The organism is Promicromonospora sp. NPDC052451, assembly GCF_044547525.1.
Classification (GTDB): domain Bacteria; phylum Actinomycetota; class Actinomycetes; order Actinomycetales; family Cellulomonadaceae; genus Promicromonospora.
Genome location: NZ_JBIUAP010000016.1, coordinates 1 through 57,268, shown reverse-complemented (window position 1 = coordinate 57,268; position 57,268 = coordinate 1). Strand labels below are relative to the sequence as shown.

Here is a 57,268-nt window from a genome sequence, read left to right as displayed (position 1 = left end):
AGGCGAAGCCCGCGCCGTCCGACCAGTGGCCGAGCGCCCGCCGGAGCTGCGTCCGGGCCCAGCCCGCGCCCTCCGCGCGGCGGTGGCTCGTCTGCCGGGCCGCGAGCCAGAGCGGGTGCACGACGTCCAGGACGTTGCAGGCGGTGTAGCCCGCGGGCGTGGCCAGGTGCGGGTCCGCCGCGTGCTCCAGGACCGTGCCGACCGCCGCGTCGGGGTACGGCAGCGGGAGCCCGAGCTGGGCGTACGTGCCGCGGGTCAGGCGGTAGAAGCCGTTGACCGCCTGGAGCCAGCGCGGTGCCGGCTGCGGGGCGCCCCACAGCCCCGTGGCCGGGTCGGCGCGCGCCGTCAGCCAGCCCAGCAACGGGTACAGCGGGCCGACGCCGCCGTCGTCGAACCGGTCGGCGAAGTCCGTGATGTTCAGGGCGCAGGCCGTGGCCACCGCGTCGACGGCGGCGCCGCTGCCCCAGGCCCCGGCGCCCCAGTCCCGGGCCTCCAGCGCCCGGACCAGGTCGCGCCCGGACAGGCGGTGCACGGCGTGCACGGGATGGGGCAGCCGCCCGCCGAGCAGCCGGACCGCGTACCCGACGCTGAGGACGTGATAGCCGGCGCTGCCGTCGAACGGGTCCAGCGGCTCGCCGTCCGTCCCGGGGCCGGCCAGGCCCGCGTCGGCGAGGTCTCCGTCGGGCACGAGGCCCGTGACCGGGTCCTGCCGGTGGGTGAGCCGCCGGACCAGGTCCGCGGCCTCGAACCCGGCCGGCGGGGCGCCCAGCAGCAGGTCGGCGATCTCGACGGCGTCCGCCCACGGCCGCACGGCCGGTCGGCGCGGGCCCGCGAGGGCCGCCGGGCGGTCGACGAACCGCCCGTCCTCGAAGCACCGCGCGAGCACGGCGCCCGCCTGGTCGCGCACGCGGTCGCCGAAGGCCCGCAGCTCGGCGGCGAGGTCGGACGCCCCGGCGGCAGCCGCGTCCGCGCGGCGGTCCCGCAGGACCCGCGCCGGGTTGCCCGCGACCACGGCCCAGTCGGGCACGTCGCGGGTGACCACCGCGCCCGCCCCGACCACCGCGTGGTCGCCCACGGTGACGCCGTCAAGGATCGTGACGTTCGAGCCGACCCACACGTCGTCGCCGAGCACGATGCCCTTGCTCCAGGTGTCCTGCTGGTGGATCGGCAGGTCGGTACCCATGCTGTGGTTGAACCCGAGGATCGAGGTGTGGGCGCCGATCCGCACGCCGTCGCCCGCCCGGACGTCGCCGCGGACCACGGCGTACGGGTTGACCGAGCAGTCCGCGCCGAGGGTCACCTCCCCCGTGAGGTAGGCGTGGGCGGCGACGTAGGTGCGGTCGCCGAGGGCGAGCCGGTCGCAGAAGACGGCCGCACCGGGTGCCACGAAGACACCCTCGCCGATCCGGGCGCCGGCCGCGACGAGCTCTCGCCGCCGGGCCTCCTGGGCCGCGCCCTCCGGGGACGCGGGGTCGTACTCCCAGGGCAGGTAGTCGATCCGTCGGGCGCCGTCGGCCGGTGTGGGGTGCACGCGCGCCACCCTATCCGGGGCCTTCCTGCCGCCGTGCGCTCAGCCCGCCAGGAGCGCCCCGCGCGCGGCGCCGGCCAGCGCCTCGGCGAGCTCGTCGACGCGCTGCGGGTCCGCGGGGATCTGCGGTGTGGCCACCCGGAGCCACGCGGGACGCGGCGGGGTCGCGAACGTGCGGGACGACGGCGTCAGCACGATGCCGCGCGCCCCGAGCTCGACCAGGGCCTCGTCCTCGTTCTCGGCCCGCACCCACACGACCAGGCCGCCGGGAGGTGTCATGGTGCGCACGTCGCGGGCCGCGAGCGCCGCGGCGAGGTCGCGGGCGCGGTCGGCGTACCAGCGCCCGGAGTCGGCCACGAGCGTGCCGACGCTGGGCGTGGCGAGCAGGTAGGCGAGCGCGTTCTGCAGGATGCGGCTCTGGGCGAGGATGCCGTGGCTGCGCAGGCGGCGCACGCCCAGCACGACGTCGCGGGCGCCGCCCACCACGGTGGTGCGCAGGTCGAGGCCGAAGGCGCGGCAGAAGGACGTGATGCGGACGACGCGGCCGGGCAGCAGCGTGCCGAGGCTCGGTGGCCGCACGGGGGCGAGGGGGCCGAGCACGTCCTCCTCCAGCACCCAGGCGTCGGGGGCGCGCTCGGTCAGCACGGCGGCCAGCTCGGCCAGCCGCTCCGGCGTGACGGCGCCCTCCAGGGAGAACTCACCGCCGGGCTGGTAGACGACGGTGCGTGCGCCGGCCGCGAGCGCCCGCTCCAGCGCGCCGGGCAGCGGCCCGGAGGCGTCGGAGGCGACGCCCACCACCTCGAAGCCCACCGAGCGCAGGTTCCCGATGGTGCCGGAGACCGCGGGCTCCTGGACGGCGATGAGGCCGCCGGGCGCCGTGGCGGCCTCGGCCGTGAGCAGGGTGGCCTCGCCGGCGCCGCTGACGGTCACCCATTCGGCGGCGTCGAACGGCCAGTCCTGCCGGACGGCGTCGAGCAGCGCCGGGGTGATCGCCTCGCGGCGCAGCGAGTTGGTCTGGGGTTCGCGCAGGCTGTGCGCGAACGCCTCCAGCAGGTCGGGCAGACGGTCGGTGGTGGGGTGCGCGGAGGCGAGGTCGACCGTGGACCAGCCCGCGAACACGGGGGTCTCGCCCGCGCGCGGCCAGGTCGGGGCGGCCACCGGCCCCGCGACGATCGTGCCGCCCCGGCGGCGCGTGGTGACCAGGCCCCGGTCGACCAGGAGCGACCAGATCCCGGCGATGGTGGAGCGGCCGAGGCCGGAGGCGGAGGCCACCTCCGCGATCGTGGGCAGCCGGGTGCCGGGCGCGAGCACGCCCTCCTCGATCCATGCGGTGAGCTGCTCGGCCAGCTCGGGCCCGGAGACGCCGCGCACCGAGGAGATCAGGCCGGACGGCGTGTCCGGGGAGACGCCCCGGGCGTCGGATGCTGTGCTCGTCATCGCCCCTCGTCGGTCGCGTGCTGCCGGTTATCTTCCAGATGTATATCAGGATCGCCGCGCGGCGCGCCAACCCGTCTCGGCACCCCGGACACGGCGCGGTACCAGCATCTCATCAGGCGGACGGCGGCGGCCGCGGCTTGGAGCGAACGGGCCGTCATGGTTAACGTCTACCCGTGACCACGAATCTTCCATCACATAAGCCGGCGTCCCGCCTGCCGGTGATGGACACCGCCGACCGGATCCGTTCCGGCCGCGAGAGCGCGCGCTCCGTCGCCGAGCGCACCCTCGCGCGGGCGGACGCCGTCGACCCGGCCGTGCGGTCCCTCGTGTGGCGCGACGACGCCGCGACGCTCGCCGCCGCGGACGCCGTCGACGCGGCGCTGGCCCGGGGCGCGGACCTGCCGCCGTTCGCGGGTGTGCCGATCACGGTCAAGGACACGTTCGCGGTGGCGGGCCAGCCCTTGACCCGGGGCTCCCTGGCGATCGACGAGACGCCGGCGACCACCACCGACCTGCTGCCCGCCGCCGCGTTCGCGGCCGGCTTCGTCCAGGTCGGGCGCGCGGCCACGCCGGAGCTCGCGATGACGACGTCCTGCGAGAGCCCGCGCTCGGGCGTCACGCACAACCCGTGGGACCTGGGCCGGTCGCCCGGCGGGTCCAGCGGAGGACCGGCCGCCGCGGTGGCCGCGGGCATCGTCCCGGTCGCCCTGGCGAGCGACGGGGGCGGCTCGCTGCGCGTGCCCGCCGCGTTCTGCGGCCTGGTGGGCCTCAAGCCCGGCCGCGGCCTGCTCCCCCAGCGCGTCCAGGGCTGGGAGGGCGGCGCCACGGAGGGCGTGGTCACGCGGACGGTGCGCGAGACCGCGGCCGTGGTCACGCACCTGGCGGCGCCCGACCCGCTGGCCTGGTCGCGCGGGCCCGCCGCCCCCGACTACCTCGCCGCGCTCGACGACCCGCCCGGCCCGCTCCGCGTCGGCCTGCTGACCCGGTCGTGGGACCCGCGGATCCAGGTCGACGCCGCCTGCGTCGCCGCCGCGGAGGACGTCGCGGCCGTGCTGCGCGCCGCCGGGCACACGGTGGTGGCGCTCGACGCCGCCGCCGAGGGCGCGGAGATCATGGACCTGTACCCCGGCGTCGTCATCCCGGCGTGGCTGCGGCAGGTCCCACTGGACCACCCCGGCCGGCTCCAGCCCTACATCCACCGGGTGATGGCCCAGGCCGACGCGCTGGGCGCCGCCGGCTACGTGCGCGGCGCGGTCCGCCTGCGCGCCCTGGCCCGCGACGTCACGGCCACCCTGTTCCGCGGCGCCGACGTGGTCGTCACCCCCACGACGGCGACCCGCGTGCCCGAGGTCGGCGTCGTGCTGGACGAGCTGACCCGCGCGGCCCCGACGCGCGACGCCGTCGTCTACGAGCGCACCCTCGCGTTCACGACCGTGCCGAGCGTGCTCGGCACGCCCGCCCTGACCCTGCCCGCCCACCTGGACGACGACGGCCTGCCCCTGGGTACCCAGCTCGTCGCCCCGCAGGGCGGCGAGGCGCTCCTCCTGCGGCTCGGCCAGGTCCTGGAACGGCACTACGCCTGGGACCTGCGCCGCCCGCCGCACCACGCCGGGGACGCATGACGACCGCCCGGAACCCCGACCCGCACCGCGACCCCGTCCGCGGCCCAGCACCCCACAGGAACGAGACCACCATGACCTCCCGCTCCCCGCGCCGGACCACCCGGCCCCTGCCCCGCACGCTCGCCGCGGGCGCGGCGCTCGCGCTCACCGGTTCCCTCGCCGCCTGCTCGGCCGGGGGCGACGACGCGTCCGGCGGGGCGTCGGACGGCACGCTCAAGGTCGCCGTCTACGCCGGCTCCTGGGGTGAGTCGTTCACGAAGGCCTTCGTCGAGCCGTTCGCGGAGGAGACGGGCGCCACCGTCGAGCTCGTGCCCGGCAGCCCGGCCGACTGGCTCACGGCGCTGCGCACCACCAAGGGCGGCACGCCCGCCTACGACGTCGTCGCGTTCACGCCGAACGTCATCCCGAGCGCGGTCTCCGCGGGCGTGGTCGCCGAGCTCGACACGGCGCGGATCGAGCAGTTCGACCAGCTCAACACCGTGCTCGCCGAGCAGAGCAACATCGCCGGCACCCAGTACGGCCTGCCGCTGACCGTCGGCTCCACCGGCATCGCCTACCGCACCGACAAGATCGAGGAGCCGCCCACCGACTGGTCCGACCTGCTCGACCCGGCCTACTGCGGCCACGTCGCCGTGTCGCCGCTCACCTTCAACACGGGCATCGAGTTCGTCGCGGGCCTGATCAACGAGGCCGGCGGGACCATCACGGACCCGGCGGACGTCGACGCCGCGTTCGAGCAGCTCGAGACCCTCAAGGACTGCGCCTCGACGTTCCCCGCGGACGGCACCAGCGTGGAGACCGCGCTGTCCAACGGCGACGCCTGGATCGCCGCGCACTGGGACGGCCGCGCGTTCGTCCAGAAGAACCAGGGCGAGCCGATCGGCTTCGCCTACCCGGCCTCCGGCTCGGTGGGCGCCCTGACCTCCCTGTTCGTCACCGAGGGCACCGAGCAGGAGGAGCTGGCGTACACGTTCCTCGACTACGTGGCCTCCAGCGACCACCAGCCCGTCTTCTCCGAGGGCACCTGGTACGCCGCGTCCAACGACCAGAACGAGTACCCCGCCCAGTTCGACGGGCAGATCACCAGCGGCCCGGGCGCGTACGACAGCTTCGTGTGGGTCGACTACGAGACCATCACCCCGCAGCTGCCCGACCTGCAGGCCCGGTGGCAGGAGATCTTCGGCTGATGACGGCACCCACCACCCCGGAGGCCGGCACCGCCGGCCGTGTCGAGGTCCGCGGTCTCAGCGTCGGGTACGGCGGCGCGCCGGTGCTGGAGCTCGACGAGCTCACGATCGAGGCGGGCGAGTTCCTGTCCGTGCTGGGCCCCTCGGGCTGCGGCAAGTCGACGCTCCTGTCGGTGCTGGCCGGGTTCGTCACCCCGACCACCGGGTCGGTGCTGATCGACGGCCAGGACGTCACCCACGTGGCGCCCCACCGGCGCGAGACCGGCCTCGTGTTCCAGAGCTACGCCCTGTTCCCGCACATGACCGTGCGGCGCAACCTCGAGTACGGCCTGCGCACCCGGCGCGTGCCGCGCGAGGAGCGGGCCCAGCGCGTGGCCGACGCCCTGCGCCTGGTCGACCTGGCGGGCTTCGCGGACCGGTACCCGCAGCAGCTCTCCGGCGGGCAGCAGCAGCGCGTGGCCATCGCCCGTGCCCTGGTCACCCGGCCGCGGGTGCTCCTGCTCGACGAGCCCCTGTCCAACCTCGACGCCAAGCTGCGCCGCCAGATGCGCCACGAGCTGCGCGAGCTGCAGCGCGAGATCGGCACCACCACCGTCTTCGTCACGCACGACCAGGCCGAGGCGCTCGCGCTGTCCGACCGGGTCGCGCTGCTCGCGCACGGCGACCTGGAGCAGCTCGGCACCCCCGAGGAGCTGTACCGCACGCCGCGCACCCGGTTCGCGGCCGACTTCGTGGGCGCCGCGAACCTCCTGCCGGTCCACGACGCCGACGGCGCCCGCACCGTGCTGGGCCGCCCGGTCCCGCTGTCCGCGGACGCCGGCACCACCGTGGCCCTGCGGCCCGAGCACGTGCGCGTCGTCGAGCCCGGCGGTGACGCCGCCGTCGCGACCGTGCTGTCCGTCGGGTTCGCCGGGGAACGGTACGAGTACCGCCTGCGCACGCCCGACGGCACCGAGCTGCTCGCCAGTCCTGCGGGGGCCGGGCGGCGTTTCGCCGAGGCCGAGACCGTCGGGCTCACGTGGTCCGACGACGCCCTCCTGCCACTCGGGGCGGCCTGACGTGGCGGCCACCCGCGCCCGCGACCTGCGCGGCCATGTCGCGGCGATCGTGCCCACGGCGTTCGTCGTGGTCGCGTTCCTGCTGCCGCTGGTCGGGCTGCTCCTGCTGAGCCTGCGCCCCACCGACGCCATGAACAACGTGCTGCCCGGGTTCACCGGGGCCCAGTACGCCGAGGTGTTCGCCACGCCCTACCTGTGGGGCTCGGTCGTGGAGAGCCTCTGGCTCGCCGTCCGCGTGAGCGTCACGTGCCTCGTGCTCGCGTTCCCGCTCGCGTGGTACCTCGCCCGCTCGACGTCGGCCGTGGGCCGGTCCCTGGTCTTCGTCATCACGCTGTCGCCGCTGCTGACCAGCGAGGTCGTACGGTCCTTCGGCTGGCGCGTGGTCATGTCGGGCGAGGGACCCGTCAACGTGGTGCTCCAGGGGCTCGGGCTGGTCGACGAGTCGCTGCCGCTGCTGCGCTCCCCGTGGACGGTGTTCCTCGCCGTCGTGCACGTGCTGCTGCCGTTCGCGGTGCTGGCCCTGTCCGCCTCGCTCGGCGCCATCGACAACCGGCTGCTCCAGGCGTCCGCCGACCTGGGGGCGTCCGCCGTGCGCACCTTCCGCTCGGTGGTGCTGCCGCTGGCCACCCCCGGGATCGTGGCGGCCACCGTGATCGTGTTCTCGCTGAGCATGGGCGTGTACGTGACGCCGCTGCTCGTGGGCGGCGCCAACCAGTCGCTGGCCGGGCTGCGCATCCAGACCGAGGCCATGGTCGCGTTCGACCAGCCGCGCGCCGCCGCCCTCAGCTTCGTGCTGCTGGCCGTCACGCTCGCCGTCTGCGGGCTGGTCGGTCTGACCGGGCGGCTCGCCGAGAGGGGGCGTCGTGGCTGACCGTCCCGTGCGGGCCGCCGCCCGGCCCGGTACCGGCCGGGCCCGCGCCCGGCGGGTGCTGACCCTGGTGCCCGTCGTGCTCGTGTGCGCGTTCCTGCTGCTGCCGCTCCTGGTGGTCGCGCTGAGCTCCTTCAACGCGGAGAACAACTTCCGCTTCCCGCCGTCGGGCCTGAGCCTGCGCTGGTACGCCGAGGTGTTCGGCTCCGCGCAGTGGCTCGACTCGCTGGGGTACTCGCTGCGCCTGGCCCTGCTCGTGGTGCCCGTCGTGGTGCTGCTGGGCACGCTCGGCGGGTACGCCGTCGGCGCCGGGAACTTTCCCGGGCGGCGCGCGCTCGGCCTGCTGTTCCTGTCCCCCATGGCCGTGCCCGGCGTGATGGTGGGCCTGGCGCTGCTCTACCAGCTCCAGCGCACCGGGCTGGTGGGCTCGGCACAGGGGCTGTGGCTCGCGCACCTCGTGGTCACCTTCCCGTTCTGCGTGCGGGTGGTCGCGGTGAGCGCCGCGGCCCTCGATCCCGCGCTGCCACGCGCGGCGCGGTCGCTCGGCGCGTCGCCGCTGCGCACCTTCCTGACCGTGACCGTGCCGCTCATGCGCCCGGGGATCGTGGCCGGCGCGTTCCTCGGCGCCGTCATCTCGCTCGGCGAGGTCGCCGTGTCCGTGCTGGTGGCGGGCGCCGGCGAGGCCACCGTGCCCGTGCGGATCTACTCCGCGGTGCAGGTCCAGCTCGAACCCACCGTCGCGGCCGTCTCGACGCTCCTGCTGCTGGTCAGCGTCGTGACCATCGCCGTGCTCGACCGCACCGTCCACGTCTCGAGGTTCCTGTGACCCAGTCCCCCACCGCGGCCCGCCGCCGCTGGCGCATCGGCATCGACGTCGGCGGCACGTTCACCGACCTGGTGGCCGTCCCGGGCGACGGCACCTCGTGGTCGCTCGCCGACGCCGTGACCCACAAGGTGCCGAGCACGCCGCACGACCCGTCGCAGGGTGTGGAGACAGGGCTGGCGCAGCTCCTGGAGCGGGGCATCGCCGTGGAGGACGTCGCCGCCGTCGCGCACGGCACGACCATCGGTCTCAACGCCATCCTCCAGGGTCGTGTCGCCCGGGCGGCGCTCGTGGTGAGCGCGGGCCACCGGGACGTGCTGCAGATCGCGCGTGCCCGCATGCCCCGGTCGTTCGACCTGCACGCGACGCCGGAGCGTCCGATCGTGCCGCGCGAGCACGTGCTGGAGGTCGCCCACCGGTTCGCGCCCGACGGCACCTCCGTCGGCCCCGGACGGGCGACGCCCGGGGTGGACGAGGCCGAGCTGGCCCGGCTCGTGGAGCGCCTGACGGCGGTGGCGCCCGAGGTGGTGGCCGTCAGCCTGGTGGGCGGGTACGCCGCACGCGAGGCCGAGCAGCACCTGGCCGACCGGCTGGCCGCCGCCCTGGGCGTGCCCGTGACGTCGGCCGCCGCGGTGTGGCCCGAGGCCGGCGAGTACGAGCGCACCACGCTCGCCCTGCTGGACGCGCAGATCACGCCGCTGATGACCGGCTACTTCACCGCGCTGCGGGAACGGCTGCGCCGTCTGCGGGTGGACGCCCGCGTCTACATCACGACGTCGAACGGCGGCTCGGTGTCCATCGAGTCGGCGATGCGCCGCCCGGTGCAGACGGTGCTGTCCGGCCCGGCCGGCGGGGTCTCCGCGGCCGCCACGGCCTGGCCCGGCACGGACATGGTGACCGTCGACATGGGCGGTACCAGCAGCGACATCGGCGTGCTGCGCGGGGGCCGCCCGGTGCTCACCACGACGGCGACCGTGGGGCCGCACCCGCTGATGACGCCCGTGGTCGAGGTGTCGGCCATCGGCGCGGGCGGTGGCTCCGTGATCGGCGCCGACCGGTCGGGCGCCCAGCCGGTGCTCCGCGTCGGACCCGCCAGCACCGGTGCCGTGCCCGGCCCGGCCGCCTACGGCGCGGGCGGGACCCGGCCGGCGCTGACCGACGCCTACGTGCACGCAGGCGTCATCGACCCGCGGACCTTCCTCGGTGGCACGTTCCCGCTGCGCGCGGACCTGGCCACGGCAGCCCTCGCACAGGTCGCGGACGACCTCGCGCACAAGGACGGGTCGCCGTCCTCCTCCGCCCCTGCCGCGACCGGGACCGCCGCGCTCGCCGCCTGCGCCGACGGCGTGGCCGACGCCGCCCTGCGCGTCGCGTCGGTCGGCATGGCCGCCCGCCTGCGGACCGTGCTGGCCGCGCACGGCGAGGTGCCCGAGCGGTACACGTTCGTGGCGTTCGGCGGTGCGGGCGGCACGCACGCCGCGCTGCTGGCCGACGAGGTGGGCGTCCGCCGCGTGCTGGTGCCCGCGGCGGCCGGGACGTTCTGCGCGCTCGGCGCGGCGATCGCCCCGATCCGCCGCGACGTGGCGCGCACGGTGCGCACCGTGGTGGCCGAGCAGAACCTGGACGCGCTCACGACGTCGGCCGCGGAGCTGGAGCGCGAGGTGCTCGACTGGCTGCGCACGCAGGACGTCGCCGCGACCGGGACCGTGACGCTGAGCGCCGACCTGCGCTACGCGGGCCAGCCGACCACGCTGGAGGTGCTGCTGGCCGAGCGCCCGGCGGAGCCGGGCACGGACGGGCCCGGGCCGCTGCGTCTGGAGACCGAGCCGGTGCTGCGGCGGTTCGCCGAGCAGCACGAGCGGGTGCACGGGTTCGTGGACCCCACGGCGACGGTGCGCGCCGAGACGCTGCGCGCGAGTGTGAGCGTGCGCCTGGGCGAGGTGCGGTCCGGGCACGGCGGCGCGGCGTTCGTGAAGACCGGCGCACGCGACGTCCGCTACGACGGGACGCCGCGGCCGGCGAGCGTGCACGCGCTCGCGGAGGACGGCGAGGCGGCGGTGACCGGTCCGGCCGTGATCGAGAAGGCCGACACGACGGTGCTCGTGCCGGCCGGGTGGACCGCGACGACCGACGACGGCGGCAACCTGCACCTGGTGCGGGATGCGGTCGAGATCACGAACGAGGAGGGCTGAGCCGTGCTGACGACCGTCGAGAAGGACGTCGCCCACACGCGGCTGCAGGCCGCGGTCGAGGAGATGTGCCTGACCCTGCGGCGCGCGAGCCGCAGCCTGTACGTGCGCGACGCCGCCGACTTCGCGTGCGCCGTGGCCGACCGGTCGGGCCGGTTCGTCGCCTATCCGCAGGACGTGGGCGTCTCCGGCTTCGTGGGCCTGGACCTGACGCCCGCGATCGAGGCGGCGACGGCGCAGGGCCCGCTGGCCCCGGGCGACGTGCTGCTGACGAACGACCCGTACCTCTCGGGCGGCCTCTCGACGCACCTCCCGGACGTGCACGCGATCGCCCCGTTCTTCGACGGCGACGAGCTGGTCGGCTACGGGTGGGCGTTCGTGCACGTGTCCGACGTCGGCGGGCGCGTGCCCTCGTCGGTGAGCGTGCTCAACGACTCCGTCTTCGCCGAGGGACTGCGGATCCCGCCCCTGCGGTACGTGCGGGCCGGGACCGTGGTGCCCGAGGTCGAGGCGATCCTCGCGGCCAACTCCCGCACGCCCGAGGCCAACCGGGGCGACCTGCACGCCATGCTGGCCGCGCTGGACACCGGGCGCCGGCGGGTCGGCGAGCTCACCGCCGACCTGGGGCCGGCCGGGTTCGCCGACGTCGGCTCCTTCGCCCGCGAGCAGAGCGCGGCCCGCGCCCGCAGCGCCCTGCGCACCCTGGCCGACGGCACGTACCGCTTCGAGGACTACCTCGACAACGACGGCGTCAGCTCCGTGCCGCTGCGCGTGGTGGTCACCGCCACGGTCGACGACGGCACCGTGCACCTGGACCTGACCGGCACCGACCCGCAGGTCGAGGCCGCCCTCAACATGGTGACGTTCGGCCGCGCGCACTCGTGGGTGGTGACCCGCCTGTTCGCGATCGTGGGCACGCTCGACCCGGCCGTGCCGCTCAACGGCGGGCTGATGGACGTCATCGGCTTCACCGCACCCGAGGGCACGCTGCTCAACGCGACCGGCACCGCTGCCACCGGCGTGCGGCACGCCACCACCTCGCGGGTCAACGACGTCGTGTCCGGGGCACTGGTCCAGGCCGCACCCGAGGTGCTGCCGGCGGCGTCGAGCGGGCTCGTGGTGCCCGTGGTGTTCGCGGCGGCCGACGGGTCGCGGGTCGACGTGGTCGAGCCCATGGTCGGCGGCACCGGCGCGCGGCACGGGGCCGACGGCGCCGACGGGCGCGACTCCGGCATCTCCAACCTGTCCAACAACCCGGTCGAGACCGTCGAGGCGAACGTGGGCGTGCGCGTGCTGCGCTACGCCCTGCGGCCCGACTCGGGCGGCGCGGGCCGCTGGCGCGGCGGCTCCGGCCTGGAGCTCGAGTTCGAGGCGCTGACCGACGGCGCGCTCCTGGCCCGCGGCCTGGAACGACTCCGGTTCCGGCCCTGGGGCTTCGCAGGCGGACGGCCCGGCGCCCTCACCGAGCTCGTGGTCAACGAGGGGCGGCCCGACGAGCGCCGGCTGTCCGTCGTCGACGTGCACCCGCTGCGCGCGGGCGACCGCGTGGTGCTGCGCACCTCCGGCGCGGGCGGCTACGGCGACCCGCTGGAGCGCGCCACCGACGCCGTGCTCGCCGACGTCGCCGCCGGGCTCGTCACCGCCGGGGCCGCGCGGGAGACGTACGGGGTGGTGGTGCACGACGGCGTACTGGACGAGACCGCGACGGCGGCGGAACGCGCCCGGCGGACGACGGGACCGGACCAGGAGGCCGCGGCGGCACCAGGAACCGGGGACGCTGCCGGGCAGCCGCGCCCGGGCGGGACCGTGCACACGTTCGGCCCCGAGCGTGACCGCTGGGAACGGGTCTTCCCGTCCGCGCTCACCGACCGCCTCGACGTCCACCTGCGCACGCTGCCCACGACCAGGCGTGCCGCACGACGCCGGGAGATCCTCGGTGCGGTGCTGGCGGGGCTGCCCGAGCGGTTCCCCGGTACCGCCGCGTCCGGCGAGGCGCTCGCCGCGGCGGGGCGGGCGTTCGCGGAGGCCGTGACGAGGGCGGAGACGGGGACCGTTCCCGAACCGTCTGCCGGGGCCGGCGCGGGGAACGCTCCGGCGCCCGCACCCGCGTGAGCGACGCACCGCACGCGTCGTTCGACGCGGTGATCGTGGGCGGCGGCCCGCGCGCCGTCGCGGTCGTCGCCCGGCTGGCCGCGCGACGTCGGCCGGACGCACCCTGGGGGTCCGCCCCGGACCCGGCGCTGCCCGTGCTGCGCGTCGCCGTGGTCGACCGGGTGGAGGTCGGGGCGGGCGCCACGTGGCGCACCGACCAGTCGCCGCTGCTGCTGAACAACACGTGGGCGGCGCGGACCACGGTGCACGCCGACTCCTCGACGCCCATGACCGGGCCCGTCGTGGCCGGGCCGGACCTGGTCGCCTGGGCGCACGCCGCGACGTCCGACGGCGGGCCGGCCGGCATGGCACCGCGACCGCCGGGCACTGCCTGGGCCGCGGACGAGGCACGGGGCCTCGGGCCTGGTTCCTATCCCACGCGGCGGCTCCAGGGCGCCTACTACCTGGAGCAGATCGACGAGGCAGCACGCCGCGGGGGCATCGAGGTCGTGCCGGTGCACGGGACGGTCACGGACGTGCGCGCGATCCGGACCGAGCTCCGGGAGGTGACCGTCTCGGCCGACACGGTCCCTGGCCCCGCCGGTCCGGCCATCCCAGCGACCCAGACGGCACCCACACGCCTCTCGGCACCCGTCGTCGTGCTCGCGCAGGGCATGATCCAGGCGCGGCGCGCGCCGCGCACCGCGCGGTTCGCCGAGGCCGCGCGCACGCACGGCCTCGTCTACGTCGAGCCGGGCATGCCCGCCGAGCGCGACTGGGCCGTCGTGCCGGCCGGCCAGGACGTGCTGGTGGCCGGGCTCGGCGCCAACTTCTTCGACGTGCTCGCCCTGCTCACCGTGGGCCGCGGCGGGCACTTCGTCGACGCCCGCACCGGCGCACCTGCTGATGCCTCCGGCCGGTCCTGTGACGACGGCGGCGCCGACGGCCCGCACGCCGGCGACCCGCTGCGCTATGTCCCCTGCGGCGCCGAACCGCACCTGCTCGCGGGGTCGCGGCGCGGCCTGCCCTACCGGGGCAAGGGCGCGCTCACCGACGGCCTGCCGGCCCCCTATGCGGCCCGGATCGCCACCCGGGAGCGCTTCGCCGCGCTGGCCGACCGCGCGGCCGGGCGGCCGGTGCTCGACCTGGCCCGCGACGTCTGGCCGCTCGTCGCCGCCGAGCTGACGCTCGCCCACCTGACGGCGCTCGCCGAGCACCGGCCGTCCGCCCTCCGCGCCGGGGTGACACCGGACGCGCTCGCACGACGCCTGGAACGAGCCACCGACCCTGCGTGCGTGGCGGCCGCGCTCGTGGTCGACCCGGCGGACGCGTTCGACGCCGCGCGCGCCGACCGCCCGCCGATCCTCGAACCCGCGACGTGGCCCGCGTGGGTCGAGCGCTGGGTCCGCGACGAGCAGGAGTCCGTGTCCGGCCCGCTCACCTCCCCGCGTGCCCGGGTCAACCAGGCCATGGAGACCCTGCGCGGCGAGGTGGCCCGGCTCACGCGGGCCGGCGCCGTGGACGGCGCCTCCCTGGAGTCGACCGGCGAGAGCGTGCTGACCCCGCTCGGCCTGGCGCTCGCCTCCGGACCGCCCCCGCGGCGCACGGCCCAGCTCCTGGCCCTGGTCCGGGCGGGCGTCGTGGAGCTGCTCGGCGAGGACACCCGGGTCGACGTCGAGGAGGGCGCGTTCGTGGCTCGCAGCCGGGTGCGCGCCGCCGTCCGTGCCCGGGCCTTCGTCGAGACCCGGATGTCGCGGGGCCAGGTGAGCCCCACCGACGACCCGCTGCTGCGATCGCTGCTCGACTCCGGCCGGGCCCGCCGCCACCCGCTGCCCACGGCCGCGGGCGGCGTCGTCCCGTCCGAGAGCCTCGACGTGACGCGGGACGGCTTCGCACTCGTCGACGCCGCGGGCCGCGCGGACGAGCGCGTCGTCGTGCTGGGGATCCCCGCCGAGGCCGTGCAGCGCGGCTCCGCGATCGGTGCGAGCCCCGGCGTGCCGTCCCCGCTGCTCGCGGGAGCCGACGTCGCCGCCCGCCGGATCCTCGCGGCCGCTCAGCCCACGGCGCCAGGAACGGGGAGGACCGCGAGCGGCACGTGGTGCTGACCGGCGTGGATGTCCCGGTCGCGCAGCGACCCCTGCGACACGGGCCGGGGGAACGAGATCTTCACGACGTCGAGGTCCGGCAGGCGGAAGATCCGGACCGTCGAGGGGTCCACGTCGTACAGGTCGGCGACCCGCCGCTCGTCGAGGAAGGCAGGGTCGGCCACGAGCCGGTAGGTCGCGCTGTCCTTCACGAACAGGTCGATGGTGACCCAGAACGGGCCGGCGTTCTTGGAGCGGACCTCGTGGCAGACGTCGGCCAGGGTGGGCGTGCGGTCAGGCATGGGCGGACACTCCGGTCTCGGTGCGGAACAGGGCGGTGGGGGTCGGGCTGTCGACCACGTGGTGCAGCACGAACTCGTAGGCGGCGCCGCGCTCCGTCTCGGCGGGCGAGGTGGCGAACGCGAAGCTCGGCAGGTAGTCCATCTCCGGCGTGGGCATGTGCAACAGGTAGGGGTTCATCACCTTCGCGACGGCGGTGGCCGTCTCCTGGTCGGCTGCGCTGACCACGAGCATCACGCCCAGCTCGCGGGGCGTGCCCGTGCCGGGGTCCAGCGCGCCGAGCACGGCGTCGTACCCGTAGAGGCGCAGGTCGAACTCGAACTGGTCCGCGGACATCCCGAGCGCCTCCTCGGCGCGCCGGTACAGGTACGTACGCAGCAGGTCCGCCCAGCGCCCAGGGTCGGCGAGCACGAGCGGTTCGCGGACCCCGACGAACGACACGGTCTGGTACCCGGTGACGCGCGCGCCCTCCAGCTTGACCGTGTGCTGCGCGGCATGCCGGAAGACGGAGCCCTCCACGCGCACGCGGCGATCGTCGAGGGCCCGGTAGGTCGCGTGCCGCACGTCGAGCACGCCGTCCGGCTCGGTCAGCAGGAACGGGTCGGCGTTCTCGTACAGCATGTGCGCGGCCACCGACGTCGGCGTGCAGGCCGTGCCCGGGTCCACGGCCTCGATCGTGAACCCCTCGCGGTCGATGGTCGCGAAGATGCCGCCGGTGCGCGGGTTCGTCGTGGCCTGCGCGCCGCACTCGACGATCTTGCTCGCGTGCCACGTCGGTCCGGCAGGCATGCCGCGCAGGAGCGGCACGGCGGCGGCGACGGCGGTGTCGGTCGCGCGGCCGGCGAGCACCACCTGCGCGCCCGCCTCGAGGGCGGCGACGATCGGCTCGTGGCCCATCAGCCCGACGATGTGCGTGCACGAGTCGAGCGTGACGGGGTCCAGCTCACCGAGAGGCGGCAGCGGGTGGATGCGTCCGGCGGCCAGGTGCTCGCGCAGGTCCGCCGCGCGCTGCTCGCTGTAGATGCGCGCGACGGGCAGCTCCAGCCCCTCTTCGGCCATGATCCGGGCGGTGATCCCGGCGACCCAGTCGACGCCCGCGTCCGTGCCGCTGGTCCCGCACGACCCGACGATCAGCGGGATGCCGGCCCGGGCGGCTGCGCGCAGGAGCAGCCGCAGGTCGCGCGCGACCGAGGCGGCGGGCGACTTGGCGGTCGCGGAGCCGAGGTAGTACGGGCCGGAGTCGGTGGAGCCGCTGTCGACGGCGATGACGTCGGGGCCCAGCTCCAGGCCCCGCTCGACGATCGACTCGGCGAAGCCGCCGCCCAGCATCCCGATCGGGACGAAGACCTTGACGCTCTCGGTGGGTGTGGCGATGGGTGGCACGTCGGCTCTCTTCTCCTCAGGTGGTGAGGTTCAGTGGGTGGTGGGGTTCATCGGGTGGTGGGGTTCAGCTGTCAGTGGTGGGACGCCCGGCCCGGCGGCCCCTGCGCCAGGGCACGCCGCACGAAGTCGACGACGGCCGGGGCGACGGCGCCCGCGTCGTGCCCGGCACCGGGCACCACCGCGGTCTCGACCGGGACGCCGCGCTCGGTCAGCTCGTGCGCGAGCCGCCGCGCCCGGTCCACGCGGGTGGCGCCCGCGCGCGCCTCGCGGGGGTCGGCGGCGACGGCGGCGAGCAGGGCGCCTGCGAGATCCTCGCTCCCCACCACGACCTGGTAGGGCACCTGCCGCAGCGCCGCCACGGACGGCGCCGTGCCGAACAGGTCCGCCACACCGCCGAGCCCGAGCGGCCAGGGCGCGTCGTCGGGCAGGGTCACGCGGCCGGGTGCACCCACGGAGACCGCCCGCAGCCGGTGCGGGTGCAGGTAGGCGAACCGGTGCGCGAACTGGCCGCCGCCGGAGAAGCCGGTCAGCACGAAGCGCGTGGTGTCGATCTCCCAGCGCCCGGCGGCCTGCTCGACCATCGCGAGCAGCGCCTCGTCGAACCGGATGCCGGCGGCCAGCAGCTCCTTGTAGGCGTGCACGTCGTCCGGTCCGTCGAGACCCGCCGGGAACAGGGGCGCGAGGACCACCACCCCCAGCTCGTCGGCCAGGGCCGCGAACCGGTCCCGGGTGGCCTCGACCCGGCGCCCCGTGCCGTGCACCGCGACGAGCAGCCCCAGCGGGCCGGTCCGGTCGCGGTACGACGGCGGCACGTACGTCGTCCACGAGAGCCGCGGTTCCGCGGAGCTCACCTGGAACGGGGTCGCGCCCAGCAGGAGATCCCAGGCGGGGTGGTCGCGAGGGAAGTCGTCGAGCCGCCTCATGCCCGGCCGCCCTCGGCGAGCTGCCCGGAGCTGATCTCCCGGCGCACCAGGAGGAACAGTCCGAGCGCTGCGACGCCGACCATGCTGGAGTGCAGGAACAGGTACCGCCAGTCCGTCAGGTCCACCAGGCCGCCGATGAGGGCGGGCCCTGCCGACGCACCGACGGCGGCGGCCACCGCGTAGAGCCCGCTGTAGGCACCGGTGACGGCGCCGCTGGGGGCGAGGTTCCACATCAGCACCACGCCGTTGACGGAGAAGGCGGCGTACCCGAACGAGGCGATGACGATCCCGGTGATCGTCACGGGCAGGCTCGTGACGCTGAACGCGACGAGGCAGCCGACCACCATGACGACCAGTCCCAGCCGGATCATCCGCCGGCGGCCGGCCCGGTCGGAGACGAACGACAGCGGGACGGCGGCGGCGACGAAGGCCACGCCGGCGGGCAGCGTGAGCGACCCGGCCTCGCCCCGGCTGAGGCCGAGCACCTCCATCGCGTACGGCGTGAGCTGCGAGCGCATCGCCGCCCACGTCCCCGCGGTGGCGACGATGCCGAGCAGCAGGAAGATCCGGCTGTGGTCGGGGTCGTGGACGAGCTCGCCGACGACGCGGCGGAAGCTCCATCCGCCCCCGCCGCCGGACCGCCCGTCCGCGAGCGCGCGCCGGTAGCCCGGTGAGCGCGTCTCGCGGATGGTGAGCGCCACGATCACCATGGCGCACACCATCAGCACGGCGGGGATCGCGAACGCCAGCCCGAGGCTCCGGTCGACCACGAGCAGGCTGATGAGGGCCGAGACGATGATGGTGAGGCTGGTCGCCACCTTGGCGATGCCGTTGGCGAGGCTGCGGCGCTGGGGCACCTGGAAGTCGGGCGTCAGCGCGTCGGTGAGCGGCTTGAAGGCGTTGGCGACCACCGCGAACAGGAACATGCACACGACCAGCGCCCCCAGCGAGCCGGTGTGCGGGATGAGCACGAAGAAGACGGCGGCGACGGGCGCGCCGACCACGAGGTACGGCACGCGCCGGCCCCAGCGGGTGCGCGTGCGGTCGGACAGGTGGCCCACGAGCGGCTGGAGCACGATCCCGAGCGCGTTGTCGACGCCCATGAGCAGGCCGATCAGGGCCGCGCTCGTCGTGTACTGCGCGATCGACGCGGGCACCTGCGCGTCGTAGAAGTTCCAGACGGACTCCTGGGCGAAGACGGCCAGGGCCACCAGCATCGCGGCGCGGGTGTTCAGCTTCCCGGCTGTGGCGGACGTCTCCGCGGGGACTGCTGCGTTCATCAGACTCCCTTGTCTGTTGCTATTTGCTATAGCAAAATGTAGCCACGTGCGACCCGGCGAGCAAGCATCCGTCACCACCCCGGCTCCCGGTCCCGCCGACCCGACCGCGACGACGCTGGAGGATCCGCCCGCATGACCCCCGACACCCCCACCCTGACCACCGCCGACCTCGACTTCCTCAGCGGCGTCGACAGCCCGACCGTCGCGAACGCGATCGAGCGCCTCGACCTGCGCGACCGCAGCACGGGCTACGTCGGCGGGCGCATCCGGTGCGGCTTCCCCGAGCTCGGCCCCATGGTGGGCCGCGCACTCACCGTGACGGTCTCCGACGCCCTGGGCCGGCCCGCGCGGCAGGAGGGCTACTGGGACCTCTGGGAGCGGCTGGAGGGCATGACCGGCCCGGTCGTGATCGTCATGAAGGACGCGAGCACCACGCCCAGCCGGGTCGCCTACGCCGGCGAGATCATGGCCACGCTGGCCCAGCGCCTCGGCGCCGTCGGCTTCGTGACCGACGGCGCGCTGCGCGACGTCGACGAGGTCCGCGCCAAGGGCATCCACTACTTCTCGCGCTACACCGTCGCCTCGCACGCGAACTTCGAGCTCACGCGCGTGGGTGACCCCGTGCGCCTGGACGGGGAGACGGTGGCCACGGGCGACGTCCTGCACGGGGACGTGAACGGCCTGGTGGTCGTGCCGTGGGCGGCCCTGCCCGGCCTGCCCGCCGCGGTCGCGCGCGTACGGGAGGGCGAGGCCCGCGACCTCGCCTACCTCGAGAGCCCGGACTTCACGCTCGCCGGCTACCGCCGCCTGCGCACCTACGGCGCCGCCACCGGGCCCGCCCACGAGCCCGGCGTGTGAGCCGCCCGGCGGAGGGGTTCGGCGCCCGGTTCGCGGCACCGCTCGTGCTGGGGCCGGCGCTGAACTCGATCAACACGACGATGATCTCCGTCGCGCTGGTACCGATCGCCGACGCCACCGGGGCGTCCGCCGCCCAGGTCGTGCTCCTCGTCGCGGGCCTGTACCTGGCCGGGGCGATCGCCCAGCCGGTGGCGGGCGGCCTCGTGGACCGCTACGGCCCGCGGCGCGTGTACGTCACGGGGATGGCCGTGGCCGCGCTCGCGGGCCTCGTCCCACTGGTGGTGCCGACGTTCGAGGCGGCGCTCGCCGCGCGGGTCGCCGTCGGCGTGGGCACGTCGTCGGCCTACCCCGCGGCCCTGGCCGCCATCAGCGCGCAGGAGCAGCGCACGGGGCACGCACCGCCGCGCGGGCTGTTCTCGGCGCTGTCGGTGTCGAGCCTGACCAGCGCGGCGGTCGGCCCCGTGCTCGGCGGCCTGCTCGTCGCGAGCTTCGGCTGGACGGCCGTCTTCGTCGCGAACGCGCCGTACGGGCTGACGGCGATCGTCCTCGCCCTGCTGTGGCTGCCGCGCGACCGGGACCGGCCGGCGCCGCCGCGGCCCGACGGCGCAGCGCGCACCGGGCCGGATCTGGTGGGGCTCCTCCTGTTCGTCGGCGCGGTCGGCTCGGCGCTCGTCGCCGCGCTCGGCCTGTGGCCGGGGCCCGGCCGGTACGGGCTGCTGGGGCTCGCGGCGGCGGCGACCGTCGGCCTCGTGCTCTGGGAACGCCGCCGTCCCGTGCCGTTCGTGGACGTCCGGACGCTGACCGGCCGGCCCGCGCTCGTGCGCACCTACGCGCGGCTGTTCCTCGTGTACTCGTGCACCTACCTGGTGCTCTACGGAGTGACCCAGTGGCTGCAGGCCACGGCGGGCTACGCCGCCGACGCCGCGGGCTGGATGCAGCTGCCCGCCGTGGTGCTCGCCGGGGCAGCCGCCGCGCTCGCCGCGCGCACCCGCGGACTGCGCCTCCCGCTGCTGCTGGCCGCCGCGCTCCCCGCCGTGGGCGGCCTGCTGCTGACCCGGCTCACCGACAGCACCCCCACGTGGCTGGTCCTGATCACCATCGCGCTGTTCGGCCCCTCGCAGGGCCTGGCCGCCGTGGCCAACCAGGTGGCGCTCTACGCCCAGGCCCCACCGGACCGGACGGGCGTGCTGGCCGGGATGTCCCGCACCGCCGTCCAGCTCGGCGCTGTCGGGGCCACCGCCGTGATCGGACCTCTCTTCGCGCAGGGCGCCACGAGCGCGGGCCTGCACGCGACCGGCTGGATCATCACGGCGCTCGCCGCCGCGGCGCTCGTGCTGACGGCCGCCGACCCCGCGCTGCGCGGCGTCTCCCCGGACGACCCGCGCGGCTCGCCGCAGAGGTAGGGTGGCAGCCACGGCAGGGGGACGAGAGAGGCACGGATGGTCGACCTTCAGGACGCTCTGCCCCGTGTCTCCCGGGCCGGCTCGCTGGCCGAGCAGGTGTACCACGCGATCCGCGCCGGGATAGCAGACGGCCGCATCGCACCGGGCAGCCGGGTCACCGAGCGGCAGCTCGCGCAGGCCCTCGACGTCAGCCCTACGCCGGTCCGCGAGGCGATCGGCAAGCTCGAGCACGAGGGGCTCCTCGAACGCGTGGGCGCGCGCCGCCTGCAGGTGGTCGACCACCCGGCCGAGACCCTCCACGAGCTGATGGAGGTCGAGGTCATGCTGCGCGGCGCGGAGGCGCGCTTCGCCGCCCGGAAGATCACGCCCGAGGGTGTCGCCCGCCTGCGCGGGTGCATCGAGGAGCACCGTGCGGGCGGGGAAGCCCTGACGCTGCAGGAACGCTTCGAGATCGCCCAGCGCTTCGACGCCGAGATCACCCGCGCCGCCGGCAACGCCGCCCTGCGCGGCCTGATCGACAGCTACGCCATCTACGGCGACTACCGCCTGGCCCGCGCCGCCGAGCGCGCCGGCGACCCGGACTGGGTCGCGGCGCGCCTCGCCGACCACGTCGCCATCGCCGACGCGCTGGAGGCCCACGACGAGGACGCCGCCGAACGGCTCATGCGGGCCCACGCCCGCTCCGCCATCCGGAACCTCTAGCAGGGTCCGCCGTCCGACGCGGGACGCGGGCCGCCGTCGGGCCGGACAGGTGCGTAGGGTGGCGACGGTACGCACGCGGTCAGGAGGAGAACGGTGAGCACGCACGGGCAGGCGGAGACAGGCCAGGGCTGCGGGTGCGGGTGCGGCACCCCGGGGCGGGACGCGTTCGTGCAGATCGGCGGCCGCCCGGCCGACGCCGCCCCCGCCGCACCGGCACCCGGCCGGCACCTCGTCGAGCAGGTGCAGGTGCCCGCCGGCACCTTCACCATGGGTGACTCGTCGGGCGACGAGAACCCCGGCGACGGCGAGACACCCCGGCACGAGGTCACCCTCGACGCGTTCGAGATCGACGCCACCACGGTCACCACCGCCGACTTCGCGCGGTTCGTGCAGGACACCGGGTACCGCACCGAGGCCGAGACCTTCGGCTTCTCCGCGGTGTTCCACCTCGCGGTGGCGGCCGACCCCGCCGACATCATGGGCCAGGCCGACGCCACTCCCTGGTGGTTCGGCGTCCAGGGCGCCGACTGGGCCCACCCCGGCGGCCCCCGGTCCGACGTCGACGGCCTGGCCGACCACCCCGTCACCCACGTGAGCTGGAACGACGCCCAGGCCTACTGCGACTGGGCGGGCCGCCGCCTGCCCACCGAGGCCGAGTGGGAGTACGCGGCCCGTGGAGGGCTCGACGGCGCGAAGTACCCCTGGGGCGACGCCGAGGTGGACGAGGGCGGCTGGCGCGCCAACATCTGGCAGGGCGCCTTCCCCCGCGACAACACCCTGGAGGACGGCTGGCTCACCACCGCCCCCGTCCGCACCTTCGAACCCAACGGCTACGGGCTGTGGCAGCCGGTCGGCAACGTGTGGGAGTGGTGCCAGGACTGGTTCCACCCCGGTTACTACCGCAGCTCCCCCGGCGACAACCCGTCCGGCCCCGGCGCGGGCACCGGCCGCATCCTGCGCGGCGGGAGCTATCTGTGCCACATCTCCTACTGCAACCGTTACCGCAGCTCCGCCCGCTCCTCCAACACGCCCGACTCCTCGATGGGCAACGCCGGGTTCCGCACCGTCGCCGCCCGGTCCTAGGAGGTCCGGGGCACGACCGGGAGGCGGGGCGGCTGCCACCGCCACGTCGGGTTGCCGTCCGGTTCGACGCCCTTGCGCCACAGCGCGGCCGGCATGAGCCGGATCATCGCCGTCGTGACGGCCTGCCCGGCCCGGGACGCCGTCATGGCCCCGTCCCGGCGGGCGCCGCGCGCCGTGGCCTGGTCGCGCGGCCGCCGCTCGGCGTCGTACCGGGCCAGTGCCGCCTCGACCGTCCCCGCGGTGGCCAGCGCATGGGCGAGCACCACGGCGTCCTCCAGGCTGTGACCGGCCCCCTGGCCTCGGTCGGGGCTCATCGCGTGGGCCGCGTCGCCGAGCAGCACGGCGCGGCCGCGCACGTAGGTGGTCAGCGGCGGCAGCTCGTGGATGTCGGTCCGCAGCACGGCTCCGGCCGAGGTGGCCCGGACCAGGTCGGGCACCGGCTCGTGCCAGCCGCCGACGTGGGCCAGGGCCGCCCCGCGCTCGTCGTCGTACCGGACGCCCGGCGCGGGCTCCGTGGTGAGCAGCGCCCAGTACGCGCGGTGCCGGGCCACGGGGTGGATCAGGAACATCCGGCCCTGGCCCAGGGTCACGCTCCCGGTCAGGTCCCCGGGCAGGCCCGCGACGTCGACGACGCCGAGCCACGCCGTCCGCCCCAGGTAGCGCGGCGGCCGCGCGTCGGGCCACAGACGGCCGCGGACGGCGCTGCGGATGCCGTCCGCGCCGACCACCAGGTCGCCGCGGTGCTCGGTGCCGCCGGCGACGACCGTCACCCCGGCGTCGTCCTGGCGCACGTCGGTGACCTCCGCGCCGGTGCGCACGCGGTCGGCCGGGACGGCGTCCAGCAGCACCCGGTGCAGGTCGGCCCGGTGAAAGCCGAGCAGGGCCAGCGGGTCGCCGGGTCGGGCACGCTGCAGGTAGCGGCCGTCGGGCCGGCGCAGGTTGCCCGTCGAGCCCGTGGGGACGCCGACGGCACGCGCCTCGTCCGCCACGCCGAGCTCCGCCAGGGCGCGCATCGCGTTCGGTGCCTGCGACATGCCGGCGCCGACCTCCCCGAGCTCGGCGGCGCGCTCCAGCACCGTGACGTCCCAGCCCACGCGGCGCAGGCCGACGGCGGCCGCGAGCCCGCCGATGCCCGCGCCGACGACGATCGCGTGCCCTGTCGTCGTGGTCATCGTGCCGTCCTCTCGTCGGTGGTACCCGTGAGCGGCCCGGCGTCGTCGAACGCCGCCGCCATCCATGCGAAGGTGCGCTGTGCCTGGCGCACGCGGCCGTCGTTGCCCGGCCCCGCGAGCGCGACGCCGTCGCGGCTCAGGTCCAGGAACGCGGCGATCCCCTCGACCTGACGGCGCACGACGACGGACCACGCGTCGTCGGCCATCCGGTACCAGGTGGTGCGGTCGCCGGGCCGGGTACGGGAGGTCAGGAAGCCCATCATCGTCAGGAGCCGCAGGTTGGACGTGAGCGAGGCCCGGCTCGCCCCGATCGCCTCGCTGATCTGCCCGGCCGACTGCTCCGGCGGGTCGCACACCATGAGCCAGCCCAGCACGCGGCCCGCGATCGGCGGCACGCCGTCGCGGGCCAGATACATCGAGACGCGCTCGACCCACTCGAGCACGGGGTCCTGCGGTTCCACGGCACCTCCAGTGTCAGTTGTTTCACTATGAACTGAAATTGCTGCGTGGTCAAGGAGCCGGGCATTGACGGAACCTTGACGGCGGGACGGTCCGTTCCAGGCGGCTCCCGGCCATCCCCATGCGGCACAATCGTGGGTCATGCGCTTCACCTCCCGCCCGGCCCGCCAGACACCTCGGGCGGTGGGGGCACGTTCGTCCGGCGAACCCGGCCTGCGCCGTCGCCCCGCCCAGATCGTCGTGGCGGGTTTCATGGGTGCCATCGCGGCCGGCACCCTGCTGCTCCTGCTGCCCGTGTCCTGGACCGACCGGGCGCCGACGGTCGTCGAGGCGCTGTTCACGGCGACGTCGGCCACCTGCGTGACCGGCCTGGTCGTGGTGGACACCGGCACGTTCTGGAGCCCGTTCGGGCAGGCGGTCATCGCGGTGCTCATCCAGGTCGGCGGGTTCGGCGTGATGACGGTGGCGACGCTGCTCGGCCTGCTCGTCTCCCGGCGGCTGGGCGTGCAGACCCGGCTCCTCGCCGCCGCGTCCACCCGGAGCGTGCACCTGGGCGACGTGCGCAGCGTGCTGATCGGCGCCCTGCGCGTGACGCTGATCGCGGAGGCGACGCTCGCCGTCCTGCTCGCCGTCCGGCTGGCCGTCACCTACGACGAGCCCCTCGGGCGCGCGGTGTGGCTCGGGGTGTTCCACTCCGTGTCAGCGTTCAACAACGCGGGCTTCGGGCTCTACCCCGACAGCCTCATCCAGTTCGTCGCCGACCCGTTCATCTGCCTGCCGCTGTGCGCCGCCGTCATCGTCGGCGGCCTCGGCTTCCCGATCCTGGTCGAGGCGTGGCAGCACCGCCGGGAGCCCTGGTGGGGCCTGGGGCGCCCGCACCGGTGGAGCCTGCACGCCAAGGTGACCGGCCTGACCACCGCGATCCTCCTGGTGGCCGGCACCGTCTTCTTCCTGCTGGCCGAGCGCACCTACACCCTCGCGGGGATGGACGGCGGCACCCAGCTCCTGGCCTCGTTCACGCAGTCCACGATGGCGCGCACCGCCGGGTTCAACTCGCTCGACACCTCCGCGATGAACAACGGCACCTGGCTCGGCACGGACATCCTCATGTTCATCGGCGGCGGGTCGGCGGGCACCGCGGGCGGCATCAAGGTGGGCACGTTCGCGGTGCTCGCCTTCATCATCTGGTCCGAGCTGCGCGGCGACCCGGACTCCACCGTGTTCGACCGCCGCGTGGCCACGGCCACCCAGCGCCAGGCCCTGGCCGTGGCCCTGCTCAGCGTGGCCGCCGTCGTGCTGGCCACCCTGACGATCACGCTGTCCACGCGGACGTTCACGCTGGACCAGATCCTGTTCGAGACCACCTCCGCGTTCTCCACCACCGGCCTGTCCACGGGCATCACCGCGGACCTCGAACCCTGGCACCAGGTGGTGCTCGTGCTGCTGATGTTCCTGGGCCGGCTGGGTCCGGTGACCCTGGGCACCACGATCGCGCTGCGGGCCGGCCAGCGGCTGTACCGCCGGCCCGAGAGCGCGATGGTCATCGGATGAGCCCTCACTCCTCGAACCGGTAGCCCGCACCCGGCACGGTGACCAGGTGCCGGGGGTGCGACGGGTCGCGCTCCAGCTTGCGCCTCAGCTGCGCCGTGTAGACCCGCAGGTAGTTCGTCTCCACCGAGAACGACGGGCCCCGCACCTCGTCCAGGAGCTGCTGCCGCCCCACGATGCGGCCGCGGTGGCGGACCAGGACCTCCAGCAGTGCCCACTCGGTCGGGCTGAGCCGCACCTCCTCCCCCGCCCGGAAGACCTGCCGCCGCGCCAGGTCGATCCTCAGCTCACCCGCCACGACCACCGGTTCCTCCGCCCGCGCCGGGGCCGCCCGGCGCACCGCCGCCCGTAACCGCGCCAGCAGCTCGTTCATCGCGAACGGCTTGGTCACGTAGTCGTCGGCACCCGCGTCCAGGGCGTCGACCTTGTCGTCACCGAGCTGGCGGGCCGACAGCACCACGATCGGCACCCGGCTCCAGCCCCGGAGACCGTCGATGACGTCGAGGCCCGGCATGTCGGGCAGCCCCAGGTCCAGCACCACCACGTCCGGCCGGATCGTCGCCGCGGCGGCCAGACCCGCGGTGCCGGTGGCCGCCGTCGTCGGGTCCCAGCCGTGCGCCCGCAGGTTCACGGACAGGGCACGGGCGAGAGCGGCGTCGTCGTCCACCACGAGCACGCGGTTACCGAGGTTCTCCGGCGCGAGGGTCACGACGCCGCCCCGTCCCGCGGCATGGTGAGCACCATGGTCAGGCCGCCACCGGGCGTGTCCTCGGCGGTCAGCGTGGCGCCGACGGCGCGGCTCAGCCCGTCCGCCACGGCGAGCCCGAGGCCGAGCCCGGTCCCGGTCACGTCGCCGAGCCGCTGGAACGGCTCGAACATCGACGCCTTGCGGCCGTCGGGCACGCCGGGGCCCGTGTCGATCACCCGCAGCTCCACCTCCTCGGGCGTTGCGGAGCCGCTCACCAGCACCTTCGCACCGGTTGGCGAGTGCCGCACCGCGTTGGAGACGAGGTTGGCCACCACGCGTTCCAGCAGCCCGGGGTCGGTGTGCACGAGCGGCAGGTCCTCCCCCACGTCGAGCGAGAGGTCGGCCAGCCACGGCTCCACGGCGATCGGCACCACCTCCTCCAGCGACGCGGCGCGCAGGGCGGGCCGGACCGCGCCCGTCTGCAGCCGGGACAGGTCCAGGAGGTTGCCGATGAGCCGTTCCAGCCGTGCGGTCGACTCCCCGATGGTGCGGGTCAGCAGGTCGCGGTCCTCCTGGTCCAGCTCCACGTCGGGCATGGTCAGGCCGTCGACGGCGGTCCGGATGGTCGCCAGCGGCGTGCGCAGGTCGTGCGAGACAGCGGCCAGCAGCGCGGTGCGGGTGCCCTCGGTCTGCTCCAGCAGGGCCGCCTTCTCGGCCCGCTCGCGCAGCCGCCGGTGCTCCAGCACGATGCCCGCCTGCGCGCCGAACGCCTCCACGGCCTGCCGGTCGCTCGCGGGCAGCGCCCGGCCGCACAGCACGAGGCGCCGCCGGTCGTCGATCGCCACCTCCGACTGCTCGGCGTCCGACCACTGCCGTTCGGCGTCCGCCGCCGGCCCCGCGGGCGCGGGGCCCGCCGGCCCCACCCCCGGACGCACCGCCGAGGCGAGCACCCGCCAGGGCGCGCGCTCCTCGGCCCGTTCCTCCAGCCGCACCTGCGCCAGGCCGAACGTCTCAGCGACCCGCTCCACGACCGCGCTCGCCGTGTCGTCGCCGCTCAGCACGGAACGCGACAGGGCCGCGAGCGCCGACGCCTCGGCGCGGGCCCGGTACGCCTGCGCGGCGCGGCGGGCGGCCAGGTCGACCACGGACGCCACGGCGATCGCCACCACCACGAACAGGGCGAGCGCGAGCACGTTCTCTCCCTCGGCGATGGTCCAGCGCCCTACTGGCGGCGTGAAGAACCAGTTGAGGCAGAGGTTGGAGACGATGGCCGCGACCACGGCGGGCCAGAGCCCACCGATCAGCGCGATGCCCACCACGCCCGCCAGGAGCAGCATGGCGTCGGTCGCCAGCGCCGCGTCGTCCCGGCCGATGCCCAGGAGGCCGGCGGTGAGCAGCCCGGGGATGAGCACGGCGCAGACCCAGCCGGCGAGCCGTCGCCGAGGCGACAGGAGCGTCCCCTTGCGCCGCGCGTGCCCGCCGCCGCGGGCCTCCTCGTGGGTGACGAGGTGCACGTCGATCGCGCCGGAGAGGCGGGCGATCTCGGCGCTGGAGGAGCCGAGCAGCGCCTGCCGCCAGAGCGGGTGCCGGGACACGCCCACCACGATCATGGTGGCGTTGACCCCGCGGGCGAAGTCGACGACGGCGGACGGGACGTCCTCCCCCACGACCGTGTGGAAGCTGCCGTCCAGGGACTCGACCAGGGTCCGGTAGCCGGCGATGGTCGCCGACGGTGTGGACGGGAGCCCGTCGGTGGGCAGCACGTGCACGGCCAGGAGCTCGGACCCGGCGGCGCGCTGGGCGATGCGCGCGCCGCGGCGCAGCAGGGTCTCCGTCTCGGCGCCGCCGGTGACGGCCACGACGATGCGTTCGCGCGCGGGCCACGTTCCGGTGATCGCGTGGTCGGCGCGGTACTTGGTGAGGGAGTCCTCGACGCGGTCGGCGAGCCACAGGAGCGCGAGCTCGCGCAGCGCCGTCAGGTTGCCGACGCGGAAGTAGGACGACATGGAGGCGTCGATCTGCTCGGCCCGGTACACGTTGCCGTGCGCCAGGCGCCGCCGGAGCTGTTCCGGGGAGAGGTCGACGAGCTGGATCTGGTCGGCGTCGCGCACCACCTGGTCGGGTACGGTCTCGCGCTGCCGGACGCCGGTGATGGCCTCGACGTCGTCGTTGAGCGACTCCAGGTGCTGCACGTTGACGGTGGTGACCACGTCGATGCCGGCGTCCAGCAGGTCGTGGACGTCCTGCCAGCGCTTCGGGTGGGGCGAGCCGGGCGCGTTGGTGTGGGCGAGCTCGTCCACGAGCACGACCTCCGGGTCCCGGTCCAGGACGGCCGGGACGTCGAGCTCGGTCAGGGTGACGCCCCGGTGCTCGACCAGGCGCCGCGGGATCATCTCCAGGTCGCCGATCTTGGCGACGGTGGCGGCGCGGCCGTGCGTCTCGACGAGGCCCACGACCACGTCGGTGCCGCGGTCGGCCCGGCGCTGCGCCTCGTCGAGCATGGCGTACGTCTTGCCCACCCCGGGCGCGGAGCCGAAGTAGACGGTGAGCCGCCCCCGGCGCCGGGTGGTCCCGGCGCCGGGAGCGGGGCGCTCGTCGCTCATGTCCTCAGTCTGCCGTGCCGGACGGCGCCGCCGCCTGGCCGGACAGGCCGTCGAGCGCGAGGTTCAGCTCCAGCACGTTCACCCGCGGCTCGCCCAGCACGCCCAGGTCCCGCGCGGCGGTGTGCTCGGCGACCACGGCCTCGACGTCGGCCTCGGACAGGCCGCGCGCGTGCGCGACCCGGGCGACCTGGATCGCGGCGTACTCGGGGCTGATGTGCGGGTCGGCGCCGGACGCCGAGGCGGTGACGGCGTCGGCGGGCACGTCGGCCGGCGACACGCCCTCCCGCTGCGCGACCTGGGCCTTGCGCTCCTCGATGGTGGCGACCAGGTCGGGGTTGTTCGGCCCCAGGTTGGAGCCGCCGGAGGCCAGCGTGTCGTACTCGCCCGCCGACGGACGCGGCTGGAAGTACTGGTCGCCCTCGAACCCCTGGGCGACGAGCGCGGAGCCCACGGCGTCCGCGCGGGAGGTGGTGCGGCCGCCGTCGGACGTGACGAGCGAGCCGTTCGCCTGCCAGGGGAAGGCGAGCTGGCCGACGCCGGTGACCGCCAGCGGGTACAGCAGCCCGGTGACCAGCGTGAGGCCGATCAGCACGCGCAGGCCGGCCAGCGAGTGCCGGGTCAGCGCCGCGAGGCTGCTCGCCACGGACGTGGTGCTTGATGACATGGTGGTTCCTTTCCTCGCGCCGCTCAGAGACCGGGCAGCAGCGAGACGACGAGGTCGATGAGCTTGATCCCGAGGAAGGGCGCCACCAGGCCGCCCAGTCCGTAGACCAGCAGGTTGCGGCTCAGGAGCGCGGAGGCCGACGCCGGCCGGTACCGCACGCCGCGCAGGGCGAGCGGTACGAGCACGAGGATGATCAGCGCGTTGAAGATGACCGCCGAGAGGATGGCCGACTCGGGGCTGGACAGCCGCATGATGTTCAGCACGTCGAGCTGCGGGAACACGACTGCGAACATGGCGGGCAGGATCGCGAAGTACTTGGCGACGTCGTTCGCCACCGAGAACGTGGTCAGGGCGCCGCGTGTGATGAGGAGCTGCTTGCCGATCTCCACGATCTCGATGAGCTTGGTGGGGTCGGAGTCGAGGTCCACCATGTTCCCGGCCTCCTTGGCGGCCGAGGTGCCGGTGTTCATCGCCACGCCGACGTCGGACTGCGCCAGGGCCGGGGCGTCGTTGGTGCCGTCGCCCGCCATGGCGACCAGCCGGCCGCCCTGCTGCTCGCGCTTGATCAGCGCGAGCTTGTCCTCGGGGGTGGCCTCGGCCAGCACGTCGTCCACGCCCGCCTCGGCCGCGATGGCCCGCGCGGTGACCTGGTTGTCACCCGTCACCATCACGGAGCGGATGCCCATGGCGCGCAGCTCGTCGAACCGCTCGCGCATGCCCTCCTTGACCACGTCCTTGAGGCGGACGACGCCGAGGATCCGGGCGGGCTGCTCGCCGACCTGCTCCGCGACCACGAGCGGGGTGCCGCCCAGGCGGGAGACGGCGTCGACGTGCTTGTCCAGCTCGGCGGCCTCCTTGTCCGAGACGCGTGCCCCGGTGCTGTGCACCCAGCGCTGGATCGCGCTGCCGGCACCCTTGCGGATGCGGTGGATCTCGGTGTGGCCGGCGCCGCCCGCCTCGGTGGTGCGGGTGAGCGGCACGTCCACGCCCGACATGCGGGTCTGGGCCGTGAAGGGCACGAGCTCGGCGTCCAGCGGAAGCTCCTCGACGGTGCCGTACTTGCCGTCCACGAGCTCGACGATGCTGCGCCCCTCGGGCGTCTCGTCCGCGAGGGACGCGAGCCGGGCCGCCTCCGCCAGCTCGCGCGGGGCCACCCGCCCGAGCGGGAGCACCTCGGTGGCGCGCCGGTTGCCGTAGGTGATGGTGCCGGTCTTGTCGAGCAGCAGCACGTCGACGTCACCCGCCGCCTCCACCGCACGGCCCGACATGGCCAGCACGTTGCGCTGCACCAGCCGGTCCATGCCCGCGATGCCGATGGCGCTCAGCAGGGCGCCGATCGTGGTGGGGATGAGGCAGACCAGCAGCGCGACCAGCACGAGCAGGCTCTGCCGGGCCCCGGAGTAGATCGCGAACGGCTGCAGCGTGGCCACGGCCAGGAGGAACACGATGGTCAGCGACGTGAGCAGGATGTTCAGCGCGATCTCGTTCGGGGTGCGCTGGCGCTCGCTGCCCTCGACCAGGGCGATCATCCGGTCCACGAACGTGGACCCGGCCGGTGCGGTGATGCGCACGACGATCCGGTCGGACAGCACCACGGTGCCGCCCGTGACCGCCGAACGGTCACCGCCGGACTCCCGGATCACGGGGGCCGACTCGCCGGTGATCGCCGACTCGTCCACCGAGGCGACGCCCTCGATCACGTCGCCGTCGCCCGGGATGGTCTGTCCGGCGGTGACCACGACGACGTCGCCCACCACCAGGGTGGAGGACGGCACCTCCACGGTGGGCAGCCCCGCCAGGCCGCCGGTGTACTCCAGGGTGTCCCGGGGCGCGTCGACCTTGTGCGCGGTGGTCTGCTGCTGCGTGGCACGCAGGCTGGAGGCCTGCGCCTTGCCACGGGACTCGGCGATCGCCTCGGCCAGCGTGGCGAACAGGACGGTGGCCCACAGCCACACCGCGATCCACCAGGCGAACACGGCCGGCTGGACGACGGCGAGCACCGTGGACAGGGCCGCGCCCACCTCGACCACGAACATGACCGGCGAGTGCCACAGGTCGCGCGGGTTCATCTTGCGCACCGCCGAGGGCAGCGCCTCGCGCACCTGCGCCCAGGTCAGGGCGCGGGGACGGCGCGGGGCGCGCCCGGGGACGCCGTCGGGCCGGGGGGACTCGGGGGTGGTGACGGACGGGTTCTGGGTGACGGTGCTCATGAGAGGGACTCCACGACGGGGCCGAGGGAGAGGACGGGGATGAAGGTGAGGCCGACGACGATCAGCGCGACGCCCGCCAGCAGGCCGGCGAACAGCGGCCGGTGGGTGGGCAGCGTGCCCGCCGAGGCGGGGACCGCGGTCTGACCGGCCAGGCGGCCGGCCAGGGCCAGCACCAGGGCGATCGGGACGAACCGGCCCAGGAGCATCGCGAAGCCCTGCAGCCACTCGTACCAGGGGGTGCCGGCGGACAGGCCCGCGAAGGCCGAGCCGTTGTTGTTGGCGGCCGAGGCGAAGGCGTACAGCACCTCGGACAGCCCGTGCGGGCCCGTCTCCTGGACGCTCGCCAGGCCGGGTTCGGTCACGACCGACAGGGCCGTGCCGACCAGCACGAGCGCCGGCGTCGTCAGCACGTAGAGCGCCACCAGCGTCATCTCCTGGCGGCCGATCTTCTTGCCCAGGTACTCCGGCGTGCGGCCCACCATGAGGCCGGCGATGAACACGGCCACGACGGCGAGCACGAGCATGCCGTACAGGCCCGCGCCGACACCGCCGGGCGCGATCTCGCCGAGCAGCATGTTGAAGATCGTGATGCCGCCGCTGGGTGCCGTGAGGCTGTCGTGCATCGCGTTCACGGACCCCGTGGACGTCGCCGTGGTGGACACCGCGAACAGCGCGCTGCCCGCCGGCCCGAACCGGGTCTCCTTGCCCTCCAGAGCGGCACCGGCCGCCTCGGGCGCGGCACCCGGGCCGGCCAGCTCCGACCAGGTGGCCAGCGCGACGCCCAGGGCCCACAGGCCCGCCATGACGCCGAGGATGCTCCAGCCCTGCCGCTTGTCGCCGACCATGATGCCGAACGTGCGGGGCAGGGTGAACGGGATCACCAGGAGCAGGAAGATCTCGATGATGTTGGTGAACGGGGTGGGGTTCTCGAAGGGGTGCGCGGAGTTCGCGTTGAAGAACCCGCCGCCGTTGGTGCCGAGGTCCTTGATGGCCTCCTGCGAGGCGACCGGGCCGCCCAGCACGTGCTGCGTGGCGCCCTCGACGGTGGTGACCGCGGTGTGCGGGTCGAGGTTCTGGATGACGCCCGCGGCGATCAGGACGATCGCGACGACGAACGAGAGCGGCAGCAGGATCCGCGAGACACCGCGGGTCAGGTCGGTCCAGAAGTTGCCGATGCGCGCGTCCGTGCCGGAGCGGGCGAAGCCGCGCACCAGCGCGATCGCGACGGCCATGCCGACCGAGGCGGACACGAAGTTCTGCACGGTGAAGCCCGCCATCTGCAGCAGGTGGCCCGTGGCGGCCTCACCCGAGTACCACTGCCAGTTGGTGTTGGTGGTGAAGCTGACCGCCGTGTTCCAGGCGCCGGCCGGGTCCAGGCCCGTGAAGCCGAGGTTCCACGGCAGGTGCTCCTGCAGCCGGCCCAGGGCGTACAGGACCAGGACGGAGACGAGGGAGAAGCCCAGCAGCGACAGCAGGTAGGTGATCCAGCGCTGCTCGGCGTCGGGGTCCACGCGGACGGCGCGGTAGAACGCCTTCTCGACGCGCAGGTGGTTCGGGCTGGTGTAGACGCGGGCCATGTACGCGCCCAGCGGCGCGTGGACGACGGCCAGCAGGACGAGAAGGACGCCGATCTGTGCGACGGCGTACCAGGTCTGGGTGGTCACGGCGCGATCACCGCGTCCGGTCGCTGCGCAGCAGCGCGACGAACAGGTACACGAGACCGGCCAGGGTCAGGACGAGGCCGATGGCGTCGAAGGGGTTCACTTCCGCCTCCCGAGCGGGTCGGACGACGTGTCGGACGCGGCGGCGCGGCGGGCGACGACGGCGATCGCGGCGAAACACACCACGGTCACCACCGGGAACACCAGGTCGAGGAGATTCATAAGGCCTGGTCTACGCCCCCGCGGCACCCCCGGACGGAGACGTTGACGGTTTCCTGACGCCCCGGCGCGGGACTCTGACGCGTCCCTGACGGGTACGCCGGACGGCCTTGTCCGCGGCGTCCGCGAGCACGACCGCCGGGACAGCGGCCACCGCCACCGCCCAGCCCGCCGCCGGCGGCGGGCTACCGCCCAGATAGCCGGCCAGCGGCGGCAGCAGGAACACCGCGAGCAGCGCCAGCTCGACCGCGACGGCACCCAGCAGGAGTCGGTTGCCGCGCAGCGGGAGCGCACCCGCCCACCGGACCTCGCTGCGGCAGGCGAAGGCGTTGGCGAGCTGCCCCAGCACCACGGCCGCGAACGTCGCCCCCGACGCCGCCGCCAGGAGCGGCGCGGCGGGCGCGGCACCCGGCGTCCACCCGCCGAGGCCGAGCACGGCCAGGAAGGCGCCCATCGCCACCGCGGCCTCGGTCGGGCCGAGCACGCCGAAGGCCCGGCGCAGCAGGCGGCCGTCGATGAGCGCCCCGCTCGACGGGCGGCGGCGCATCGTCGTCCCGTGCGGCGGTTCGGCACCCAGGGCGAGCGCGGGCAGCAGGTCGGTGCCGATGTCCAGGGCGAGGATCTGCAGCACCGTCAGGGCCAGCGGCACCGAGCCCCCGCTGAGGGCCCAGACCAGGAAGGGCGTGAGCTCCGCGACGTTGTCGGTCAGGTGGTAGGTCAGGAACTTGCGGATGTTGGCGAACGTCGCCCGGCCCAGCTCGACGGCCGCCACGATCGTGGCGAAGTCGTCGTCGAGCAGCACCACGTCGGCCGCCTCCCGGGCGACGTCGGAGCCGGTGCGGCCCATCGCGATCCCGATGTCGGCCTCCCGCAGCGCCGGGGCGTCGTTCACGCCGTCACCGGTCATCGCGACCACGTGGCCGCGCTGCCGCAGCGCGCGGGCGATCCGGAGCTTGTCCTCCGGCTTCACCTGGGCGATCACCACGCCGTCCCGGTCGACCAGCTCGCCGAGAGCGGCGTCGTCCTGCGGGAGCTCGGCGCCCGTGACCACGGGGGCGCCGTCGCGGTACAGGCCCACCTCGCGGGCCACCGCGGCCGCCGTGACCCGGTGGTCGCCCGTGATCATGGCGAGGCGGATCCCAGCCGTCCGGCACGCGGCCACCGCGTCGTGCACGTCGTCGCGCGGCGGGTCCTCCAGGGCCACGAGGCCGAGCAGGGTCAGCCCGCACTCGACGACGGTCGCGGGGGCCTCCTCGTCGGCGGGGACGGCGGTGCGCGCGGCGACGGCCAGGACGCGCAGGCCCCGGCCCGCCAGGTCCGTGACGGCGTCCGCCGCGCCGCCGTCGTCCGCGACCAGGGGCAGCACGCTGTCGGCGGCGCCCTTGACGTACACCTGGCCGGCGGCCAGGACCGACATCCGGCGCCGGCTCGCGTCGAACGGGATGCGCCGGCGCAGGGGGCGCTCCTCCTCGTCGCGCGCGACGTCGACGCCCGCGCGCAGGGCGAGCACGTGGAGCGCCACCTCCATGGGGTCGCCGTGGGGCGTCCAGCGTTCGCCGCTGCGGACCACGCGCCCCGTCGAGCAGCGCGCCGCCGCGAGCGCGACTGCGCGCACGCGGCCCAGCGTGCCCTCGTCCGCGTCGATCCGGGCCGTGGGGGCGTACCCGTGGCCGACGACCGATGCGGTGCCCTCGGGCGTCCACACCTCGACGACCGACATCTCGTTGCGGGTCAGCGTGCCGGTCTTGTCGGTGCAGACGAACGTGGTGGAGCCCATGGTCTCCACGGACTCCAGGTGCCGCACCAGCGCGTGGCGGGCGGCCATGCGCTGCGCCCCGCGGGCCAGCGAGAGCGTCACCGTGGGCAGGAGCCCCTCGGGGACCAGCGCCACGGTCACGCCCACCGCGAAGAGGAACCCGTCGGACAGGGGCGTCCCGAGCACCAGCGACACGGCGAAGAAGCCGATGCCCACGCCCACGGCGATGCCCCCGATGGTGCGCACCACCGTGCGCAGGCGCAGCGCGAGCGGGCTCACGGGCGCCTGCGCCTGCCGGGTCAGGGCCACGATGCCGGCCAGCTCCGTGGCGGTGCCGGTTTCCGTGACCTCTGCCGTCGCCTCGCCCTCGACCACGTACGTGCCGGAGCGGACGGCGTCACCGGGTCCGGGGTGGGTGGCGGTGCTCTCGCCGGTCAGCATCGAGGCGTCCACGCCGAGCCCGGACGCCTCGACCAGCCGGCCGTCCGCGCACACGCCGTCGCCGGCCTCCAGCACGAGGAGGTCCCCGACCACCACGTCCTGCGCGGCGATCTGGCGCCGCCGGCCGTCACGCACGACCGTCGCCCGCGCCGGCATGAGCTGCAGGAGCTTCTGGCCGGCCCGGTCCGCCCGGTACTCCTGGAGGAACGCGAAGACGCCGTTGACCACGACCACCAGGGCGGTGGCGACCGCGAGCTGCGGCATGCCACCGATCCAGGCGAGCACCACCGCACCCCAGAGCAGGAGCGCGAAGAAGTGGGTCATCTGGGCCAGCAGCAGTCGCACGGGTGACGGCGGCCTCGGCCGGGGCACGAGGTTTGGACCCTTCTCCCGCAGCCGGTGGGCGGCCTGCGAGGACGTCAGGCCGCCCGCTCGGGGCCCGCCCGGGCCCCACGTGGTGGTCGTCCCCATCGTCCCTCCTCGCACGCCGAGCCCGGACTCCGTCCTTCACTCAGTCCTTCAGGACCTCCCCGTCGCTCTCGAGCACGAGGGGCATCGCCGTCGGCTCCCCGGGGAGGGGAAGGATCTCGACCGGCGTGTCGCAGGTGCCCAGCACCGCTCGCGGCGTCGAGCCCAGGCGGACCGGGTGCCGCAGGCCGCGCCGGTGTCGCGCGACCACCAGCACGTCGGCGTCGGCGGCGGCCTCCGCCAGGACCTTGTCCGGGAGCCCCTGGACCACCCGGGCCTCCACCTCGACCGCGGGGTGCACGGCCGACCAGTCGTCCACCAGCCGGCGCAGCAACCGGGACGCGTTCTCCACCGACTCGCCCACGTAGGCGTCCGCGACGCCGAGGTCGGTGGCGAGGCCCGGGATCTCCACGGCGTGCACCACGCGCAGCACCGCGTGCCGCGCCGCGGCCTCGGCGAACGCGTGCGCCAGCAGCTCGTCCGCGCCCGCGAGGGTCTTGACCCCGACGACGACCCGGCCGTGGCCGCCGTCCTGCCACCGGGCCGGCACGACCACGACGGGGACGGCCGCACGGGCGGCGACGTCCGCCGTCGTGGTCCCCGTGACCAGGCGCTCGACGCCGTGCCGGGTCTCGCGGCCGAGCACCATCAGGCCACCCGTGGCGGCCGCCTCGACGAGCCGGGCCACGCGCGGGCCCGCGGCGACCACCGGCTCGACCTCCATGCCCGGGGCGACGGCGCGGATCGCCGCCACCTCCCGCCGCACGGTGTCGGTGCCCGAGCGTTCCAGGTAGGTGACGTCGCCGGCCTGCGCGGGCCAGAGCCCGCCCTCGGGCAACGGCGCGGGCACCACGTGGACCACGCGTACCCCGCTGCCCCGTCTGCGGGCCTCGCCCACGGCGTACCGGACCGCACCCGCGCTGCGCGTGCTCCCGTCCACGGCGACGACGACCGGGGCGGGACGCTCGACGGCACTCATGGCCACCACTCCCCTTCGTTCTGCACTGCGCCTTTCCCTGGCTGCCTTTCCCTGGCTGCCCTCCGAGCCTGCCGTCCGGGCCGGCGTGCGGCACGAGGCAAAGGTCACCGCGACCCAGGACGTTCACCGGCAGCGGAGGGACCTTCGCCCCTGCCCCGGCCCGGGCGGCGGAGCGACCGTGGAGCAGGGGCCGGTTCGTCCGGGTCCGGACGCCGTCCGCTGAACCGTCCGCTGAACCGTCCGCTGAACCGTCCGCGAGGAGGAGCCATGAGAGCCACGACCGTCATCGACGTCGCCCCGGCGCAAGGTCGGACGACGACCTGTCCCCCGCCCGAGAGCAGGCGGCTGCTGGTGGTGTGCTCGCACCCCTTCGACGTCACCCACGCGCTCGGCGGCGTCATCGCGGCGTTCGCCGCGGCCGGGACCGTCGTGCAGATCGTGTGCCTCACGCACGACCCGGGCCCCGACCCGGAGCGACGCCGGCGCCCCGGCGACGCGGCCGAGCTGCTCCAGGCCACCCGGCTGCTGGGCGCCCGGGAGGCGGTCCTCCTCGACCACGGCGCCGCGCACCTCCAGTGGAACCCGCCCGAGACCCTCGCGTGCGAGCTGCGGTCGGTCGCCGGGCCGGTCGACGCGGTGCTGACCGTCGACGCCCGCGCCCCCGGCGCCCACCCGGACCTCGTCCGGGCGATGCGCGCCGCGCGGCGCGTGGGGGCCAGGCTGCACTGCCCGGTCTACGGCTGGGTGCCGGGGCCGGAGGCGGCCGCCGCCGCAGACGTACCGCCACTCCTCGCCGGCCAGGCCGACGGGACGATCCCGGTGGACTGCGACCGGGCCCGGCAGCGGGCCGCGATCGCGTGCCAGGATGCCCCCGGGGCCGAGGACCCGGTCCTGTCCCTGAGCGGCGCCGACGGGCCGCGGGACCTGCTCACGGTCCTGTAGGACCAGCCGACGGCCCTGGTGCGGGACCCGGCTCCGTGGCCGCTGCCTCCGGCTCGGTTCCGGCGGGCTCCAGGTCCGCGGCCGGCGCCACGTCCACAGCGGGCGCCACGTCGGCCGCAGGTTCCACGTCCGCCGCGGGTGCCGCCGCTCCCGCGGGCTCCGGAGCGTCCGCGTGCCCCGGGCCTCCCGGGACCTCCCCCGGCTCGTCGGCCGGGGCGCGCCAGAGCCAGGCCTGGCCCGGCCCCAGCGTGCGCTCCTGCCCGTGCAGGGCGACCGTGATCGCGGGCTGGCGCGACGGGGGCACGCTGATGCGCACGCTGTCGTGGGTGCACCGCACCTCGATCCCCCGGTGGCCGCGGTAGCGCAGGCGGAAGCTCAGCTCCGCGAGCTCGTCGGGCAGCCGGGGCGCCAGCCGGAGCACGTCGCCGGACAGCTCCAGCCCCGTGTAGCAGCGCTGCACGAGGTCGATGCTGCCCGCCATGGCACCCAGGTGCACGCCCTCCGCGGTGGTCCCGCCCTGGACGTCGGCGATGTCGCTGTCGAGCGCCTCGCGGAAGAAGCGCCACGACGCCCGCCGGTCCCGGCGGGCGAGCACCCAGGCGTGGACCACCGCGCTCAGCGTGGACCCGTGGCTGGTCCGCGCCAGGTAGTAGTCCACGGTCCGGTCGAGCGCCGCACGGTCGAGGTCGTAGCCGAGCGACGCCAGCGCGTCACGCAGGCCGTGCTCGCCCAGGAGGTAGACCAGCATCAGCACGTCGGCCTGCTTGGAGACCTGGTACCGGTGCACGGAGTCGCCCTCGGCCTCCAGGATCCGGTCGAGGCGGCGCACGGAGCCGTACCGGGCCCGGTAGGCCGCCCAGTCCAGCTCCGCGAGCCGTTCGTAACCCTCGAACTGGCTGATCACGCCGTCGCCGTGGAACACCACGCGCATCCGCCGCCGGACGTGCGCGAACAGCTCCCGCTCCTGCTCGTGCAGGCCGAGCCGGCGGCACAGGGCCTCGCGCTCCGTCTCGGGCAGCAGGTCGAGCCCGTCCAGCGCGTACCCGAGCACCCGCGTGACCATGACGTTCGTGTAGGCGTTGTTGTCGATGCCCGGCCGGGCCGCGTCCGGGTAGGCGTCGTGGTACTCGTCGGGCCCCATGACCCCGCGGATGTCGTAGCGGTCGGCGGCCGCGTCGTAGGTCGCCAGGGCGCACCAGAAGCGAGCGATCTCGACGAGCATCTCGACGCCGTAGGAGTGCATGAACGCCATGTCACCCGTGGCCTGGTAGTACTGCCAGACGTCGTGCGCCACCGCGAGCCCCACGTGCCGCTGCAGGTGCGAGTGGTCCTCGACCCACCGGCCCGAGGCCGGGTTGAGGTGCAGGCGCTGCGTCTCGTCGCGGCCGTCGCTCCCGCTCTGCCACGGGTACATCGCGCCCCGGTACCCGGCGTCCTCAGCGGCGGTCCGGGCCCGCGGCAGGCGCCGCCACCGGTACATGAGCAGCGACCGGGCCACCCGGGGCAGGCACAGGAGCAGGAACGGGAACACGAACAGCTCGTCCCAGAACACGTGGCCCCGGTAGGCCTCCCCGTGCAGGCCGCGGGCCGGCATGCCGGCGTCCAGGTGCGCCGTGTGCACCGAGAGGGTCTGCAGCAGGTGGAAGACGTACAGGTCGAGCGCCCGCTGCGGCTCGCCCGGTACGACGAGCGCGCACCGGTCCCAGAGGCGCTCCCAGGAACGGGCCTGCTCGGCCAGGAGGTCGTCGAACGGCGGGATCCGGGCGGCGTGCCGGCGTGCGGCGTGCAGCGGCTCGAAGATGGCCGGGTCCCGCGAGGTGTAGACCGCGACGCGCTTCTCGACCCGCAGCGGCACCCCTTCGGCCAGCTCCGGCCACAGCCGGACCGCCGACTCCCCGGTGCGGTGCTCGAAGCCCGCCGTCACCCGTTCCGGCACGTCGACGACCACGGCCGCCGCCTGCGCCACCCGGACCTGCGACGTGGCCGTCCGGACCTCCAACCAGGCCACGCCCGCGCCCGGGTCGTACCCCTCGCCCACGGGGACCAGGTGCCGGCCGTCGAGGTCCCGGTACCGGGCCACCCCGGAGTTGGTCACCCGCCCGTCCAGGCTCGCCCGCACCTCGAGGGTGCCCGACCAGTTCTCCGCCACGAAGGTGGTCTCCAGCGCCGCCACGTGCTGGTCGTGCATCGACACGATGCGACGCTGCGTCACCGCGAGCACCCGGCCGACCGGGTCCCGGAACCGCGTGCGCCGGACGAGCACGCCCTGCCGCAGGTCCAGGTCCTGCCGGTGGTCCAGCACGGCCGTGCCGTCCAGCGTGAACCAGTCCTGGCCCGGGATGCGGAACCGGAGCGGCAGCCAGTTGGGCATGTTGACCAGGTCCTCGTTCTCCACCGTCGCGCCCGCCACCACGGAGATCAGCCGGTCGTAGCAGCCGGCGAGGTACGTGCCCGGGTAGTGGACGCCGTCGGCGGACGACTCCGGGGCGGCGCCGCGCGTCGCGACGTACCCGTTGCCGAGCGTGCACAGCGCCTCGCGCAGCCCCTCGGCGGCGGGGTCGAACCCCTCATACGACAGGACGGTGCGGTGCATCTGCCCTCCTTCCCACGACGACGTCGGCCAGGTCCGCGACCACGACGTCCGCTCCCGCCTCGCGCATCTCCCGGGCGAGGCGGCCGTGCCGGTCCACCCCGATCACCACGGCGAAACCACCGGCCCGGCCTGCCTCCACCCCGACCAGGGCGTCCTCGACCACGGCGCACCGGCCGGGCGGCACGCCCAGGCGCCGCGCCGCCTCCAGGAACAGCGCGGGGTCCGGCTTGCCCGCCAGGCCCAGGCGGTCGGCGTCGACGCCGTCCACCCGCACGTCCACGAGACCGGCCACGCCTGCCGCGTGCAGCACCCGGGCGCAGTTGCGGCTGGCCGAGACCGCCGCGACGCGGACGCCGCTCCGCCGCAGCTCGCGCAGCAAGGCCACCATGGACGGGAAGGCGCGCACCCCGTGCCCGGCCACCTCCGCGAGGAAGTAGCGGTTCTTGCGCGCCAGCAGGGCGTCGAGCGTGCCGGCGCCGGTCCCCTCGGGCAGCACGATCCCGCGCGACGCCAGGAACGCCCGCGCGCCGTCGGCCCGTGCCCGGCCGTCGACGTAGGGCAGGTAGTCCCGCTCGACGTCGAACGGCGGCTGCGGTCGCCCCGAGCGCGCGGTGACGTCCCGGAGCACCTCGTCGAAGGCGCGCTTCCAGGCCGCCGCGTGGGTGCGGGCGGTGTCGGTGACCACGCCGTCCGTGTCCAGCACGACGGCGTCGACCGCCGCCAGGTCCAGGACCGCGGGACCGGTCATGGGTGCACGTGGACCGGGTGGTGCTCGATCTGGGCGATGTCGTCCGACGTCGCCCGCAGCAGCCGGTCCGCCAGGTCGCGCAGGGCGCGGGCGGCCGCGAGCTCCTCGCCGATCTCGGTGACCTGCGCGTCCCGCGGGTTGCGCCGGGCACGACCGTGCCCCTCGAGCGTGGTGCCGCTCGACGTCGTCAGCACGGCGTGGGCGGCAGTCCGGGTGCCGGAGCGCTCGATGTCGTCCGCGTCGAAGAGCCGGATGGAGACGTTCCAGGTGTGGGTCATGGCACTGCTCCCGTCGGTCAGGTTCCGCCCCGCGCGCGGCGGGTGTGCTCCCACCCTTCTCCGGCGGCCCGTGCGGCACCAGGGACCATGGGCCCGCAACCCCGGGACCGACGGCACGGGGCGCCCGGGCCCGCGCTGCCTAGCGTGGGAGGTGACCGGCGGCCGCGGCGGACCGCCCCGTACCGACCGAGGAGACCGAGATGACTCAGACGACGACGGGCCCCGTGCTGGTCGGGGTCGACGGCTCGGAGTCGGCCACCCGGGCGGCCCGCTGGGCCGCGCTGGAGGCCGCCCGGCGGGACGTGCCGCTGGTGCTCGCGCACGTCTGGACCCCGGTGCCGGTGAGCGTGCCGCACGCAGTGGCGCTCGGGGCGTACCAGGACGCGCTGATCGCGCAGGGCCGGCAGTGGCTCGACGAGGCCGAGGCAGCGGCCCGCGACGCGGCCCCAGGGGTCGTCACGAGCACCGACCTGGTGGGTGGCTCGGTGGCGGCGCGCCTGATCGGGCGGTCGGCGTCCGCCGGCATGGTGGTGCTCGGGGACCGCGGTCTCGGTGGTTTCAGCGGGCTGGTCATCGGGTCGATCGCGGTGGCGGTCAGCACGCACGCGCACTGCCCGGTGGTGGTCGTCCGCACGGCCGAGCCGCCCGGCACCACTCCGCCGGACGGTCCGCAGACCGGCCCCGTGGTGGTCGGTGTGGACGGTTCGGGCACCAGCCGGGCGGCCGTCACGTTCGCGTTCGAGGCGGCGTCGGTGCGCGGCGTCCCGCTCGTGGCCGTGCATGCCTGGAGCGACCTGCCCGTGACGACGGTGTGGGAGCTGACCACCGCGTGGGACGCCATCGAGCGGCACGAGTCGGAGCAGCTGAGCACGTGGCTGGCCCAGGACCGCGCGCGGCACCCGGGCGTCCGGGTCGAGGAGGTGGTGGTCCGGGAAGGGCCGGCCCGGGTGCTGCTCGAGCACGCCGAGCGCGCGCAGCTCGTCGTGGTCGGGACGCGCGGCCGGGGCGGGTTCCGCGGGCTGCTGCTCGGGTCGACCAGCCAGGCCCTGATCCATCACGCAGCGTGCCCGGTCGCCGTCGTCCCGCTGCCGCGGTCCTGAGGCCCGGCGGCTCCGACGACGGAGGCTGCGAGGTCGTCGACCGCGGTGGCCGGCCCCGGGCCCGCACGGTGGCCGGCACGCTGGTCGGCGGGGTTGGCGGCACGTTCGGCGGCGAGGAACCGGGCGACGGTCCGGGTGAGGATCTCGCCCTCGACGTGCGTGCCGGAGCCCGCCTTCGAGGTCGGCACCGCTGCGGCGTCGCCGAGGACGAAGACGTCGGGCCGCGCCGTGGACCGCACGGAACGCGGGCCGACGGGCACGAAGCCGAGCTCGTCGCCCAGACCGTCCGAGGCCTCCACGTAGGCTGCGCCGCCGTGCAGGGGCACCATCACCGCCAGGTCGAAGGGGACCTCCCGCTCGTCGAACGACACGAGGCGGCCGCCGGCCCCGTCGGCGTCCTCGACGCTCCCGGTGGTGAACTCGGTGACCAGGTCGATGTCCTTGCGGGCGAGCAGGCCGGCCAGTGCCGCGGCGGCGACGGGCTTGGTGAACGCCGCGTCCAGCGGGGTGACGTAGGTCAGCGAGACCGCGTCGCGGATGCCGCGCCGCCGGAAGTACCAGTCGGCCAGGAAACAGAACTCCAGGGGCGCCACCGGGCACTTGATCGGCATGTCGACGACGTCGACCACGAGCCGGCCGCCGTCGAACGCGGCCAGGGCCCGGGCGAGGGCCTGGGCGCCCTCGTAGTCGTAGAACGTGTGCACCTGTGCGGGCCGCAGCGGCGTCGCGAGGCCCTCGGTCTCCTCGGGCAGCAGCCGTGCGCCCGTCGCGATCACCAGGAGGTCGTAGGGCAGCACCGCGCCGTCGGCCAGGTGCACGCGGTCGTGGTCGAGGTCGACGCGCTGTACGACGCCGCGGCGGTAACCGATGCCCGGCCGCAGCTGCCGCCGGCGGGGCCGGACCAGGCTGTCGAGCGGGGAAAGACCGAACGGCGCGAACAGCAGCCCGGGCTGGTAGACGTGCCGGTCGTCCTGGTCGACAACGGTGATCTCGACGTCGTCGCCGAGCGTGCGCCGCAGCCGGTTGGCCGACAGCGTGCCGCCGGTACCACCACCCAGGATCACGATTCGTCCCGTCATGCCCTCAGTCTCGGCGCCAGACGGTGCGCCCCGTAGGGGCCTTGGTCGTCGCGGTGCGGGACGTTCGCCCGGGCAAGACGGGACCAGCAGCCCTGCTGGCCCCGCGGGACCGGTGGTGTGCTGGGCGCAGAGCACGAGTGGCCCAGACCGCGAGGACGCGGCACGGGGCCCGCCGGACCCGCCGGCGCGACCCCGGAGGAGACGGAGGGAGACGGACCATGGACATCGTCGACGCACGGGTCGAGAGGATCCTGAACGCCGCCGGGGACGCGCCGAGCGTCCTGAACACCCAGCCCTGGCGGGTGGCGACGAGCGACCGCACGGTGACGCTCCGCGCCGACCCGTCGCGGCAGCTACGGCACAGCGACCCGCACGGCCGGGAGATGCTGATCAGCTGCGGGGCGTTCCTGTTCAACGCGCGGGTCGCGGCCCGCCGGGAGTCGCTCAACGCAGTGGTCACGGTGCTGCCCGACCCGGAGGACGACCTGCTCGTCGCGCAGATCGCGCTCGAACCGGGCGACGACCCGGGCGACGACGAGCTGGAGCTGTCCGTCGCGATCGAGCACCGGACGACGTCCCGCGTCCCCTTCGAGGACCGGCCGCTGCCGGCCGACGTGCTGGTCGCGATCCAGCGCGCCGCGTACGCCGAGGGCGCCAGCATGCGCACGATCCAGCCCTCCGACCCCTCGCGGCCGGAGGTGCTCGCGCTGGTGCGCCGCGCCGAGGCGGTCGCGGCGGAGGACATGGCCGCACGCGACGAGGAGACGGCGTGGACCGCCACCTGGCCGGGCCGCGACGACGGCATCCCGGAGCACCTGCTCGGACGCGCGCCGACCAACCCGGACGCCCCCGTGCGCCGGTTCAACGCCAGCCGGGGCCGGGAGCCGTTCGAGCGGCACTCGACGCTTGCCGTACTGACCACGCCCGGCGACTCCCCCCGGGACTGGGTCGCGGCCGGCCAGGCCCTGGAGCACGCGCTGCTGGTCGCCACCACGCACTTCGTGCACGCGTCGTTCGCCACCACCGTCCTGGAGAACCCCACGACCCGGCACGACCTGCGCCAGGCACTGTCCCTGCACGCCTACCCGCAGATGCTCATGCGGCTGGGCACCAGCCCCCAGGCGGAGCGCACGCCCCGCCGCACCCGCCCGCGGCACGACGCCGTCCGCCCGTGGACACCGTGGCGCAGCCGACCGACGGCGTGACACGGGACACCCGCGGGTGCCGGGGGGCGGGGCGTGTGGAGGCGGGTGCATGGGGGGCGGGCGCGTCGGGGGCGCGAGGCCCGGGCAGCGCGAGGCACGCGGGGGGCACACGGGCAGCGGGGGGCACCTGGGCGACGTGGATCGGACGGACCAGGCGGGTCGCACGGGTCACGGGGCGGCGGGCGAACCAGCCATCAGCGTCTGAAGTGCGCTTCTACCCAGTCATCAGGCCCACCATGACCCTAGTTAGTGGGCCCAATGACTGGGTAGAAGCGCACCCTCGGTGGGCGGGGGCCACGCGTCGTCGCACACCGTCACACCCGTCACGCACCGGCACGCGTCGTACCACGCCGCCGCACACCGGCACGCGCCGGAACGCCCCGCCACACACCCCGCCACACACCCCGTCACGCATCGTCACGCATCGTCACGCATCGTCACGCGCCGCATCGTCCAGCCGGGCGCGGGCCGCCGCCAGGCGGGCGACCGGGACGCGGTACGGCGAGCAGGACACGTAGTCCACGCCGATCCTGTCGAGCAGCGTGATCGACGCCGGGTCACCGCCGTGCTCCCCGCAGACGCCGGTCTCCAGGTCGGGCCGGGTGCGCAGCCCGCGCTCGACGCCAGTCCGGACGAGCTCGCCCACGCCGTCCGCGTCGAGGGAGGCGAAGGGGTCGGCGGGCACGATGCCCTCCTCCAGGTACGCCGCCAGGAAGGAGCCCTCGGCGTCGTCGCGGGAGACGCCGATCGTCGTCTGGGTCAGGTCGTTGGTGCCGAACGAGAAGAAGTCGGCGTGCTCGGCGATCTCGCCCGCCGTCAGCGCGGCACGCGGCAGCTCGATCATGGTGCCGACGCGGTAGGCCAGGTCGGTGACGCCGGCGGCGGCCAGCTCCTCGTCGGCGGTGGCCACGACGATCTCGCGCATGCGCCGCAGCTCCTCGGCGTACCCGACCAGGGGCACCATGATCTCCACGCGCGGGTCCAGGCCGCGCGCCCGTACCGCGAGCGCCGCACGGACGATCGCGCGGGTCTGCATGACGCCGATCTCCGGGTGCAGCAGCGTCAGCCGGACGCCGCGGGTGCCGAGCATGGGGTTGGCCTCGGCCATGCTGGTGATCCGGGACAGGAGGGCGCGTGCCGGCTCCAGCTCCCCGGCCCCGTCGTCCACCCCTGCCTCGACACCCGCCTCCAGCCGCTGCACCAGCAGCGACTGCTCCACCACGTCGGGCAGGAACTCGTGCAGCGGCGGGTCGATGAGCCGCACGGCCACCGGCAGGCCGGTCATCGCGGTGAAGATCTCCTCGAAGTCCGCCTGCTGCACGGGCAGCAGCTCGTCGAGGGCGGCCTGCCGGGACGCGGCGGTGTCGGCCAGGATCATGCGGCGCACGACGGGCAGGCGGTCGGTGGCCATGAACATGTGCTCGGTGCGGCACAGGCCCACGCCCTCGGCGCCGAGCTCGCGGGCGCGGACGGCGTCGGCCCCGGTGTCGGCATTGGCGCGGACACCGAGGCGGCGGACGTCGTCGGCCCAGCCCAGGACGGTGGAGAAGTCGTCAGTGACACGGGGCGGCACGAGCGGCAGGGCGCCCGGGTAGACGGCTCCGGTGGTGCCGTCGAGGGTGACGGTGTCCGCGTCGGTGAGCACCGTGCCGCCGATGGTCAGGGTGCGGGCGTCGGCGTCGATGCGCAGGTCGCCGGCGCCCGCGACGCACGGCTTGCCCATGCCACGTGCCACCACGGCGGCGTGCGACGTCATGCCGCCGTGCGCGGTGAGCACGCCCTGGGCGGCGGCGACACCGTGGATGTCGTCCGGCGTCGTCTCCCACCGGACGAGCACCACGGCCTGCCCGGCCGCGCCCTGCTCGGCGGCGGTGTCGGCGTCGAACACGAGGCGGCCGACGGCGGCGCCCGGCGAGGCGTTGAGCCCGTGGGTGAGCGGGGTCGCGGTGTGGTCGGGGTCGAGCGCGGGGTGCAGGAGCTGGTCGAGCTGGGCGGGGTCGATGCGCCGCAGGGCCTCCTCCTTGTCGATCAGGCCCTCTGCGACGAGGTCACGCGCGACCTTGAGGGCTGCGGCGGCGGTGCGCTTGCCGGTGCGCACCTGGAGCAGGTAGAGCGTGCCGTCCTCGACGGTGAACTCGATGTCCTGCATGTCGCCGTAGTGGCGCTCCAGCCGGTCCATCGCGGACATGAGCCGGGCGTACGCCTCGGGCAGCACGGTCTCCAGCTCCGGCAGGCGCCGCGGGGTGCGGATGCCCGCCACCACGTCCTCGCCCTGCGCGTCGAGGAGGAACTCGCCGTACCGTTCCTTGGTGCCCGTGGCCGGGTTGCGCGTGAAGCACACGCCGGTCGCGGAGGTGCCGCCCTTGTTGCCGAAGACCATCTGCATGACGTTCACGGCGGTGCCCAGGTCGTCCGGGATGTCGTTCAGCCGCCGGTAGACCTGCGCCCGGGGGCTGTCCCACGATGCGAAGACGGCGTCGACCGCCCTCCGGAGCTGCTCGCGCGGCTCGGTGGGCAGGTCGTGGCCGGTGCTCTCGCGGGCCACGCGGCGGAACGTGGCGGTGAGCTCGCGCAGGTCGTCGACCGTGAGGTCCGTGTCCTGCCGGACGCCGCGCCGGTCCTTGAGCGCGGTGAGCTCGTCCTCGAAGGCCTGTCCCGGGACGCCCTCGACCACCTCGCCGTACATCTGCACGAACCGGCGGTAGGAGTCCCACGCGAACCGCGGGTCGCCCGACTCGGCCGCGAGGCCGGCGGCGGACTGCTCCGAGATGCCCAGGTTGAGGATGGTGTCCATCATCCCCGGCATGGAGAACACGGCGCCCGACCGCACCGACACCAGCAGCGGGCGCTCGGCGGCGCCCAGCACCCGGCCGGTGCGGCGTTCCAGGGCGTCGAGGTGGGCCTGGATCTCGTCCCAGAGCCCGTCGGGCCAGGTGCCGCCGCCTCGCATGGCGGCGACGCACGCCGCGGTGGTCACCGTGAAGCCGTCGGGGACGGGTACGCCGATGCGCCGCATCTCCGCGACGCCCGCGCCCTTGCCGCCGAGCAGGGAGCGCATCCCGGCGTTCCCCTCCGACAGGTCGTAGACCAGCCTCCCGTCCGCCGGTGGTGCCGACGCCGGCGGCGGCGCGCCCGTGGTGGCCGATCCGGTCCGGCTGTCCGCATGCGTGGTCATCGCGCCTCCGTCGGTCCGCGCCCGCGTGCCGTGTCTCCGGCGGCCGTGCCGGGGCGGGGCGGCCCGGCCACGCTGCCAGCGTCGCCCGGCCGGTGCGCGGCGGGTCAGGGCCGTCGGCCCCGCACGGCGGGGACGTAGGTCCCCCTCGACCGGGCGGGCGAGCCCCGCGACGGCGACGGCCCGGGTCGTCCCGTCAGCCGGGTGTCACGACCAGCGAGCCGGACGCCGCCCCCGACCGGAGGTCCGCGAGCGCCTCGTCCGTCCGGTCGAAGGGGTAGCGGGTCACCTCCGGGACGATCCGGAGCGTGCGGGCCAGCCGCAGGAACGCGGCGCCGTCGGCGCGGGTGTTGGCGGTGACGGTGCGCAGGTCGCGCTCGTAGAAGAGGTGCTCGGTGTACGACATGGTGGGCAGGTCGCTCATGTGGATGCCCGCCAGCACCACGGTGCCGCCCCGTTCGGTGGCCTGGAGGGCGAGCGGCACGAGCTCGCCCGCCGGGGCGAAGACGATCGCGGCGTCGACCGGCTCGGGCGGCCGGTCGGTCGCGCCCCCCGACGAACCGGGCGCCGGTCCGCCGGGCCAGGTCACGGTTGGCGGCGCCGCGCGTCATGACGTAGACCTCCGCGCCGCACGCGACGGCCAGGCGTGCGGTGAGGTGCGCGCTGGACCCGTAGCCGTACAGGCCGAGCCGGCCGCCGGCGCGCAGGCCGGTGCGGGTCAGCGCCCGGTACCCGATGATGCCGGCGCACAGGAGCGGGGCCACCTCGGCAGGGTCCCGGTCGGCGCGCAGCCGGTAGGCGTAGGTCTCGGGCACGGTGGTGTGCTCGGCGAAGCCGCCGTGGGCGTCCCACCCGGTGTACCGCGAGTCGGGGCAGAGGTTCTCCTGCCCCTCGCGGCACCACCGGCACGCGCCGCAGGTGCGGCGCAGCCACGCGACGCCCACACGGTCGCCGCGCCGCAGCTGCCGCACGGCGGGGCCCGTCTCCTCGACGACGCCGACCACCTGGTGCCCCGGCACCACGTGCGGCAGGTGCACGGGCAGCTCGCGGTCCACGACGTGCAGGTCGGTGCGGCACACGCCGCAGGCCTCGACCCGCACCAGCACCTCGTCCGGTCCGGGCCGGGGCACGGGCACCTGGCGCAGGGCGAGGCTGCCCGCCGTGCTCCCGGTGACCCACGCCCGCATGTCCATGCCTCCACCATGACCAGTCCACCGCCCGGCCGCCAGCGCCGGCGCACTCGCGGGGACCTTCGCCCGTCGGGTGTCGGGACGTTGGCCTCTGCTTCGCGCCGGCTCTCGCGCAGTGATGTTGAACCGTCAGCACACCCTCTCCGATCGGAGCTGTCATGAAGGCCGCCGTCGTCACCGACTTCACCGCACCGCTGCAGGTCATGGACGTGCCCGTCCCCGAGCCCGGACCCGGTCAGGTCCTGGTCCGGATCGAGACCAGCGGTCTGTGCCACACCGACATCCACGCCGCGCACGGCGACTGGCCGGTCAAGCCCCACCCGCCGTTCGTGCCGGGGCACGAGGGCGTCGGCCGCATCGAACGCCTCGGCGAGGGGGTGCGCGGCCGCAGCCCCGGGCAGCGGGTCGCCATCGCGTGGCTCGGCAGCGCGTGCGGCGAGTGCCGTTACTGCATCAGCGGCCGGGAGACCCTGTGCGAGAAGCAGGCCAACTCCGGCTACTCGGTGAACGGGGCGTTCGCCGAGTACGCCGTCGTCCCCGCCGCGTTCGCGACCCCGGTGCCCGACGACGTGTCGTCGCTGGACGCCGCGCCCCTGACCTGCGCGGGCGTGACCACCTACAAGGCGATCAGGGTGGCCGGCGTGGCGCCGGCCGAGACCGTGGCGATCTTCGGCATCGGCGGCCTCGGGCACCTGGCGCTGCAGTACGCCCGGATCGCGGGCGCGTTCACGGTGGCCGTGGACCTGGAGGACCACAAGCTGGACCTGGCCGCCCGGCTCGGCGCCGACCACGTGGTCAACGCCGCCCGCGAGGACCCGGCCCAGGCGATCCAGCGGCTCGGCGGGGCCGACGTCGCGGTCGCGCTGGCCGCGTCGCCGGCCTCGTTCGACCAGGCCTTCGCGTCGCTGCGCCGCGGTGGGCGGCTGGTCTGCGTCGCCCTGCCCGCGCACGGCACCATCCAGCTGCCGATCTTCGACACCGTCCTGAAGGGCATCTCCGTGATCGGCTCGATCGTCGGCACCCGCAACGACCTCGCGGACGTCTTCGCGCTGCACGCGGCGGGCCGGACCGAGGTGGTCGCGACCGAGCGCAAGCTCGACGAGGTGAACGAGTCCATGACGGACGTGCTGGCCGGCCGGGTGCCGGCACGCATCGTGTTCGGCCTGTGAGGGCAGGGGGCTGACCGCGCCGGTCAGGCCCCGTCGAGCGGCACCCGCCACTCCAGGCGGGTGCCCTTCGACGGGCCGGGCCCGATGCTCAGCGAGCCGCCCAGCTCGGTGGCCCGCCGGGCGAGGTTGCGCAGGCCGCTGAACGCGACGCCCTCGGGCACGCCCACGCCGTCGTCCGTGACCACCAGCTCCACCGTGTCCGACACGGCCAGGCGCACCGACACCGCCCGGGCTCGGGCGTGCCGCGCCACGTTCGACAACCCCTCTCGCACGACGGCGACGACGTGGTCGCCGACCTCCGGCGGCACCGAGGAGTCGACCGGTCCGTCGAAGCGCAGCCGCGGCGCGAACCCGAGCGGTCCGGCGGCGGTGTCGACCTCCGTGATGACGCGTGAACGCAGGCCGACCTGGCGGGCGCCGGGACCCCCGGGCTGCAGCCGGTGGATGGTCGTGCGGATCATGGCGATCGTCTCGTCGATGTCGTCCACCGCTCGCTCCACGCGCTCGGCGCCCTCGCCGCTGAGCCCGCGGCCGAGCGTGTGCAAGGACAGCCCGGTCGCGTACAGCCGCTGGATCGCCAGGTCGTGCAGGTCCCTGGCGATGCGGTCACGGTCGCGCAGCACGGCGAGCCGCTCCACGTCGACGCGGTGCTCGGCCAGCTCCAGGGCGACGGCGGCCTGCGCCGCGAACCCCTCCAGCGCCTCGACGACGACGGCGGAGAACGGCGCCCCGCCGAGGTACCGCCCCACGGCGAGCACCCCGCGGGTACTGCCCTGCTCGCCCAGCGGCAGCACCGCGAACGGCCCGAGCTCGTGGCGCAGGTCGAAGGAGAGCTGGGCGCGCTCGTCGGCGGCCGCCGCCGCGGAGAACATCGGCCGGCCCGAGCCGAGCACGACCGACGCGAACGTGCCGTCCGGCGGCAGCATGGTGCCGACCAGCCGGTCGGTGTCAGGGCCGGACGCCGCCTGCACCACCAGGCGCCGCGACTCCGGCTCGGGCACGGAGATCACCGCGAGGTCGGCGCCGGCCACCCGCCGGGCGTGCTTGGCCACGAGGTTGAGCACGTCGCCCGGCGCGCTGCCGGTGAGCACCTGCCGGGAGATCTCGTCGTTCGCCTGCGCCGCCCGCTCCCGCAGGCGCGCCTCGTCGTACAGGTCCGCGTTCTCGATGGCCACGCTCGCACCCGCCGCCAGCGCCTCCAGGAGCCGCTGGTCGTCCTCGGTGAAGTCGCCCCCGCCCTCCTTCTCCGTGAGGTAGAGGTTGCCGAACGCCGCACCGTGCACCTGCAGCGGAGCACCCAGGAAGACGCGCATCGGCGGATGGTTGGGCGGGAAGCCCACGGATGCCGGGTGCTGGGTCAGGTCGTGCAGCCGCAACGGCGCCGGGTGGCGGATGAGCTCACCCAGGATGCCGTGCCCCGTGGGGTACGGGCCGATGGCGCGCACCTGGTCCGGCGTCAGCCCCACCGTCAGGAACCGCGCGATGCGCCCGTCCGGACCCAGCACGCCCAACGCTGCGTACCGAGCGCCCACGAGGCGCGCCGCGGTCGCACTGATCTCGTTCAGCGTGGTCTCCAGGTCGAGACCCCGCCCCATCGTCGCCAGCGCGTCGAGCAACAGCTCGGCCTGTTCGCGGGCACGCTCCGCCACCGCACTCCCCCGTCCTGCCCCCGCGGCACCACCGTATCGGCCTGGCGCAGCACACGCAGACGATGACACGGGCAGAGTGCTGTGCAGCACGGGATTCACCCCGTGCGTGCCGGTGACAGCGGGTCGAGCGGGAGGCAGCCGGGAGGCGAGTCAGGCGGGAGGCCGCCGCCGTGGGAGGGACGACCGGGTCGCGGCCACCTCGGCCCCGAGCCCCTTGCCCCACGCCCGGGCCCGCGCGAGCTCGCCGTCGGCCAGCGGGCCGGTCATGTCGGTGACCCGGTAGCTCGTCGGCGCCGCGACGATCGGGTAGCCCAGCCGGTCCAGGCGCCGCCCGGCCGCCCGCGCCGCGGATCCGGTGAAGTGCGACGTCGCCCGGGTGTCGAAGGCCGTGGCCTCGGTCCGGGCATCGGCGCGGACGCCCGGCAGGGCACCCAGCCACTCGCGGATGCCCCGCTCACGGGAGACGACGTGCGTCGCCCGCGCCGCCGCGTCCCGCCGCGTCGAGGGCCAGGACATGCTGAAGGCGTGCGTCGGCCCGCCGACCACGAGCAGCGTCACGTCCGCGGGTACCGTGCGCGGCGCCACCCCCACCTCGACGACGTCGGCGTGCATCGACGCCTCGATCCCCTCCGCGACCGCGTGCGCGACCTGCTCGGTGTTGCCGAACATCGACTCGTAGACCACCAGTGCGCGCATCGCGAGCACCTCCTCGACCTCGAACAGTTCCGTGTGGGACGAGCCTCGCCTCCGCCCGCACCCCGCCGTCAGGGCCGTCTGCCCCGGCCCCGCAGGACCTTCGGCCCGTGTGCCGAGCCCTCCCCCGCGCCAAGACTGACGAGGGGAAGGGAGTGCAGGGATGAACCTCGACGAAGCACGGACACAGCGGATCCTGCGGGCAGCCGCGAGCGCACCCAGCGTGCTGAACACCCAGCCGTGGCTGGTGACCACCGCGGGCAGCACCCTGACGCTCCGCGCGGACCCGTCGCGCCAGCTCCGGCACTCGGACCCTCGCGGCCGGGAGATGCTGATCAGCTGCGGCGCGTTCCTGCTCAACGCCCGCGCGGCCGCACGCCGCGAGTCCCTCGACGCGGTCGTCAGCGTGCTGCCCGATCCTGACGACGATCGCCTCGTGGCCACGATCGAGCTCGAACCGGGCCGCGACCCGGATGCGGACGAGCTCGAGCTCTCGGTCGCCATCGCGCGGCGCACCACCTCGCGGGTCCCGTTCGACGACCAGCCGCTGTTCAGCGACGTGCTGCACGCCGTCGTCGCGGCGGCGCACGACGAGGGCGCCGACCTGCGCGTCGTCCAGCCGGGCGACCCCGCGCGCGCGGAGGTCCTGCGGCTCGTGCGCCGGGCCGAGGCGCTCGCCGCGGAGGATCCCGCGGCGAGCGCCGAGGAGGCCGCCTGGACCGCCACGGACCCCGGACGCGGCGACGGCATCCCGCGCGACCTGCTCGGCCCCCGCCCGACGGACGACCGGGCGCCGGTACGACAGTTCCTCGCCAGCGAGGGCAGCGCCCCGTTCGAGCTGCACTCGACCACGGCCGTCCTGACGACGCCGGGCGACTCGGCACGGGACTGGGTCGCCGCGGGCCAGGCCCTGGAGCGGGTGCTGCTGGTGGCGAGCACCTTCTTCGTCCACGCCTCGTTCGCCACCACCGTGCTGGAGAACCCGACCACCCGCCACGACCTGCGCCGGGCACTGTCGCTCGACGGGGTCCCCCAGATGGTCATGCGGCTCGGCTACAGCTCGATGCCGCAGCACACGCCCCGCCGCACCGTCGAGCCGGCGGCGGGCTGACCCCGCGGACCGCACCCCGGTCCGGGGGCAGAAGGAGGACGATCATGAACAGTGCCTGGTACCACGGCGTCGTCGTGGGCGTCGACGGCACGGCCGAGAGCCTGTCCGCGCTGGACTGGGCGGCCCGCACGGCCGACCTGCACCGGACCCGGCTCACCGTCGTGGCCGCCTACCCCACGCCCCCCGAGCCCGGCCCGGGAGCGAGCAGCCTGGCCCTGGACGCGCGCGAGCAGGCCCACCGCGCGGCCCGCGCCGCACGGGACCGGCTGGGCGACCGGCGGCCGGGCGGCCGCGAGGTCCGGGTGCTCGTGCTGCCGGGCGCCGCCGCCCACGTCCTGGCCCAGCAGTCGAGCACGTGCGACCTCGTCGTGGTGGGCCGGCGCGCCCTGGGCGCGCTCGACCGGGCCCTGCTCGGTTCCACCTCCTCGGCGCTGGCCGCCGGCGCACCCGGCACCGTCGCCGTGGTGCCGGCGGGCGCAGCCACGGGCGAGCCCCGCCGGATCAGGGTGGGTGCGGGGCGCGAGGACGAGCCGGACCTGCTGGAGACGGCGTTCGCCGAGGCCGCCGCGCGCGGGTGCCCGCTGGAGGTGCTGCACGTGACGGGCACCGACCCGGTCGTGTCGGCGCTGCTGGACAAGGACCGTGCCACCGGGACGTGGCACGAGACCAGCGACGCGCTGACCGACCGGCTGCTCCAGTGGTCCCGGAAGTACCCCGGCGTCACCTACACGGTGGTGACCAGGCGCGGGGACCCCGTGGTGGCCCTGCTCCACAACCTGGCCCGGCACGACATCCTGGTGGTCGGCGGGCGCCGCCACTCGGCGGTCGCGGGCCGCCTGCTGCGCAGCGTGCCCGACGCCGTGCTGCGCACCGCGCCGTGCCCCGTCCTGGTGGTGCACGTGCACCGGCCGGAGTCGCCCGCGTTCGCCTGACCGGACGAGCCTGGACGCGATCGGCGCTCAGGACTCCACCGACGCCGCGACCAGCCAGGCCGTGAGCAGCACGACCCCGGCCATCAGCGTGGTCTCCCGGCCCGTGCTGCGCCGCAGGGCCACCCCGGCCTTGCGGGAGCGGCCCGCGTGCCGCACGACGGCGCGGCGTCGGGCCGTCAGCCGTGGGACGACGCGGAGGTGGTTGTGCGCGCCGATCGCCGCCACCACGGCGACGAGGCCCGCCTTGGCCAGCAGGAACCGGCCCCAGTCGCTCTCCCAGAGCTGGGCGGGCCGGTCCAGGATCCCGACCGCGAGCAGCACCCCGGCCACGCCGACCACGGTGACGGCGGCCGCCGCGACCACCGAGAAGCGGGCCACCGTCAGCGCGGCGTCCGGGTCACGCCCGTCCCGGCGGCGCGCCCGCAGCAGCACGCCGAGGGCGACGAGCCCGCCCACCCACGTGGCGGCGGCGACGAGGTGCGCCACGTCCGCGGTCACCACCAGCCACCGCGGCTCGACGGTGTTGCTGTGCCCGCCGAGCACCTGCCCGGCGCCCGCCAGCGCAGCGCCGGCCGCCGCGAGCCAGGAGCCGGTCGCCGTGTGCCGGGCACCGACCGTGATCGCGACGGCGCCCGCGGCCTGGAGGCCGACGTCCCACCGCGCCGTCCCGGTGAGCGAGTCACCGATCGCGGACGCGGACACGCCGGACGCGAGGTCGCCGTGCGCCAGGAGCACCGAACCCGCCAGCACCCGGACGACGAGCCCGCCGAGCAGCAGCACGCCCGACCACCGGACCAGCCGCAGCACCGCCGGCGGGTCCGCCTCGTCGCGGCCGCGCAGCACCAGGCCCACGAACACCAGGGCACCCCCGGCGACCAGCGCGCCCCAGAGCGCGGCCGCCGCACCCAGGCGGACGGCGGCCGACGCCGCGCGGGTCGCCGGACTGTCCATCGCGGCGGGGTCGTGGCCCATGTCGTGGTTCGCGTCATGGTTCGCGCCGTCGGGCGTGTCGTGGTCCCCGCCGGAGGCACCGTCCCCGGCGCCGGCTCCCCCGGGCTCACCGGACGCCTCCGGCGACGCCGACGCACCGCCCGGCGCCCCGCCGCCCCCGGCCACGCCGGCGACGTCGAAGCCGAACGTGCCCTCCAGCGGGTGGCCGTCCTGGGCCGCTGCCGTCCAGGACACCGTGTACCGGCCCGCCCGCAGCGGCGCGGACGGCGTCGCGACCAGGGCCAGGCCGTCCTGCGCCGGAGCGACCGTGGCCGCGACGGTGCCGTCCGGCCCGTCGATCACCACGCCGTCCCCGAGCGGGCTCACCGGCAGCGTGAACCGCAGGGTCACGTCGGCCACGGGGGCCGGCGCCGTCGACCCGGCGGCAGGCGCCGTCGACTCAAGCCGGGTGTGCGCCGCGGCGGGCGGCGCCCACCCCAGCGCGAGGACGAGCGTCGCGAGCAGGCCGGCGGCCGCCCGGACGAGGACCGCACGAGGGCGCGCGCCACCGAGCGTTCTGCACATGGGCAGACTCCTTCGGGAGGGGTGGGGGGGGGGGGGGGGGGGGGGGGGGGGGGGGGGCGGGGGGGGCGGGGGGGGGGGGGGGGGGGGGGGGGGGGGGGGGGGGGGGGGGGGCCGGGGGGCCCCCCGGCCCCCCCCCCCCCCCCCGACCGCATCCGCAACAAGATCCGCACCATCCTCCAGATGGCCGTGGTGCTCACCCACGGTG

Annotated in this window: 45 protein-coding genes and 1 pseudogene (1 of these 46 cut by a window edge); 19 read left to right on the top strand and 27 right to left on the bottom strand. The window is 75.4% G+C overall.

Translation table 11 applies throughout. The features are described from left to right. Both ACIG47_RS23025 and ACIG47_RS23020 read right to left on the bottom strand, forming a co-directional pair. Positions 1–1,531, bottom strand: partial view of a DapH/DapD/GlmU-related protein gene (locus ACIG47_RS23025; protein ID WP_397433383.1) — the 5' portion only. Its footprint begins 176 nt before the window's first position; 1,531 of the gene's 1,707 nt are visible here — the first part of the coding sequence; it begins with the start codon at positions 1,529–1,531; its stop codon lies off the left edge, out of view. Between the two features lie 39 nt (positions 1,532–1,570). Next, a complete protein-coding gene (locus ACIG47_RS23020; protein WP_397433382.1) occupies positions 1,571–2,965 on the bottom strand; it encodes an aminotransferase class I/II-fold pyridoxal phosphate-dependent enzyme in 1,395 nt (464 codons plus the stop codon). Positions 2,966–3,138: 173 nt separating this feature from the next. On the opposite strand from ACIG47_RS23020, the gene ACIG47_RS23015 reads away from it, so the two are divergent. From ACIG47_RS23015 to ACIG47_RS22980, 8 genes are all read left to right on the top strand, one after another. After that, entirely contained in the window at positions 3,139–4,587 is a 1,449-nt protein-coding gene (locus ACIG47_RS23015) for an amidase (protein ID WP_397433381.1), read from the top strand. A 71-nt stretch (positions 4,588–4,658) separates the two neighbouring features. Continuing rightward, positions 4,659–5,774, top strand: a complete 1,116-nt coding sequence (locus ACIG47_RS23010) for a PotD/PotF family extracellular solute-binding protein (protein WP_397433380.1) — start codon at positions 4,659–4,661, stop codon at positions 5,772–5,774. Next, positions 5,774–6,832, top strand: a complete 1,059-nt coding sequence (locus ACIG47_RS23005) for an ABC transporter ATP-binding protein (RefSeq protein WP_397433379.1) — start codon at positions 5,774–5,776, stop codon at positions 6,830–6,832. Before ACIG47_RS23010 ends, ACIG47_RS23005 begins: the two co-directional genes overlap by 1 nt. A gap of 1 nt (position 6,833) precedes the next feature. Then, on the top strand, positions 6,834–7,703 hold the full coding sequence (locus ACIG47_RS23000; protein WP_397433378.1) for an ABC transporter permease: 870 nt from the start codon (positions 6,834–6,836) through the stop codon (positions 7,701–7,703). Beyond that, entirely contained in the window at positions 7,696–8,526 is an 831-nt protein-coding gene (locus ACIG47_RS22995) for an ABC transporter permease (RefSeq protein ID WP_397433376.1), read from the top strand. Before ACIG47_RS23000 ends, ACIG47_RS22995 begins: the two co-directional genes overlap by 8 nt. Beyond that, positions 8,523–10,715, top strand: a complete 2,193-nt coding sequence (locus ACIG47_RS22990; protein WP_397433375.1) for a hydantoinase/oxoprolinase family protein — start codon at positions 8,523–8,525, stop codon at positions 10,713–10,715. Before ACIG47_RS22995 ends, ACIG47_RS22990 begins: the two co-directional genes overlap by 4 nt. Before the next feature lie 3 nt (positions 10,716–10,718). Next, positions 10,719–12,824, top strand: coding sequence for a hydantoinase B/oxoprolinase family protein (locus ACIG47_RS22985; protein WP_397433374.1), 2,106 nt, complete (start codon positions 10,719–10,721; stop codon positions 12,822–12,824). After that, positions 12,821–14,908 (top strand): FAD/NAD(P)-binding protein, encoded by a 2,088-nt coding sequence (locus ACIG47_RS22980; RefSeq protein ID WP_397433373.1) that lies wholly within the window; start codon positions 12,821–12,823, stop codon positions 14,906–14,908. Before ACIG47_RS22985 ends, ACIG47_RS22980 begins: the two co-directional genes overlap by 4 nt. Here the strand turns inward: ACIG47_RS22980 and ACIG47_RS22975 are convergent. From ACIG47_RS22975 to ACIG47_RS22960, 4 genes are all read right to left on the bottom strand, one after another. Continuing rightward, the gene (locus ACIG47_RS22975; RefSeq protein WP_397410106.1) at positions 14,857–15,189 is read right to left on the bottom strand and encodes a DUF4387 domain-containing protein; all 333 of its coding nucleotides are present in this window, start codon (positions 15,187–15,189) and stop codon (positions 14,857–14,859) included. The genes ACIG47_RS22980 and ACIG47_RS22975 overlap by 52 nt on opposite strands. Beyond that, positions 15,182–16,570, bottom strand: a complete 1,389-nt coding sequence (locus ACIG47_RS22970) for an acyclic terpene utilization AtuA family protein (RefSeq protein ID WP_397410108.1) — start codon at positions 16,568–16,570, stop codon at positions 15,182–15,184. Before ACIG47_RS22970 ends, ACIG47_RS22975 begins: the two co-directional genes overlap by 8 nt. Positions 16,571–16,641: 71 nt before the next feature. After that, the gene (locus ACIG47_RS22965) at positions 16,642–17,493 is read right to left on the bottom strand and encodes a hypothetical protein (protein ID WP_397433372.1); all 852 of its coding nucleotides are present in this window, start codon (positions 17,491–17,493) and stop codon (positions 16,642–16,644) included. Beyond that, positions 17,490–18,773 (bottom strand): MFS transporter, encoded by a 1,284-nt coding sequence (locus tag ACIG47_RS22960; RefSeq protein WP_397433371.1) that lies wholly within the window; start codon positions 18,771–18,773, stop codon positions 17,490–17,492. The genes ACIG47_RS22965 and ACIG47_RS22960 overlap by 4 nt, the downstream gene beginning before the upstream one ends. A 132-nt stretch (positions 18,774–18,905) precedes the next feature. Between ACIG47_RS22960 and ACIG47_RS22955 the strand changes: the two genes are divergently transcribed. The 4 genes from ACIG47_RS22955 to ACIG47_RS22940 all read left to right on the top strand — a co-directional run bounded on the left by ACIG47_RS22955 (position 18,906) and on the right by ACIG47_RS22940 (position 22,819). Next, positions 18,906–19,631, top strand: coding sequence for an RraA family protein (locus ACIG47_RS22955; RefSeq protein ID WP_397433370.1), 726 nt, complete (start codon positions 18,906–18,908; stop codon positions 19,629–19,631). After that, a complete protein-coding gene (locus ACIG47_RS22950; protein WP_397433369.1) occupies positions 19,628–21,034 on the top strand; it encodes an MFS transporter in 1,407 nt (468 codons plus the stop codon). The genes ACIG47_RS22955 and ACIG47_RS22950 overlap by 4 nt, the downstream gene beginning before the upstream one ends. Positions 21,035–21,070: 36 nt before the next feature. Further along, entirely contained in the window at positions 21,071–21,736 is a 666-nt protein-coding gene (locus ACIG47_RS22945) for a GntR family transcriptional regulator (protein ID WP_397410117.1), read from the top strand. A 93-nt stretch (positions 21,737–21,829) separates the two neighbouring features. Beyond that, the gene (locus ACIG47_RS22940; RefSeq protein WP_397433367.1) at positions 21,830–22,819 is read left to right on the top strand and encodes a formylglycine-generating enzyme family protein; all 990 of its coding nucleotides are present in this window, start codon (positions 21,830–21,832) and stop codon (positions 22,817–22,819) included. On the opposite strand, the gene ACIG47_RS22935 is transcribed toward ACIG47_RS22940, so the two are convergent. Further along, on the bottom strand, positions 22,816–23,991 hold the full coding sequence (locus ACIG47_RS22935; RefSeq protein WP_397433366.1) for an FAD-dependent monooxygenase: 1,176 nt from the start codon (positions 23,989–23,991) through the stop codon (positions 22,816–22,818). The genes ACIG47_RS22940 and ACIG47_RS22935 overlap by 4 nt on opposite strands. After that, entirely contained in the window at positions 23,988–24,452 is a 465-nt protein-coding gene (locus ACIG47_RS22930; RefSeq protein ID WP_397433364.1) for a GbsR/MarR family transcriptional regulator, read from the bottom strand. The genes ACIG47_RS22935 and ACIG47_RS22930 overlap by 4 nt, the downstream gene beginning before the upstream one ends. A 139-nt stretch (positions 24,453–24,591) precedes the next feature. Between ACIG47_RS22930 and ACIG47_RS22925 the strand changes: the two genes are divergently transcribed. Continuing rightward, on the top strand, positions 24,592–26,001 hold the full coding sequence (locus ACIG47_RS22925) for a TrkH family potassium uptake protein (RefSeq protein ID WP_397433363.1): 1,410 nt from the start codon (positions 24,592–24,594) through the stop codon (positions 25,999–26,001). A gap of 4 nt (positions 26,002–26,005) precedes the next feature. On the opposite strand, the gene ACIG47_RS22920 is transcribed toward ACIG47_RS22925, so the two are convergent. Genes ACIG47_RS22920 through ACIG47_RS22880 form a run of 9 tightly spaced genes read right to left on the bottom strand, consistent with a single transcriptional unit; the run spans position 26,006 to position 37,687 of the window. Beyond that, the gene (locus ACIG47_RS22920; RefSeq protein ID WP_397433362.1) at positions 26,006–26,707 is read right to left on the bottom strand and encodes a winged helix-turn-helix domain-containing protein; all 702 of its coding nucleotides are present in this window, start codon (positions 26,705–26,707) and stop codon (positions 26,006–26,008) included. Beyond that, the gene (locus ACIG47_RS22915) at positions 26,704–29,289 is read right to left on the bottom strand and encodes a DUF4118 domain-containing protein (protein ID WP_397433361.1); all 2,586 of its coding nucleotides are present in this window, start codon (positions 29,287–29,289) and stop codon (positions 26,704–26,706) included. Before ACIG47_RS22915 ends, ACIG47_RS22920 begins: the two co-directional genes overlap by 4 nt. Before the next feature lie 4 nt (positions 29,290–29,293). Then, positions 29,294–29,953 carry a potassium-transporting ATPase subunit KdpC gene (kdpC, locus tag ACIG47_RS22910; protein ID WP_397433359.1) on the bottom strand — a complete coding sequence of 220 codons (660 nt, stop codon included), beginning with the start codon at positions 29,951–29,953 and terminating at the stop codon, positions 29,294–29,296. 23 nt (positions 29,954–29,976) lie between these two features. Next, positions 29,977–32,163 carry a potassium-transporting ATPase subunit KdpB gene (gene kdpB, locus ACIG47_RS22905; RefSeq protein WP_397433358.1) on the bottom strand — a complete coding sequence of 729 codons (2,187 nt, stop codon included), beginning with the start codon at positions 32,161–32,163 and terminating at the stop codon, positions 29,977–29,979. Next, positions 32,160–33,827: a potassium-transporting ATPase subunit KdpA gene (gene kdpA / locus ACIG47_RS22900; RefSeq protein WP_397433357.1), complete on the bottom strand. Its 1,668-nt coding sequence runs from the start codon at positions 33,825–33,827 to the stop codon at positions 32,160–32,162. Before kdpA ends, kdpB begins: the two co-directional genes overlap by 4 nt. Before the next feature lie 7 nt (positions 33,828–33,834). Beyond that, on the bottom strand, positions 33,835–33,927 hold the full coding sequence (locus ACIG47_RS22895; protein ID WP_397410130.1) for a potassium-transporting ATPase subunit F: 93 nt from the start codon (positions 33,925–33,927) through the stop codon (positions 33,835–33,837). Beyond that, the gene (locus ACIG47_RS22890; RefSeq protein ID WP_397410132.1) at positions 33,924–34,046 is read right to left on the bottom strand and encodes a hypothetical protein; all 123 of its coding nucleotides are present in this window, start codon (positions 34,044–34,046) and stop codon (positions 33,924–33,926) included. The genes ACIG47_RS22895 and ACIG47_RS22890 overlap by 4 nt, the downstream gene beginning before the upstream one ends. Before the next feature lie 10 nt (positions 34,047–34,056). Next, a complete protein-coding gene (locus tag ACIG47_RS22885; RefSeq protein WP_397433356.1) occupies positions 34,057–36,711 on the bottom strand; it encodes a cation-translocating P-type ATPase in 2,655 nt (884 codons plus the stop codon). Between the two features lie 40 nt (positions 36,712–36,751). After that, positions 36,752–37,687 carry a universal stress protein gene (locus tag ACIG47_RS22880; RefSeq protein WP_397433355.1) on the bottom strand — a complete coding sequence of 312 codons (936 nt, stop codon included), beginning with the start codon at positions 37,685–37,687 and terminating at the stop codon, positions 36,752–36,754. Between the two features lie 267 nt (positions 37,688–37,954). Between ACIG47_RS22880 and ACIG47_RS22875 the strand changes: the two genes are divergently transcribed. Next, on the top strand, positions 37,955–38,629 hold the full coding sequence (locus ACIG47_RS22875; protein WP_397433354.1) for a PIG-L deacetylase family protein: 675 nt from the start codon (positions 37,955–37,957) through the stop codon (positions 38,627–38,629). Here the strand turns inward: ACIG47_RS22875 and ACIG47_RS22870 are convergent. Genes ACIG47_RS22870 through ACIG47_RS22860 form a run of 3 tightly spaced genes read right to left on the bottom strand, consistent with a single transcriptional unit; the run spans position 38,616 to position 42,248 of the window. Further along, positions 38,616–41,222 (bottom strand): glycoside hydrolase family 65 protein, encoded by a 2,607-nt coding sequence (locus ACIG47_RS22870; RefSeq protein WP_397433353.1) that lies wholly within the window; start codon positions 41,220–41,222, stop codon positions 38,616–38,618. The two genes, ACIG47_RS22875 and ACIG47_RS22870, sit on opposite strands and share 14 nt — an antisense overlap. Next, positions 41,197–41,970: an HAD family hydrolase gene (locus tag ACIG47_RS22865; protein ID WP_397433352.1), complete on the bottom strand. Its 774-nt coding sequence runs from the start codon at positions 41,968–41,970 to the stop codon at positions 41,197–41,199. Before ACIG47_RS22865 ends, ACIG47_RS22870 begins: the two co-directional genes overlap by 26 nt. Then, entirely contained in the window at positions 41,967–42,248 is a 282-nt protein-coding gene (locus ACIG47_RS22860) for a dsRBD fold-containing protein (RefSeq protein WP_397433350.1), read from the bottom strand. The genes ACIG47_RS22865 and ACIG47_RS22860 overlap by 4 nt, the downstream gene beginning before the upstream one ends. Positions 42,249–42,448: 200 nt before the next feature. Between ACIG47_RS22860 and ACIG47_RS22855 the strand changes: the two genes are divergently transcribed. Next, positions 42,449–43,348: a universal stress protein gene (locus tag ACIG47_RS22855; protein WP_397433349.1), complete on the top strand. Its 900-nt coding sequence runs from the start codon at positions 42,449–42,451 to the stop codon at positions 43,346–43,348. Here the strand turns inward: ACIG47_RS22855 and ACIG47_RS22850 are convergent. Next, complete coding sequence (locus ACIG47_RS22850; RefSeq protein WP_397433348.1) at positions 43,303–44,427, bottom strand: FAD/NAD(P)-binding oxidoreductase; 1,125 nt, start codon at positions 44,425–44,427, stop codon at positions 43,303–43,305. The two genes, ACIG47_RS22855 and ACIG47_RS22850, sit on opposite strands and share 46 nt — an antisense overlap. Positions 44,428–44,645: 218 nt before the next feature. On the opposite strand from ACIG47_RS22850, the gene ACIG47_RS22845 reads away from it, so the two are divergent. Continuing rightward, on the top strand, positions 44,646–45,632 hold the full coding sequence (locus ACIG47_RS22845; RefSeq protein ID WP_397433347.1) for an Acg family FMN-binding oxidoreductase: 987 nt from the start codon (positions 44,646–44,648) through the stop codon (positions 45,630–45,632). Positions 45,633–46,059: 427 nt separating this feature from the next. Here ACIG47_RS22845 and ppdK read toward each other — a convergent pair whose 3' ends face one another. The 3 genes and pseudogenes from ppdK to ACIG47_RS22830 form a co-directional block, all read right to left on the bottom strand. After that, positions 46,060–48,807, bottom strand: coding sequence for a pyruvate, phosphate dikinase (gene ppdK / locus ACIG47_RS22840; protein ID WP_397433346.1), 2,748 nt, complete (start codon positions 48,805–48,807; stop codon positions 46,060–46,062). Between the two features lie 193 nt (positions 48,808–49,000). Then, on the bottom strand, positions 49,001–49,393 hold the full coding sequence (locus ACIG47_RS22835; protein WP_397433469.1) for a zinc-binding dehydrogenase: 393 nt from the start codon (positions 49,391–49,393) through the stop codon (positions 49,001–49,003). Between the two features lie 7 nt (positions 49,394–49,400). Next, positions 49,401–49,991 (bottom strand): annotated as a pseudogene (locus ACIG47_RS22830) (zinc-binding alcohol dehydrogenase family protein); the annotation flags it as partial. A gap of 161 nt (positions 49,992–50,152) precedes the next feature. Between ACIG47_RS22830 and ACIG47_RS22825 the strand changes: the two are divergent. Beyond that, the gene (locus ACIG47_RS22825) at positions 50,153–51,163 is read left to right on the top strand and encodes a zinc-dependent alcohol dehydrogenase (protein ID WP_397433344.1); all 1,011 of its coding nucleotides are present in this window, start codon (positions 50,153–50,155) and stop codon (positions 51,161–51,163) included. 23 nt (positions 51,164–51,186) lie between these two features. Here the strand turns inward: ACIG47_RS22825 and ACIG47_RS22820 are convergent, their stop codons facing one another. Then, complete coding sequence (locus ACIG47_RS22820; protein ID WP_397433343.1) at positions 51,187–52,812, bottom strand: GAF domain-containing sensor histidine kinase; 1,626 nt, start codon at positions 52,810–52,812, stop codon at positions 51,187–51,189. Positions 52,813–52,962: 150 nt separating this feature from the next. After that, the gene (locus tag ACIG47_RS22815; protein WP_397433342.1) at positions 52,963–53,508 is read right to left on the bottom strand and encodes a flavodoxin family protein; all 546 of its coding nucleotides are present in this window, start codon (positions 53,506–53,508) and stop codon (positions 52,963–52,965) included. Positions 53,509–53,668: 160 nt separating this feature from the next. Between ACIG47_RS22815 and ACIG47_RS22810 the strand changes: the two genes are divergently transcribed. Then, positions 53,669–54,616 (top strand): Acg family FMN-binding oxidoreductase, encoded by a 948-nt coding sequence (locus tag ACIG47_RS22810; RefSeq protein WP_397433341.1) that lies wholly within the window; start codon positions 53,669–53,671, stop codon positions 54,614–54,616. 44 nt (positions 54,617–54,660) lie between these two features. Next, entirely contained in the window at positions 54,661–55,548 is an 888-nt protein-coding gene (locus ACIG47_RS22805) for a universal stress protein (RefSeq protein ID WP_397433340.1), read from the top strand. Positions 55,549–55,575: 27 nt separating this feature from the next. Here ACIG47_RS22805 and ACIG47_RS22800 read toward each other — a convergent pair whose 3' ends face one another. After that, on the bottom strand, positions 55,576–57,063 hold the full coding sequence (locus tag ACIG47_RS22800) for a copper resistance CopC/CopD family protein (RefSeq protein ID WP_397433338.1): 1,488 nt from the start codon (positions 57,061–57,063) through the stop codon (positions 55,576–55,578). Positions 57,064–57,268: the final 205 nt, after the last annotated feature.

What these genes read in the sequence shown, in the direction of transcription:
- ACIG47_RS23020 (WP_397433382.1), bottom strand. Translation starts at nt 2,965, where the DNA reads ATGACGAGCACAGCATCCGACGCCCGGGGCGTCTCCCCGGACACGCCG.
- ACIG47_RS23010 (WP_397433380.1), top strand. Translation starts at nt 4,659, where the DNA reads ATGACCTCCCGCTCCCCGCGCCGGACCACCCGGCCCCTGCCCCGCACG.
- ACIG47_RS23005 (WP_397433379.1), top strand. Translation starts at nt 5,774, where the DNA reads ATGACGGCACCCACCACCCCGGAGGCCGGCACCGCCGGCCGTGTCGAG.
- ACIG47_RS22975 (WP_397410106.1), bottom strand. Translation starts at nt 15,189, where the DNA reads ATGCCTGACCGCACGCCCACCCTGGCCGACGTCTGCCACGAGGTCCGC.
- ACIG47_RS22965 (WP_397433372.1), bottom strand. Translation starts at nt 17,493, where the DNA reads ATGAGGCGGCTCGACGACTTCCCTCGCGACCACCCCGCCTGGGATCTC.
- ACIG47_RS22960 (WP_397433371.1), bottom strand. Translation starts at nt 18,773, where the DNA reads ATGAACGCAGCAGTCCCCGCGGAGACGTCCGCCACAGCCGGGAAGCTG.
- ACIG47_RS22955 (WP_397433370.1), top strand. Translation starts at nt 18,906, where the DNA reads ATGACCCCCGACACCCCCACCCTGACCACCGCCGACCTCGACTTCCTC.
- ACIG47_RS22945 (WP_397410117.1), top strand. Translation starts at nt 21,071, where the DNA reads ATGGTCGACCTTCAGGACGCTCTGCCCCGTGTCTCCCGGGCCGGCTCG.
- ACIG47_RS22935 (WP_397433366.1), bottom strand. Translation starts at nt 23,991, where the DNA reads ATGACCACGACGACAGGGCACGCGATCGTCGTCGGCGCGGGCATCGGC.
- ACIG47_RS22925 (WP_397433363.1), top strand. Translation starts at nt 24,592, where the DNA reads ATGCGCTTCACCTCCCGCCCGGCCCGCCAGACACCTCGGGCGGTGGGG.
- ACIG47_RS22915 (WP_397433361.1), bottom strand. Translation starts at nt 29,289, where the DNA reads ATGAGCGACGAGCGCCCCGCTCCCGGCGCCGGGACCACCCGGCGCCGG.
- kdpC (WP_397433359.1), bottom strand. Translation starts at nt 29,953, where the DNA reads ATGTCATCAAGCACCACGTCCGTGGCGAGCAGCCTCGCGGCGCTGACC.
- kdpB (WP_397433358.1), bottom strand. Translation starts at nt 32,163, where the DNA reads ATGAGCACCGTCACCCAGAACCCGTCCGTCACCACCCCCGAGTCCCCC.
- ACIG47_RS22890 (WP_397410132.1), bottom strand. Translation starts at nt 34,046, where the DNA reads ATGAATCTCCTCGACCTGGTGTTCCCGGTGGTGACCGTGGTGTGTTTC.
- ACIG47_RS22885 (WP_397433356.1), bottom strand. Translation starts at nt 36,711, where the DNA reads ATGGGGACGACCACCACGTGGGGCCCGGGCGGGCCCCGAGCGGGCGGC.
- ACIG47_RS22880 (WP_397433355.1), bottom strand. Translation starts at nt 37,687, where the DNA reads ATGAGTGCCGTCGAGCGTCCCGCCCCGGTCGTCGTCGCCGTGGACGGG.
- ACIG47_RS22875 (WP_397433354.1), top strand. Translation starts at nt 37,955, where the DNA reads ATGAGAGCCACGACCGTCATCGACGTCGCCCCGGCGCAAGGTCGGACG.
- ACIG47_RS22870 (WP_397433353.1), bottom strand. Translation starts at nt 41,222, where the DNA reads ATGCACCGCACCGTCCTGTCGTATGAGGGGTTCGACCCCGCCGCCGAG.
- ACIG47_RS22865 (WP_397433352.1), bottom strand. Translation starts at nt 41,970, where the DNA reads ATGACCGGTCCCGCGGTCCTGGACCTGGCGGCGGTCGACGCCGTCGTG.
- ACIG47_RS22860 (WP_397433350.1), bottom strand. Translation starts at nt 42,248, where the DNA reads ATGACCCACACCTGGAACGTCTCCATCCGGCTCTTCGACGCGGACGAC.
- ACIG47_RS22855 (WP_397433349.1), top strand. Translation starts at nt 42,449, where the DNA reads ATGACTCAGACGACGACGGGCCCCGTGCTGGTCGGGGTCGACGGCTCG.
- ACIG47_RS22850 (WP_397433348.1), bottom strand. Translation starts at nt 44,427, where the DNA reads ATGACGGGACGAATCGTGATCCTGGGTGGTGGTACCGGCGGCACGCTG.
- ACIG47_RS22845 (WP_397433347.1), top strand. Translation starts at nt 44,646, where the DNA reads ATGGACATCGTCGACGCACGGGTCGAGAGGATCCTGAACGCCGCCGGG.
- ppdK (WP_397433346.1), bottom strand. Translation starts at nt 48,807, where the DNA reads ATGACCACGCATGCGGACAGCCGGACCGGATCGGCCACCACGGGCGCG.
- ACIG47_RS22825 (WP_397433344.1), top strand. Translation starts at nt 50,153, where the DNA reads ATGAAGGCCGCCGTCGTCACCGACTTCACCGCACCGCTGCAGGTCATG.
- ACIG47_RS22815 (WP_397433342.1), bottom strand. Translation starts at nt 53,508, where the DNA reads ATGCGCGCACTGGTGGTCTACGAGTCGATGTTCGGCAACACCGAGCAG.
- ACIG47_RS22810 (WP_397433341.1), top strand. Translation starts at nt 53,669, where the DNA reads ATGAACCTCGACGAAGCACGGACACAGCGGATCCTGCGGGCAGCCGCG.
- ACIG47_RS22805 (WP_397433340.1), top strand. Translation starts at nt 54,661, where the DNA reads ATGAACAGTGCCTGGTACCACGGCGTCGTCGTGGGCGTCGACGGCACG.
- ACIG47_RS22800 (WP_397433338.1), bottom strand. Translation starts at nt 57,063, where the DNA reads ATGTGCAGAACGCTCGGTGGCGCGCGCCCTCGTGCGGTCCTCGTCCGG.